The sequence below is a fragment of the Pseudomonas sp. PSE14 genome (genome assembly GCF_029203285.1).
GTDB lineage: Bacteria > Pseudomonadota > Gammaproteobacteria > Pseudomonadales > Pseudomonadaceae > Pseudomonas.
The window spans coordinates 1,015,813-1,073,123 of record NZ_CP115669.1 but is presented as its reverse complement, the minus strand read 5'-3'; the positions used below and the strand labels follow the sequence as shown (position 1 = coordinate 1,073,123).

Genomic DNA, 57,311 nt, shown 5'->3' with positions numbered 1-57,311 from the left:
ATCGGCAGCGTGCCCTCGGCACGCTTTTCCACGGTGAGGCTGGCAGGGTTCACGGCGCGCAGGATTTCATCCTGGAACGACAGCATCGCCCCGGTCAGGCCCATCAGCGCCAAGACTAAACCTGCGCTGATACCGAACAGCCAATGCAACTGGAACCAGACTTTCTTCAACACCGTGGCCTCACGTCGTGCCGCACTTTTACATGGAGCGGGATTTTATTGAGAACGGCTCGCAAATACAGCCGTCTTTTTCAACCTTTACCCAGGGCTTACTCACACAAAAACCCCGGCCAAGGAGCGTCGGCCGGGGTGGCTCGCCAGCAGGCGAACCTTAGAAGTGGAAGTTGGTGGACAACAGCACGGTGCGGCCGGCCGCCTGGGTCGCGTAGTGCGAGGCATAGGCCTTGTCGAAGTACTTCTTGTCGAAGACGTTCTGCACATTGAGTTGGAAGTCGACGTTCTTGCTCAGCTTGTAGGCGGCCATCGCGTCGTAGCGCCAGTAGTCCGGGACGTACATGGTGTTGGCCACGTCGCCATACACCTTGTCGACGTAGAAGGTGCCGCCGCCAATGGTGGCGTTGGGCAGGACGTCGTAGGTGGTCCACAGGCTGAAACTGTTCTTCGGCGTGTTGGGCATTTCGTTGCCATCGTTGGACGGCACGTTGGCGGTGATGTTGCCGTTACGGCCGGTCTTGCCGGCTTTCACCAGTTCGCTGTCGAGGTAGCTGTAGCCGGCGAAGACCTTCCACTTGTCGGTCAGCTTGCCGCTGGCGGTCAGCTCCAGGCCATCGACGCGGGACTGGCCGGCATTGTCGTAGGTCTGCGACGCCACCAGGATGCGCGCATTGTCCTTGTCGGTGCGGAAGATCGCGCCGGTCAACTCCAGGCGCTCATCCAGGAAGCTCCACTTGGTACCGATCTCGTAGTTGGTGGTTTCTTCCGGTTCCAGGTTGTTCTTCACCGAGAAGGCGTCCACCGCGTTGGAAGTGTTGCCGTTGTCCAGCATGGCGCCCGGCGGCGTCGCCGAGGTGGCGTAGGACGCGTAGATGCTGCCGTTGGGCGCCGGCTTGTAGACCACGCCGGCCTGCCAGTTCCAGAAGTTGGAGCTGTCTTCGAACTTGGTGGCGGGCGATGCGCCGTGGTTCTTCGCGGTGGTTTCGAAGCTGTCGAAGCGCACGCCGGCGTTGATCTGCCACTGCTCGTTCAGGTCGATGGTGTCGAAGCCGTAGATCGCCTTGGTGGTGCCGACTGTGTTCAGCGGCTTGTAGTTGCGGGTGATGCTGCCGTTCCACGGATCGTGCGGGTTGGGGTTTTCCAGGCTGGTGCAGTTGTAGCCGCTGGGCGCGCCGACGATCGACGGACGGCACTTGTTGGTGTTCAGGCCGGTGTTGGTGTCGACCGTGTAGCCATCGCGCTTGCTGTCTTCGCGGCTGAACTCAAGACCGGTGGTGAAGCTGTTCTTGAACCCGGCCAGGTAGAACTCGCCGAACAGGTCGGTCTGGTTGGTCGCCGTGGTGGTGGTGCTGATGCGGTTGTTGTTGCGCCGCCACACGGTGCCATTGTTGACGTTGCCCTGGCTGTCGTCGGGCTGCGTCATGATGTAGTCCTGGTGGCTGGTGCCGTACCGGGTGGTGTTGCGCAGGCTCAGGTTGTCGTTGAAGTCGTGCTCGAAGGTGATGGTGCTGGTGTCCACGCGGCTCTTGGAGAAGTCGCGGTCCTCCAGGCCATAGAAGTTGTCACGGTCGACGTTCACCGGCTTGTCGGGGTTGTGCTTGCTGCGGTCGGCGCTCTTGGCGTACGGGATGCCCGAGTCAGGCGTGTCGTCGCTCTCCAGGTGGTAGTGGCTGACGGTGACGCGGGTCGGTCCGTTGAGACCGAAGGTCAGCGAAGGCGCAATACCCCAGCGGCTGGCGTCCACCGCCTGGCGGCCGGCGACGTTCTGGTCGTGGGTCATCAGGTTCAGGCGGAAGGCGGCGTTGCCGTCGAGGAACTCCTGGTTGGTGTCCAGGGTGTAGCGGCGGGTCTGGTCGGAGCCGTAAGTGAAGCTGCCGTCGGTGAAGTTGCCGGCCTTGGCCTGCTTGCTGATCAGGTTCAGGCTGCCACCGGCCGCGCCACGGCCGCCGAAGGCCGAGTTCGGGCCCTTGCTGACTTCGATCTGTTCCAGGTTGAACACTTCACGGGATTGCGCGCCGGTGTCGCGTACGCCGTCGACATAGGTGTCGCTCTGCGCGTCGAAGCCACGGATGAACGGTCGGTCGCCGGTGGGGTTGCCGCCCTCGCCGGCGCCGAAGGTGATGCCCGGCACGGTACGCAGGGCGTCCTGCAGGGTCAGCGCGCCGGTGTCCTTGATCACCTGCTGCGGCACCACGGTCACCGAGCGCGGTGTATCCAGCAGCGGGGCGGTGTATTTCTTCGACGCGGACTTCTCGACGTTGTAGGTGGTCGGGTCCTGCTGGGTGCCGACGACAGTATCGGCGTCCAGGGACAATACGTCCTGGCTCGGCTTCTTCTCCGAGGATTCGGCGGCATGGGCCAGGTGGCTGCCGGACATGGCGGTGATGGCGACACCGACGGCGGATGCCAAGAGGCGCGGCGTGTTGCCGACGAGATCGGACGATTGGCGCGACATTGCAAATCCCTCCCCAGGGGCTCATGAAGGCCGCGCAATCTAGTGCAATTAAGAATTCATATCAATTACTACTTATTCTCATACGCGTATGATTTACAAGATTTACATTTCATGACTGACCAATGACAGGGCATGGCGGTTGTAGTCGTCTATTGCAAATCATTATCATTGCCAACTTCTCAGGCACCGACGGAACCGCCCCATGCTGTTGCACATTCCCGGCATCTTCACCCGCGAGGAAGTGGTGCGTATTCGCGCCGCCCTGGAACAGGCCGAATGGGGCGACGGCAAGGCTACCGCCGGCTACCAGTCGGCCCGTGCCAAGCACAACCTGCAGTTGCCGCAGGACCACCCGCTGGCCCGCGAGATCGGCGAGGCCATGCTGCAGCGCCTGTGGAGCAACCCACTGTTCCAGTCCGCCGCGTTGCCGCACAAGGTCTTTCCTCCACTGTTCAACTGCTATACCGGCGGCGGCTCCTTCGACTTCCACATCGACAACGCCGTGCGCGACGTCCAGGGCGGCCGCGAGCGCGTACGCACCGACGTCTCCTCGACCCTGTTCTTCAGCGACCCCGAGGATTACGACGGCGGCGAACTGGTGATCCAGGACACCTACGGCACCCAGCAGGTCAAGCTGCCGGCCGGCGACCTGGTGCTCTACCCCGCCACCAGCCTGCACAAGGTCAACCCGGTGACCCGTGGCGCGCGAATCGCCTCCTTCTTCTGGACCCAGAGCCTGGTGCGCGAGGACAGCCAGCGCGCCCTGCTGTTCCAGATGGACCAGTCGATCCAGGCGCTGACCCGCGACGTGCCCGAGCATCCGGCGCTGGTCGAACTGACCGGCACCTACCACAACCTGCTGCGCCGCTGGGTGGATGTCTGACCGCCCATGAGCTTCGTCCTGCGCCGCACCGAAGAAGTCGCCGTTGAAGACCTCAATGGCCAGCTCGCCGACAACCCACGCCAGGCTGCCCGGCTGATCCTCGCCGCCGCTCGCGACGGCGAGCTGGAAGCCCAGGCGCTGCTCGGCCAGATCCTCCTCGACGGCCGCGGCATCGAGCGCGCCCCATCGCTGGCCATGACCTGGTTCGGCATCGCCGCCGAACGCGGCCACAGCATGGCGCGCAACATGCTCGGCCGCTGCCTGGAACACGGCTGGGGTTGCGCCGCCGACCCCACCTCAGCCGCCGGCCACTACGCGCTCGCCGCCGAAGCCGGCCTGGACTGGGCGATGTACAACCTGGCCAACCTGCTGGCCACCGGACGCGGCGTGGCACGCGACGAGGCGCACGCCCTGGCGCTATACCGCCGGGCGGCGGAACTGGGGCACGCCAAGTCGATGAATCTGGTCGGCCGCTTCTACGAGGAAGGCTTGGTGGTCCCCCGCGATGCCGAGGCCGCCCATCGCTGGTACCGGCACTCCGCCGAGGCCGGTGACTTCCGTGGGCAGTTCAGCCACGCCACGGTGCTGGCCGAGGCCGGCGACCTGGAAGGCGCCTTGCCCTGGCTGCAGCGCGCGCTGCAGGGTGGCAACCTGAACTTCCTGCGGGTCGCCCGCGATCAACTGGCCCGGTCCCCACAGGAAGCCTTGCGTCAGCTGGCTCACGCCTATGGCCAGCGTGCCGCCGAACTGGGCGATGAATCCGACGGAATACGTCTGGATTCGCTACGTCCAGCCTAGGATCGCCGCAACTTGACGCATTTTTCACCTCACTCCTGTTAACCTCTCCGGCTTTTTCGGCTGCGGGATTGCAGCCTTCTGTCCCGAATCGACGAGGCGTGTGTGTCTACCACTAATTCCCCTTCTGCCCGTAAAGGCGTCGACTGGGCCGGCCTGGGCTGGCTACTCCTGTTCTTCTGGTACTTCTCCGGCGTTACCCAACTGCTGATCCTGGCGACCGGCACCACCGGCTTTGCCGGCTTCCGTGACGCCTTCTTCCTCAGCAGCCTGTGGCTCGCTCCGGTGCTGCTGCTACCGCGCTTCACCCGCGGAATTTCGGCGGTCATCGGCCTGGTGCTGTGGGGCGCCTCGCTGGTGGGCCTGAGCTACTTCGGCATCTACCGCCAGGAGTTCTCGCAGAGCGTCATCTTCGTCATGTTCGAATCGAACACCGCCGAAGCCGGCGAGTATTTCAGCCAGTACTTCAGCCTCTGGCTGTGCCTGGCGCTGCTGGTCTACAGCGTGGTCGCGGTACTGCTGTGGCGGCGCATCCGCCCGGTCACCCTGCCGCTCTACACCCGCGTGCCGGTGGCCGTGCTGCTGGTGGTGATGAACCTGGTCTACCCCTTCTACAAGCAGATGGTCACCCAGGAGCGTAGCTTCGCCGAGGCGCTGGAGAAGGTGCAGCAGCGCATGGAGCCGGCCGTGCCCTGGCAACTGGTCGTGGGCTACGCCCAGTACCGCCAGCAGCTGGACAACATGCAGAAGCTGCTGGAGCAGAACGCCTCCCTGCCGCCGCTGCAGAACCTCAAGGACAGCAGCGGCGAAGCGCCGCGCACTCTGGTACTGGTGCTGGGTGAATCCACCACCCGCGAGCACATGCACCTGTACAGCTACCCGCGCGAAACCACCCCGAACCTCGACGCCCTGGCGGCGGCCGAGGGCCACAACCTGACGGTGTTCCAGAACGTGGTCTCGCCGCGTCCCTACACCATCGAGGTGATGCAGCAGATCCTCACCTTCGGTGACGAGCAGAACCCCGACAAGTTCCTCACCGATCCGTCGCTGATCAACCTGATGAAACAGGCAGGCTACAAGACCTTCTGGATCACCAACCAGCAGACGATGACCAAGCGCAACACCATGCTCACCACCTTCTCGCAGCAGACGGATGCGCAGTTCTACCTGAACAACCAGCGCAACCAGAACGCCAGCCAGTACGACGGCGTGGTGCTCGAACCCTTCGAGAAGGCCCTGCAGGACCCGGCGCAGAAGAAGTTCATCGTCATCCACCTGCTCGGCACGCACATGGACTACCGCTACCGCTATCCGGAGCAGTACGCCCAGTTCAAGGACCGCCAGGGCGTGCCCTCGGCGCTATCGGACGACCAGGTGGAAACCTACAACTTCTATGACAACGCCGTGCTGTACAACGACTTCGTGGTCTCCAGCCTGATCAAGCGTTACGCCGCGACCGACCCGAACGGTTTCCTGCTGTACCTCTCCGACCACGGCGAGGATGTCTACAGCTCGGGCAACCACGACCGCCTGGGCCGCAACGAAGGCGCCCCGACCCGGCCGATGTACACCATTCCGTTCATGGTCTGGACCTCGCCCAGCTGGCAGGCAGCGCACCCGCGCGACCTGCAGGCGGCCGCCAACCGTCCGTACAGCAGCTCGCACCTGATCCACACCCTGTCGGATCTGGCGGGCCTGAGCTACGACCGCTTCGAGCCGGTCAAGAGCCTGGTCAGCGACCAGTTCGCCGTGGCCCCGCGCTGGATCGGCGACCCGTACAAGAAGGATGGCCTGCGCGAGTTCGATAAGCTGCCGCCGACCCAGGCCGCGCCGCAGCAGGAGATCGTCAAGGAATCCAAGTCGCCGGATACCGCCCAGGCTCCGGAAGCGCAACCCAACAAGGGTTGAGTCGATCCAGATCGTGAAAACGCCCCGCAATGCGGGGCGTTTTCATTTCCCGATGCGACGGTTTTTCGCAGGAGCAACTGTCTTGTCCCGGCTGAATCTGTGCCAGGGCTTTCCCCCTCACCCCAGCCCTCTCCCTCAGGGAGAGGGAGCCAGATCGTGCCGGCTGACAGAGTAGTTTCATCCTGCACCGGACGGTCCCCTCTCCCCCTGGGAGAGGGTTAGGGTGAGGGCCAACCCGAGCGCAGATGCATCTCGTAGGAGCGGACTCCTTCCGCGATCCGCCCTCGCGCCGTGTTCCATCACGGACGAAGTCCGCTGGTCACCGTAGGGTGTATAACGTTCGACGTTATACGCCGTTTGACCGCGATATCAGGGCACTCCGAATCCAGCTCCGGCACCGGCGGCAAGGCACGGTGCATCGGCGTACAACCGCGAACGGTTGTACGCCCTACGCGTCATTCCAGAAACGAAAAAGCCCCGCATCGCGGGGCCTTTTCATTCGAGCCTGAAGCTTACAGGTAGAACGCCTTCAGCGGCGGGAAGCCGTTGAATTCCACCGCGCTGTAGCTGGTGGTGTAGGCGCCGGTGGACAGCCAGTACAGGCGGTCGCCGGCAGCCAGGTTCAGCGGCAGGCCGTACTTGTAGTGCTCGTACATGATATCGGCGCTGTCGCAGGTCGGGCCGGCGATCACCACTTCTTCCAGCTCGCCCTGCTTCTCCACGTGGATCGGGAACTTGATGGACTCGTCCATGGTTTCGATCAGGCCGGAGAACTTGCCCACGTCGGTGAACACCCAGCGCTCCACGGCGGTACGCGACTTGCGCGCCACCAGCACCACTTCGCTGACCAGGATGCCGGCATTGGCGATCAGCGAACGGCCCGGCTCCAGGATGATTTCCGGCAGCTCGTCGCCGAAGTCTTCCTTGAGGAAGCGGATGATCTCTTCGGCGTAGGTTTCCAGGCTGTTGGTCTTGGCGATGTAGTTGGCCGGGAAGCCGCCGCCCATATTGATCATCTTCAGTTCGATGCCGTCTTCTTCCTTCAGGCGCTCGAAGATGACCTTCACCTTGGCGATGGCCGCGTCCCATACGCCGATGTCGCGCTGCTGCGAGCCAACGTGGAAGGACACGCCGTAGGGCACCAGGCCCAGGTCGCGAGCCAGCACCAGCAGGTCCATGGCCATGTCGGTCTGGCAGCCGAACTTGCGCGACAGCGGCCAGTCGGCGGAGGTGGAACCCTCGGTGAGGATGCGCACGTAGACCTTGGAGCCCGGCGCGGCCTTGGCGATGTTGCGCAGGTCGGCCTCGGAGTCGGTGGCGAACAGGCGCACGCCCTTCTCGTAGAAGTAGCGGATGTCGCGGGCTTTCTTGATGGTGTTGCCGTAGCTGATGCGCTCCGGGCCCACGCCGGTCTTCATCACCTTGTCCAGCTCGTAGATCGAGGCGATGTCGAAGTTAGAACCCTTGTCGCGCAGCAGCTCGGTGATCTCAGTGGCCGGGTTGGCCTTCACCGCGTAGTAGATCTTGGCGAAGGGGAAGCAGTCGGTCAGCTGATCGTACGCGTTGGCGATGGTCTGCTTGTCGATGACGACGAAGGGGGTTTCCTGCTTGTCGGCAAACGCCTTCATGCGCTGGAAGGTTTCCGGGGCGAAGTAATCCTCGACCTTGATGGACATGGTTGGGACTCCAAATGGCAAAACACGCAATTGAAAAGAGGGACGGCTCTTTTACTTTCGAGCCACGAACGCCTGATCAGTTTCCCCACTTTGGTTCGCCTACTTCCCAAGGCATGTCGCCGAGCATTACCGGTTCCGACTTCTCCTGGGCTCCCTGCCCCTCTCGGGGCGCGGAGTCGCCGGGTCGGCAACCTCTCGTCGTCAGTACTTGAGCCGGATGGATCGTTTCCAGCATGAGCGTTCGGGCGCGAACTTTAGGACCACAGGCACCACAGATCAATCAAAAATTGCCGCTTTTTCATAACCCTTTGTCGCGATCCGGCGTTTCGTTTCAAATCCTTAACAAAACGTCATGAAATGCTGCACAGACGCGGGTTTCAAGAGAGTGACAGGGGCTGTCCGACCGACCTATTCCCGCCCGGATGAAGAGGTCATGACCGGTGAGTCGATGGCCTCGGATTCGATTGCCGATTCCCCCTCCGGAGGGACCGCCGGGAACGCGCGTCGGCCACCGGGTGCCCGGTGGCGCTGATCGACCGGTCATTTCCCGTTATAATCCCGCGCTTTTGGGCCGATCCGGGCCCATCATCGATTCCAGCCAGGCACGCATCCATGACCATCCAGGCCGCCGAAGTCGCCAAACGCCGCACGTTCGCGATCATTTCCCACCCCGACGCCGGTAAGACCACCATTACCGAAAAGCTCCTGCTGATGGGCAAGGCGATCGCCGTCGCCGGTACCGTGAAGTCGCGTAAATCCGACCGCCACGCCACCTCCGACTGGATGGAGATGGAAAAGCAGCGCGGCATCTCCATCACCACCTCGGTGATGCAGTTCCCCTACCGCGAGCACATGATCAACCTGCTCGACACCCCCGGCCACGAAGACTTCTCCGAAGACACCTACCGCACCCTGACCGCGGTGGACTCGGCGCTGATGGTCCTCGACGGCGGTAAGGGTGTAGAGCCGCGCACCATCGCCCTGATGGAAGTCTGCCGCCTGCGCGACACTCCCATCGTCAGCTTCATCAACAAGCTCGACCGCGACATCCGTGACCCCATCGAACTGCTCGACGAGATCGAAGCCGTCCTGAAGATCAAGGCCGCGCCCATCACCTGGCCGATCGGTTGCTACAAGGACTTCAAGGGCGTGTACCACCTCGCCCAGGACAAGATCATCGTCTACGTGCCCGGCCACGGCCACGAGCGCATCGAGACGAAGATCATCGACAAGCTCGACTCCGACGAAGCCCGCGCGCACCTGGGCGACCTTTACGAGAACTTCCTCGAAGAGCTGGAACTGGTGCAGGGCGCCTGCCACGAGTTCGACAAGCAGGCCTTCCTCAACGGCGAGATGACCCCGGTGTTCTTCGGTACCGCACTGGGCAACTTCGGTGTCGACCAGGTGCTCGACTGCATCGTCGACTGGGCCCCGCAACCGCTGGAGCGCGGCACCCACGAGCGCACCGTGGCGCCGACCGAGGAGAAGTTCTCCGGCTTCGTGTTCAAGATCCAGGCGAACATGGACCCCAAGCACCGCGACCGCATCGCCTTCATGCGCATCTGCTCGGGCAAGTACGAGAAGGGCATGAAGATGCGCCACGTGCGCCTGGGCAAGGACGTGAAGATCGCCGACGCGCTGACCTTCTTCTCCAGCGAGCGTGAGCAGCTGGAAGAGGCCTACGCCGGCGACATCATCGGCCTGCACAACCACGGCACCATCCAGATCGGCGACACCTTCACCGAAGGGGAGGCGCTGGGCTTCACCGGCATCCCGCACTTCGCCCCGGAACTGTTCCGCCGCGTGCGCCTGAAGGACCCGCTGAAGTCCAAGCAGCTGCGCCAGGGCCTGCAGGAACTGGCCGAGGAAGGCGCGACGCAAGTCTTCTTCCCCGAGCGCAACAACGACATCATCCTCGGCGCCGTCGGTGTGCTGCAGTTCGACGTCGTCGCCAGCCGCCTGAAGGAGGAATACAAGGTCGAGTGCGCCTACGAGGCGATCAACGTCTGGTCGGCGCGCTGGATCGAGTGCAAGGACGAGAAGAAGCTCAAGGAGTTCAAGGACAAGGCCATGGAGAACCTCTCCGTGGACGGCGGCGGCCACCTCACCTACCTGGCCCCGACCCGCGTCAACCTGAGCCTGATGGAAGAGCGCTGGCCGGACATCACCTTCCGCGCCACCCGCGAACACCACTGAGTTCGCCGCCCTTTGAAACGCCCGCCTTGCGCGGGCGTTTTTGCTGGCGCTGATCGGCTACTTTGCAATTTCGTTTCCGTCTGGCTCGATGCACCACCTCGCTCCGTACGGTCCCCTCGCCCTTCAGGGGGAGGGTTAGGGAGGGGGAACAGAGCCAAGCTCGGCTTCGACGTCAGCCTGTATACCCTCTCCCCAGCCCTCTCCCTGAAGGGAGAGGGAGCTATCCGTACCGGCTGAGGCTAGGGTTTCATCCCGCATCGAACGGTCCTCTCACCCTCCATGAGAGAGTCAGGGTGAGGGCAGGCTGATGCACGGAATTGAGCGTAGGAGCCCCCATCAAGGATCGAGTGCCCCGGCAATCCAAGTGCTCGAAGGCCCTGTGCCGGTAAACTTGCCCGCGATAGCACCCTGGGGAATCAGCCGGTCACGGTAACGAGTGGCGAACAATCCACTCTGCGGTGCCCGCAGGATGTGCTCACTACTTGAGTCGCCAGGGTGCGAAACGATGCGCGCAAAGCGCTCGCCCGCCTCGATGTACTCGCCCAACTCACGCTCGAACACCAGCACTCCAGCAGCCGGTGCAAACACGGTTTCCATGAAGCCGATGGGCGTGGCGACGCCTTTCCATTCAGGCAATGGCCCGGCATCGGTTACCACACCACGGGCGCCGAGGAAGCGGTACAGGCCATCGGCATCCTGCTGTGCCAGCGCGTCGCTGACATCGCCCTGCCCACGCAGCTCGACCGTGGCCACCAGACGTCCGGCGAAACGCTGCTCGGCCAGCCAGGGTGCGATCACCACCTCCTCGAACGCCCCGTCGCTGTCGCCCTCCCAGATGATCGCCAGTTCCGCACGCAGCGCTGCGGCGAGGTCCTGGCCGGCCGGCCAGAAGCACTCGTGCAGATAGACGTACGGCAGCGCCTCGTCGTCGGTGTGCAGGTCGAGCACGATGTCTGCCGGAGCGGCCAGTTCGGCCAGGCGTTTCTGCCACAGCGAGAGGTTGTCCAAGGTGCCGCGAGCCGACGCCGACGCGGGGAAGCCACGGTTGAAATTGCGCGCGCTCGCATCATGATGACGGCCGAGTATGCGCCCCTGGCGGAACTGCCCGATGCCGATCGGATTGGCCTGCGGCACCACCGTCACGCTGCCGTTCAACGCGCCATTTTGCGCTGCCTCGCGCAGGCGCGGCAGCAATTCGTGAAGCACCAGCATCCCGGCGATTTCATCGGCATGCACCCCTGCCTGCAGGTGCACCTTCGGCCCTGGTCTGCCGCCATCGACACGCCAGGCGCGTACGCACAACTCGGCCCCGGAATCCCCGGGTACGCTGAAGGAAACGTCCTCGATCATATGCACTCTCCTTTTGTCGGGCCTCTGTCCGAATCGCCCATGGAAATCTTCTTCGGCGCCTCCTAGTATCGGAGCCAGTCATTACCAGCCCGCAAGGACACCCCTTGGACATGCCTCGCCAGAAAGCCCAGCGCGCCACCTCCGAGGAACGTCGCGACCACCTGGTGCGCGCCTGCCTCAAGTGCCTGGTCGCCGATGGCCACGCGGGCATCTCGGTGCGCCGCATCGCCAAGGAAGCCGGCGTCGCCGTCGGCCTGGTGAACCACCACTTCGGTAGCATCGACGCGCTGGTCGCCCAGGCCTACGAGACCCTCGCCAGCGAAGTCACCCAGGCGCTCTACGAACAGGTCGACGCCGCCGGCAACGACCCCGCGGCGCGCATGGAAGCCTTCCTCACCGGCTCCTTCTCGCCCCAGGTCCTGGACCCCGACCTGCTCAGCCCCTGGGTGGTGTTCTGGAGCCTGATCCGTCACTCGCCGCCGGTGAACGACGCTCACGAACGCGGCTATCAGAGCTACCTCGCCATCCTGGAAACACTCATCAGCGACCTCGCTGCGGCCGAAGGCTTCACCGTGGCACGACCGCGCCTGGCCGCCATCGGCCTCTCCGCCATGCTCGACGGGCTGTGGCTGGAGTGGTGCCTGAACCCCGCCACCTTCAGCGCCGCGGACGGCCTGGAACTCAGCCGTTGCTGGGTTGAAGGGCTACGTCGCGGCGCCTATGCCTGACGATCTGCTGCGCGTCGGCTGGATGTCCTTGGGCGGCGCTCTCAGATGCTCATTTACTGGCGTAAACTCCGCTCCTCGAGCCCCCCCCGCCTAACCCAGCTCCAGCTCCAGCTCCAGCTCCAGCTCCAGCTCCAGCTCCAGCTCCAGCTCCAGCTCCAGCTCCAGCTCCAGCTCCAGCTCGCGAGATCGTGATGCGAGCATGAATCCACTATCAAACAGCCGTACGCGGCCGCCGCTTGCCCAGCCAGGAACGCGACGTCGTGCTCTGCGCCTCGCGGCGAATCGGCGTGGTGCGCTCCAGCACGGAGAAGCCGGCTTCGATGATGAAGGTCAGGCAGATGTAGATCGCCGCCACCAGCAGCAACGGTTCGTAGACATGGAAGGTCTGCGCGCGCACCACGTTGGCCGCGCCGAGCAGGTCGACCACGGCGATGGTGGACGCCAGCGCGGTGGACTTGAGCAGCATCACGCTCTCCCCCGCCAGGGTCGGCAGCAGCAGGCGGATCGCCCGGGGCAGCCAGACGCGGTAGAGCACCAGCGTGCGATTCATGCCGAACGCCGAGGCGGCCTCCAGCTCACCGCGCGGCACTGCCCGCAGCCCGCCACGCACCACCTCGCCGACATAGGCGCCGACCGAGAGGATCAGCGCGATGACGATGTACCAGAAGCCATCGCGCAGGTAGGGCCAGAGAAAGCTGCCGCGGATCAGCGGGAACTGCGCGAACAGACTGCCCAGGCCGTAGTAGAAGATGTAGATCTGCACCAGCAGCGGCGTGCCGCGGATCACACTGGTGTAAGCCAGCGCCAGGCGCGAGACCAGGAAGTTGCGCGACATCCGCGCCAGCGCCACGCCCAGTGCCAGCGCGAAGCCCAGGATGGCGGAGATCAGCAGGATCACCAGGGTGGTGCCCAGCCCCTTGAGCAGCAGGGTGCCGTAGACGAATAGCCAGTGTTCGTTCATTGCCGCGCCTCGTTCAAACCGCCGGAATCCAGCGGCGGAAGCGCCGCTCCAGGTAGCCTGCGAACAGGTTGGAAAGCACGGTGAGCACGTAGTACAGCGCCGCCGCGGTGAGGTAGAAGGTCAGGTAGTGCCGGGTGGAGCCGGCGGCCTGCTTGGCGGTGTAGAGCAACTCGTTGGTGCCCACCACGCTGATCAGCGCGCTGTCCTTGATCAGGTTGACCCAGAGGTTGGCCATGCCGGCCAGCGCGTTGGGCGCCATGATCGGCAGGGTCACGCGGCGGAACAGGCCGAAGCCGTGCATGCCATAGGCGCGTGCGGCCTCGATCTGTCCGTAGGGGATCGCCTGGATCGCGCCACGGAAGATTTCCGAGGCATAGGCGCCCTGCACCAGGCCGAGCACGACGATGGCCACCATCATGCCGTTGAGCTTCACCTCGCCGAAGCCGAGCCAGGCGAAGAGCTCGTTCAGGCCCATGGAGCCGACATAGAACAGCAGCAGGATCAGCAGCAGTTCCGGCACCGCCCGGCACAGCGTGGTGTAACCGCGCGCGAGCATCGCCAACGGCCGGGGTCCGCCGATCTTGGCGCTGGCCGCGCCGAGGCCGATCAACAGGCCGACCAGGAAGGCGCCGACGGAAATCTGCAGGGTAACCAGCAGCCCCTTGAGCAGCGCCGGGCCCCAGCCCGTGGCGCCGAAGCCGATCAGGTCGAAGATGCTTTGCATGGCATTCACCGTAATTGGAGGCTCAGTGCCGTACCCGCGCCCGGAGCGGACGCGGGTCCATCAGCTCACGTCCGGGGGTTATTGCTTGGGCGCGACGCTCATGCCGAAGTACTTGTCCGACAGCGCCTTGTAGTCATCGCTGGCCAGCAGCTTGCCGATGGCTTCGTCGACCCGGGCCTTGAGCGCGGTATCCTCCTTGCGCAGGCCGGCGCCGACGCCACGGCCGAAGAGCGGGTCGTGCTTCACCTCGCCCTTGCTGACGATCCCGGCCGCCTGGGCGTCCGGCGACTTGAGGAAGGTCGCCACGGCGATGGCGTCGGCCATCATCAGGTCGATGCGTCCGGCCACCAGGTCGGCGTTCACCGAGTCCTGGGTGTCGTAGTAGCGCACGTCGGCGATCTTCTCGTAGTACTTCTTCAGGTAGTTGGAACTGACGGTGGAAATCTGCACGCCGATGGTCTTGCCCTTCAGGCCCTCGGGGCTGATCTGCAGGTCCATGGCCTGAGGCGCGGCTACACCCACCGGGGTGTCGTAGTAGGGGCGGCTGAAGGCGATCTGCTTCTCGCGCTCCTCGGTGATGGACAGGGAGTTGAAGATCACGTCGATCTTCTTCGCCAGCAGGGCTGGGATGATGCCGTCCCAGGCCACTTCGTCGATCTCACAGGTCGCCTTCATCTCGGTGCAGACCTTGCGGATCAGGTCCGGCTCGAAGCCGGCCCAGCTGCCGTCGGGCTGCTTCTGCGAGAAGGGCGGATAGGGTTCGGCGGCCAGGGCGAAACGGATCGTCTCGGCCTGCGCGCTTACCGCGCCGGCCATGAGCATCGTTGCACCCACCACCCAGTTGCACAGACCTTTCTTGTTCATCGTGATCCCCTGCCTTGTTTTCGATTGTTATGGGTCACGCTCATCGATGCGCCGACTGCGCGGCATCGGTCAGCGATTCTGGTGCGCGTTGACGAACTGCCGGCAGCGCTCGCTGCGCGGCCGCGAAAAGACTTCCTCGGGCGTGCCTTCCTCTTCGATCAGGCCCTTGTGGAGGAACGCCACGTGGCTGGACACATCGCGAGCGAAGGCCATCTCGTGGGTGACCAGGATCATGGTCCGCCCCTCCTCGGCCAGCGAACGGATCACCCGCAGCACTTCGCCTACCAGTTCCGGGTCCAGCGCCGAGGTCGGTTCGTCGAACAGCATGACCTTCGGCCGTACCGCCAGCGCACGGGCGATGGCCACGCGCTGCTGCTGGCCGCCGGAGAGGAAGGCCGGGTAGACGTGGCGCTTCTCCGCCAGGCCGACACGCTCCAGCAGCGCCTCGGCGCGCTCGCGGGCCTCCGCCTTGCTTTCGTGGAGGACGAAGGTCGGCGCCTCGATCAGGTTCTCCAGCACCGTGCGGTGCGGCCACAGGTTGAAGTTCTGGAACACCATGCCCAGCTGCGAGCGGATGCGCGTCAGTTGCTTCTGGTCGGCCACCATCGGCTCGCCGTGACGGTTCTGGGTCAGGCCGATGGTCTCGCCGTTGACGGTGACCGTGCCCTGGTTGGGAATCTCCAGCATGTTGATGCAACGCAGCAGGGTGCTCTTGCCCGAGCCACTGGCGCCGATCAGCGAGATCACCCCGCCCTCGCGGGCCGACAGCGACACGCCCTTGAGCACCTCGAAGTCGCCGAAGCGCTTGTGCAGATCGCGGACCTCGATCACCGGCTTCGTCGCGGGCTGCTGCGGCTCTTGTAGGAGCGAGCTTGCTCGCGAACCTGCCTCTGCACCGGAAACATCAAGAGCGTTCGCGAGCAAGCTCGCTCCTACAGGTCGGGCACTTGCGGGAAGCGATTCGACGAAGCGAATGATCCGCGCACAAGCCTCGGCCATGCTCTCGTCGCTCAAGCCGAACGACAGCCGCACGAAACCTTCCGCCTGCGGGCCGAAGGCCGCCGCATCCAGCACCGAAACGCCGGTGGCATGGAACAGCTGCCAGGAGAAGTCCAGCGAACTCAGCCCCGTGTCGCGCACGTCCACCATGACGAACATGCCGGCTTCGGGCCGGAGCACTTTCACCCGCGGGCAATCGCTCAACGCGGCAACCACCAGGTCACGGCGACGGCGATAGATCTCGCGCATCGACGACACCACCTCGTCGTGCCGCTCGACGGCCACCCGCGCGGCCTCCTGAACGAACCCCGGCAGGCCGTAGAACATGTTCAGCGCAAGGTTTTCCAGGTGAGCGACCAGCGTCGGGTTGGCGACCACCCAGCCGGTGCGCCAACCAGTCATCGCATGGGATTTCGACAGGCTGCCGATGCTCAGGGTGCGCTCGGCCATGCCCGGCAGGGCAGCGAAACTCTGGTGCTCGCGCTCGAAGGTCAGGCCTTCGTAAACCTCGTCGACCACCACCCAGAGATCGTGGGCGCGGGCCAGCTCGGCGATGGCCAGCAGCTCCTCGCGGTTGAGCACGACGCCAGTGGGGTTGTTCGGGTTGGCGAAGAAGATCGCCTTGGTGCGCGGGGTAATGGCAGCGGCCAGGTCGGCGGCCTCGGGGCGGAAACCGTTGCCGGCGCGGGTCGGCACTGGCACCAGCACGGCGCCGGTGGACTTCAGGGTGGCTTCGTAGGTGACGTAGACCGGGTCGAAGACGATGACCTCATCCCCCGGTTCCAGCAGGCACATGGCGGCGGCAAACAGGCCGTTCTGCGCGCCGGCAACGACGATGACGTTCTCGGCCGCCGTCGCCTGTCCGCAGCGTCGTTCATGCAACGCGGCGATGGCCTGGCGCAGCTCCGGACGCCCGGCCACGTCGCTGTAGTGGGTATCGCCGGCACGCAGCGAGGTGACGGCGGCCTCGGTGATGAAGTCCGGTGTGGCGAAATCCGGATCACCGACGCTCAGGACGATCACATCCCGGCCTTCACGCTGGGCGGCGATGGCCGCGTAGTGAATGTCCCAGGCGGCGACGCCGGGTCCGACCATCCTGTCCACAAGCGACGAATAACGCATGCGAGAACCTCATCCGAATGACGGAATGTCCGACGGGTATTGGTGTTGTTGTCCGTCAGAGCGTGGGGCCAACATACGCAGGAATGAACGAGTGTTCAACAGCGATTACCGACACTCCAATGTCGTTTTCAGGATGCCCCGGAATTCCCCCATCCCGGCTCGGATTGCCGATGAAGCCCCTTCGGCGAGCAGGATTACAGTTTCACCACAAGCACTTAACGGGTTCTTAACGTATGCCTCGATAACTTTCCTACACTCAAATAGCGCGGCTCCGGCCCAGCAGGCCCCATAACATGGACATGAACTTCCTCCCCTTCTCCCGCCCCAGCATCAGTGACGAGGAGATTCGGGCGGTCAATCAGGTACTGCGCTCCGGCTGGATCACCACCGGCCCGCAGAACCAGGAGCTGGAACAGCGCTTCGCCCAATCCATCGGCTGCAAGCACGCCGTGGCCATCGCCTCGGCCACCGGCGGCATGCACCTGGCCCTGCTGGCGCTGGGCATCGGCCCGGGCGACGAGGTGATCACCCCGTCGCAGACCTGGGTCTCCACCGCCAACATGATCTGCCTGCTGGGCGCGACCCCGGTGTTCGTCGACGTCGACCGCGACACCCTGATGACCGACGCTGCCTGCATCGAAGCGGCGATCACCCCGCGCACCCGCGCCATCATCCCGGTGCACTACGCCGGCGCACCCGCCGACATGGACCCGATCAACGCGCTGGCGCAGCGCCACGGCATCGCCGTGATCGAAGACGCCGCCCACGCCGCCGGCACCCGCTACCGCGGCCGCCCCGTTGGCCAGACCGGCACCGCGATCTTCTCCTTCCATGCGATCAAGAACATGACCTGCGCCGAGGGCGGCATGTTCGTAACCGACGACGACGCCCTCGCCAATCGCGTGCGCATGCTCAAGTTCCATGGCCTGGGCGTGGACGCCTACGACCGCCTGACCCACGGCCGCAAGCCGCAGGCCCAGGTGATCGAGCCCGGCTTCAAGTACAACCTCACCGACATCAACGCGGCCATCGCCCTGGTCCAGCTCGACCGCCTGGAGGCGATCAACGCACGCCGCGCCGAACTGGCAGCGGCCTACCAGGAGCGCCTGGCCGGCCTGCCGGTCGAGCCGCTGAGCGTGCCCGACTACCCGCACCAGCACGCCTGGCACCTGTACATCCTGCGCATCGATGCCGAGCGCTGCGGCATCGACCGCGACGGCTTCATGCAGGCCTTGCAGCAACGCGGCATCGGCAGCGGCATCCACTTCATCGGCAGCCACCTGCACAGCTACTACCGCCAGCGCTTCCCCGGGGTCAGCCTGCCCAACACCGAATGGAACTCGGCGCGCCTTTGCTCCATTCCGCTGTTCCCCGACATGACCACCGGCGACCTCGACCGCGTGGTGGAAGCTATCGAAACCATCACCCGGTAACGCCATCGTGAAAGCCTATCCGATCAACCTCGTGTCCATCGTCATCCCGGTGTACAACGAGGAAGCCAGCCTGCCCGAGCTGCTGCGTCGCACCAGCGCCGCCTGCGAGAAGCTGGGCCGCGACTACGAGATCATCCTGATCGACGACGGTAGCCGCGACGGCTCCGCCGACATGCTCCTTGAGGCCGCCGAGGCCCCCGGCAGCCACGTCGTCGCGGTGATCCTCAACCGCAACTACGGCCAGCACGCGGCGATCATGGCCGGCTTCGAAGAGTGCCGGGGCGACGTGATCATCACCCTCGACGCCGATCTGCAGAACCCGCCGGAAGAAATTCCGCGCCTGGTGGAGGAAGCCGCCAAGGGCTACGACGTGGTCGGCAGCGTGCGCCAGAAGCGCCAGGACTCGGCCCTGCGCCGCTGGCCGTCGAAGCTGATCAACCTCGCCGTGCAACGCTCCACGGGCGTGGCCATGAGCGACTACGGCTGCATGCTGCGCGCCTACCGCGCGAGCATCGTCAAGGCGATGCTGGCCTGCCGCGAGCGCAGCACCTTCATCCCGATCCTGGCCAACAGCTTCGCCCGTCACACCACCGAGATCATGGTCGCCCATGCCGAGCGTGAACACGGCGAGTCGAAGTACGACTTCATGCGCCTGATCAACCTGATGTTCGACCTGGTCACCTGCATGACCACCACCCCGCTGCGCCTGCTGTCGCTGGTGGGGGGCGCCATGGCGGCGGCCGGCTTCGGCTTCGCCCTGCTGCTGGTCATCCTGCGCGTGATCTTCGGCGCCGCCTGGGCCGGCCACGGTGTCTTCGTCCTGTTCGCCGTGCTGTTCACCTTCACTGGCGTGCAACTGGTGGGCATGGGCCTGCTCGGCGAATACCTGGGCCGCATGTACAACGACGTGCGCGCTCGCCCGCGCTTCTTCATCGAGCGCATCGTCCGCCAGCGGACCACGCTCGAAACCCGCACAAGCACCCCTTCTTCCTCTTCTCTCGAGTCTCTCCAGCCATGACCCAGCAGACCATCGTCTTCGCCTACCACGACATCGGCTGCACCGGCATCGAAGCGCTGCTCGCCGCCGGCTACCAGATCGACGCTGTCTTCACCCATGCCGACGACCCGCAGGAAAACCGTTTCTACGGCTCCGTCGCGCAGCTCTGCGCGCGCCATGGCATCCCCGTGCACGCTCCGGAAGACGTCAATCACCCGCTGTGGATCTCGCGCATCCGCGAACTGCAGCCGCGCTATATCTTCTCCTTCTATTACCGCAACCTGCTCGGTGAGGAGCTGCTGGCCTGCGCCTCCGAAGGCGCCTTCAACCTGCATGGCTCGCTGCTGCCGCGCTACCGTGGCCGCGCGCCGGCCAACTGGGTGCTGGTCAACGGCGAGACCGAGACCGGTGTCACCCTGCACCGTATGGTCAAGCGCGCCGACGCCGGCGCCATCCTCGCCCAGCAGCGCGTGGCGATCGGCGCGGACGACACCGCACTGATCCTCCACGGCAAGCTGCGCCAGGCTTCCCGCGAACTGCTGGACGAAGCGCTGCCCAAGCTGGCCAAAGGCGAGCTCGCCGAAGTCGCGCAGGACGAGTCCCGCGCCAGCTACTTCGGCCGCCGTACCCCGGCTGACGGCGCCATCGACTGGCAACGTCCGGCCCGCGAGCTGCACAACCTGGTCCGCGCGGTCACCCAGCCCTACCCCGGCGCCTTCGCGCCCGTGGGCGATCGCAAGCTGATCGTCTGGAGCTCCCGCGTCTCCAGCGGCAATGGCGGCCAGGCGCCCGGCTCGGTGCTCAGCGTAGATCCGCTGCGCATCGCCTGCGGCGAAGACTCGCTGGAAATCCTCTCCGGCCAGCAGGGCGACGCCGGCCTGTTCCTCGCCGGCCCGCAACTGGCCCGCGAAATGGGCCTGGTGGAGGGCTCGCGCCTGTACGGCGCGGCGCGCAAGGCCAAGCGCAAGACCCGCGTACTGATCCTCGGGGTCAACGGTTTCATCGGCAACCACCTGTCCGAGCGCCTGCTGCGCGACGGCAACTACGAAGTCTACGGCCTGGACATCGGCTCCGACGCCATCGAGCGCCTGCGCAGCAACCCGGACTTCCACTTCGTCGAAGGCGACATCAGCATCCACACCGAGTGGATCGAGTACCACATCAAGAAGTGCGACGTGGTCCTGCCGCTGGTGGCCATCGCCACCCCCATCGAGTACACCCGCAACCCGCTGCGCGTGTTCGAGCTGGACTTCGAGGAAAACCTCAAGCTGGTCCGCTACTGCGTGAAATACAACAAGCGCGTGATCTTCCCCTCCACCTCCGAGGTGTACGGCATGTGCACCGACACCAACTTCGACGAGGACAAATCGAACCTGGTGGTCGGGCCGATCAACAAGCAGCGCTGGATCTACTCGGTCTCCAAGCAGCTCCTCGACCGCGTCATCTGGGCCTACGGCCAGAAGGGCCTGAAGTTCACCCTGTTCCGTCCGTTCAACTGGATGGGCCCGCGCCTGGATCGCCTGGACTCGGCGCGCATCGGCAGCTCCCGCGCCATCACCCAGTTGATCCTGCACCTCGTTGAAGGCACCCCGATCCGCCTGGTGGATGGCGGCGCGCAGAAGCGCTGCTTCACCGACGTCAACGACGGCATCGAAGCCCTGGCCCGCATCATCGACAACGAAGGCGGCCGCTGCGACGGGCAGATCGTCAACATCGGCAACCCGGACAACGAAGCCAGCATCCGCCAGCTGGGCGAGGAGCTGCTGCGTCAGTTCGAAGCCCACCCGCTGCGCGACCAGTTCCCGCCGTTTGCCGGCTTCCGCGAAGTGGAAAGCCGCAGCTTCTATGGCGACGGCTACCAGGACGTGTCGCACCGCAAGCCGAGCATCAAGAACGCCCGCCGCCTGCTGGACTGGGAGCCCACCGTCGAGCTGACCGAAACCATCGGCAAGACGCTGGACTTCTTCCTGCGCGAAGCCCTCGCCGAGCGCGAAGGCGGCGCAGCGCACGCCGTGCCGCTGAAAAGCAAAAGCATCGCGTAATGCAGGCAGGACTGCGTATCGACGTGGATACCTACCGGGGCACCCGTGAAGGAGTGCCCCGGCTTCTGGATATCCTCGACGAAGCCGGCATCAAGGCGACCTTCTTCTTCAGCGTCGGCCCGGACAACATGGGCCGCCACCTGTGGCGCCTGATCCGGCCGCAGTTCCTGTGGAAAATGCTGCGCTCCAACGCCGCCGGGCTGTACGGCTGGGACATCCTCCTGGCTGGCACCGCCTGGCCGGGCAAACCCATCGGCCGCGACCTCGGCCACCTGATGCGACGCGCCAGTGAAGCCGGCCATGAAATCGGCCTGCATGCCTGGGACCATCACGGCTGGCAGGCCAACGCCGGGCGCTGGAGCCCCGAGCAACTGGTGGAGCAGATTCGCCAGGGCGTCGACACCCTCGCCGACATCATCGGCAAACCGATCGACTGTTCCGCCGCCGCCGGCTGGCGCGCCGACGAGCGCGTAGTGGAGGCCAAGGAGCGTTTCGGCTTCCGTTACAACAGCGATTGCCGCGGCACCGCGCTGTTCCGCCCCCGGCTCGACGACGGCCGCATCGGTGCGCCGCAAATCCCGGTGGACCTGCCGACCTTTGATGAAGTGGTGGGGCCACAGGTGTCCGCCGCCGACTTCAACGACTTCATCCTCCAGCGCTTCCGCAAGAACGCGCTCAACGTCTACACCATCCATGCCGAGGTAGAAGGGATTCTCATGGCAGACATGTTCCGTCAGTTGCTCAGGCGCGCCCGGCAGGACGACATCCAGTTCCACCCCCTGGGCCGGCTGCTGCCGGACAACCCCGCCAGCCTGCCCGTCGCCCGCCTGGTGCGTGGCGAACTGGCCGGCCGCGAAGGCTGGCTGGGGGTACAACAGGCATGAAGCGCCTCGCCTACCCGACGCTGCTGGCGGCTTTCCTGCTCTGTATCCTGCTGCCGCTGGGCTTCCACGGCCTGTGGATTCCCGACGAGACCCGCAACGCGCAGATCGCCCAGGCCATGTGGGAAAGCGGTGACTGGGTGTCGCCGCACCTGCTCGGCCTGCGCTATTTCGAGAAGCCCACCGGCGGCTACTGGTTGATCGCCGCGAGCCAGGCGGTGTTCGGCGAGAACCTGTTCGGCGTGCGCTTCGCCTCGGCCCTGGTCAGCGCCCTCAGCACCCTGCTGGTGCTGCTGGTGGCCCGGCGCCTGTGGAACGATCCGCGCCGCACCTGGGCCGCGGGGCTGCTTTACGCCAGCTTCGGACTGATCGCCGGGCAGGCCGGCTACGCCAACCTCGACCCGCAGTTCACCCTCTGGGTGAACCTCAGCCTCGCCGCCCTCTGGTTCGCCTTTGACGCCACCGCGACACGCGCGCGCATCGCCGCCTGGAGCCTGCTCGGCGCGGCGTGCGCCATGGGCCTCATGACCAAGGGGTTCCTCGCTTTCTTGCTGCCGGTAATCGTCGGCGTGCCCTATGCGCTGCTCAATGGGCGCTTCATGGACCTGCTGCGCTACGGTCCGCTGGCCGTGCTGGTGGCCGTCCTGGTGAGCCTGCCCTGGGCGCTGCTGATCTACGCCCGTGAGCCGGACTTCTGGAATTTCTTCTTCTGGCACGAACACATCCGCCGCTTCGCCGGCGAGGACGCACAACATGGCCGTCCCATCTGGTTCTTCGTGCCGCTACTGTTCGCCAGCGCCCTGCCCTGGGCAGTGCTGATCGTTCCCGCGCTGTGCAAGGGCGCCACCCGCCTGCGCGATCCCCGGCTGGGCTTCCTGCTGCTGTGGTTCGCCATGCCGTTCCTGTTCTTCAGCCTGGCCAAGGGCAAGCTGCCGACCTACATCATGCCGTGTTTCGCCCCGCTGGCCCTGTTGATGGCCGACAGCCTCGCGGATGCACTGCAACAGGGTCGCCAGCGGATGCTGCGCCTGAACGGCGCGCTCAATCTGCTGATCGGCCTGGCCGCGCTGATTGCGCTGGTAGTCCTGCAACTGCGCCATCCACTGTACAAGGACGAAACGCCCAGCGTGGTGATGGTCGGCATCGTCTGCGTCGCCTGGCTGGTCTGCGGCGCGCTGCAACTGCTGCGCCCAACCCGGCTGTGGGCCGCCTCGGCGTTCGGCCTGTGGATTCTGGTGGCGCTGCTGCCGGCGGCCATGCCCAATACCATGGTCAACAGCAAGATGCCCGACCAGTTCGTCCGCGAACACCTGGATGAGCTGCGCGGTGCCGACAGCCTGCTGAGCAACGACCTTGGCGCCGCCACCGCCCTGGCCTGGCGCACCGGGCGCAGCGACGTGAACCTGCTCAATACCGTGGGCGAGCTGAAGTACGGCCTCGGCTATCCCGAGGGCGCCGGCCGCAGCATCACCCTGGACGATGCCCAGGCCTGGATCGCCCAGGCCCGCGCCAAGGGCTCCGTCGGCGTGCTGCTGCGGGTCAACGGCGCGAGCGACGAGGAAGACCTGAAGCAGATGCCGAAGGACGCCATCAGCTTCCGGCAGAACCATCTCGTCGTCCTGCTGATCCCGAAGGCGGCGCCATGATCGCCTTGCTGCTCGCCAGTGTGTGCCTGCTGACCTGCCTGGGGCAGATCGCACAGAAGCTCGCGGTGGAAAGCTGGCGAGGCCGTGACCTGGACTGGCTGACGCAGTTGCTCAGTCCCTGGCTGCTGCTGGCCGTCAGCTGCCTGGGCGGCGGCCTGCTGCTCTGGCTGCTGCTGCTGCAACGCCTGGACGTGGGGCTGGCCTACCCGATGCTGAGCCTGAATTTCGTACTGGTGACCTTTGCCGCGCGGGCGCTGTTCCGCGAGCACATCGATGCCCGCCACTGGTGCGGCGTCGCACTGATCGTCGCCGGCGTGGCCCTGCTGGGGTTGCAGTCATGAGCGTCTGGCGCGGCATCGGTCTCGCCCTGGGCAGCGTAGTGCTGGTCAGCGGTGCGCAGCTGGGCATGCGCTGGGGCATGACCCGCCTGCCTGCGCCCTCGCAGTGGCTCGATGCGCTCGGCAGCCTCGATCTGGCCGCCCTGCTGGTGCTGGCCGGCGCGGTGCTGGCCTATGCGCTGTCGATGCTCTGCTGGCTGATCGCCCTGAACCATTTGCCGCTGAGCCGCGCCTATTCGCTGCTGAGCCTCAGTTATGCCCTCGTCTACCTCGGCGCCTCGTGGCTGCCGGGCCTGGGCGAGCCCTTGAGCCTGGCGCGCACCCTGGGTGTCGGCCTGGTCATCGCCGGTGTGATCACCATCAACGCACCGCGTCGCGGCAATGGAACAAACGTCATCAAATCCGGCGACGCTCGCCAAAAAATCACACAGTACGAATGACCCCTGAACCGGTCATGAGCCCTCAGCGGGAGAGCACAGCATGAAAATCAGCGTATTCGGTATCGGCTATGTGGGGCTCGTCCAGGCCGCCGTCATGGCGGAAGTCGGCCACGATGTCCTGTGCATGGACATCGACGAAGAAAAGATCGCCAAGCTCAAGCGCGGGCACATCAGCATCTTCGAGCCCGGCCTTGCCGAACTGGTGAAGGACAACCTGGAGGCCGGCCGCCTGCACTTCACCAGCGACGTCGCCGAAGCCACCGCCCATGGCCGGGTGCAGTTCATCGCCGTGGGCACGCCGCCGCTGCCCGATGGCTCGGCGGACCTGCGCGCCGTGCTGGCCGTCGCTGAAGGCATCGCCCGCAACCGTACCCAGCCAGTGGTCATCGTGGAGAAGTCCACCGTTCCCGTGGGGACCGGCGACCGCGTCAAGGCCCACGTGCAGCAGGTGCTCGCGGAGACCGGCCGGACGCTGGAGTTCGAGATCGTCTCCAACCCGGAATTCCTCAAGGAAGGCTCTGCCCTGGCCGACTGCCGCAAACCCGACCGCATCGTCATCGGTTGCGAGAGCCCGGAAGTGATGGACGTGATGCGCGAGATCTACGAGCCGTTCAACCGCAACCACGACCGCATCATCAGCATGAACCTGCGCAGCGCCGAGCTGACCAAGTACGCGGCCAACTGCATGCTGGCAACCAAGATCAGCTTCATCAACCAGATCGCCGAGCTGGCCGAGCACATGGGTGCCGACATCGAGGCCGTGCGCCAGGGCATGGGCGCCGACCCGCGCATCGGCTACCACTTCATCTACCCCGGCTGCGGCTACGGCGGCTCCTGCTTCCCCAAGGACGTCCAGGCCCTGATCCAGAGCGCCGAGGAAGCGCACTGCTCCAGCGATCTGCTGCGGGCGGTGGAATCGGTGAACCAGCGGCAGAAGAGCAAGCTGTTCGAACGCATCAGCAGCTACTACGGCGGCAATCTCAAGGGCCGCACCTTCGCCCTCTGGGGCCTGTCGTTCAAGCCCAACACCGACGACATGCGCGATGCGCCGAGCCGCACGCTGATGGAAGCGCTCTGGGCCGCCGGCGCCAAGGTCCGCGCCTTCGACCCCGAGGCCATGCCCGAAGCCCAGCGCCTGTACGGTCACGATGAGCGCCTGACCCTGATGGGCACGCCCGAAGCGACCCTCGGCGGCGCCGACGGCCTGGTGATCTGCACCGAATGGCGGCAGTTCAAGGCGCCGGACTTCGAGCTGATCGCCAGCCGCCTGAAGGCGCCGGTGATCTTCGACGGCCGCAACCTGTTCGACCCGGAGCGCATGGCGCGCCATGGCTTCGAATACTTCGCCATGGGCCGCGGTGACTCGCACCGCCTGCCGGTGCCGGCTCCGCTGCAGAACCACGTGCAGAAGCGCCACGCCTGAAGCGCCACTGTCCGCCTCTACGGGTTTGGCGCCACGCGATGCCTCACCCCGTAGGGCGTATAACGTTCGACGTTATACGCCGTTTGACCTTGATCCCAGGGCACTCCGGGCCTGGCCTTGAAACCGGTTCGACCCTGGGCCCCAGGGTACTCCGGGCTCGATCCTGGAGCGGGCGGCAAAGCCAGGCGCATCGGCGTATAACCGCGAACGGTTATACGCCCTACCGAGCGGGCTCCCCCATCACCATCATCGGCGCCGCTTCCGAGCGCTTGAGCACGGCATAGAGCACACCGGTCACCACGCTGCCCACGGCGATCGCCAGCAGGTACAGCAGCGCATGATTCATCGCGTTGGGAATCAGCAGCACGAACAGCCCACCGTGGGGCGCCAGCAGTTTGCAGCCGAACAGCATCGACAGCGCACCAGTCAGCGCGCCACCGACGATGCTCGCCGGGATCACCCGCAGCGGGTCCTTGGCGGCGAAGGGAATCGCGCCCTCGGAGATGAAGCACAGCCCCAGCACCAGCGCCGCCTTGCCGGCCTCGCGCTCGCTCTGGGCGAACTTGCGCCGCGCCAGCAGGGTGGCGATGCCCATGCCGATCGGCGGGACCATGCCGCCCGCCATCACCGCCGCCATCGGCGCATAGCTCTGCGAGGCCAACAGGCCGACTGAGAACGCATAGGCCGCCTTGTTGATCGGCCCGCCGAGGTCGACGCACATCATCCCGCCCAGCAGCAGCCCCAGCAGGACCGCATTGGTGGTGCCCATGCCGGCGAGGAAGTCGGTCAGCGAACGCATCATCGCGGCCACCGGCGAACCCACCACGTAGATCATCACCAGCCCGGTGAACAGGCTGGCCAGCAGCGGAATGATCAGGATCGGCTTGAGCGCCGCGACACTGGCCGGCAACGGAATCCACTGCGCAATGGCCCGCGCGGAATACCCGGCCAGCAGGCCCGCGACGATGCCGCCGAGGAAGCCCGCGCCCAGGGTGCTCGCCAGCAGGCCGCCGATCATCCCCGGCGCCAGGCCCGGCCGGTCGGCGATGGACCAGGCGATGTAGCCGGCGAGCATCGGCACCATCAGCTTGAACGCCGCCTCGCCGCCGATCTGCATCAGCGCGGCGGCCAGCGTGCCCTGCTGCTTGAACGCCTCGATACCGAAGACGAAGGACAGCGCGATCAGCAGGCCGCCCGCTACCACCATCGGCAGCATGAAGGACACGCCGGTGAGCAGGTGCTTGTACACCCCGCGCGCCTCCTTTTTCCCCGGCGTCGCGCCGCTGCCGGCCGTCGCGGCGGACTCCGCCGCCGCCCCCTTCAACGCGCGATCGAGGATCGCCTGCGGCTGCTTCAGCGCGACACCCGTGCCGCAACGGAAGATACGCTTGCCGGCGAAACGCTCGGTGTTCACTTCGATATCCGCCGCCAGCAGCACCACATCGGCGCCGGCGATATCCTCGGCGCTCAGCGGATTGCGGGCACCCACCGAACCCTGGGTCTCCACCTTCAGCTCGTAGCCCATCTGCTGCGCTGCCTGCTGCAACGCCTCGGCGGCCATGAAGGTGTGCGCCACACCGGTCGGACAGGCGGTGACCGCCACCAACTTCGCGGCACGCGCCACCTCAGTGGAAACGCTCGGTCGCTCCTCGCCCTGCCACACGACGGCGTCCTGCGCAGCGCGCTGGAGGAAGGCGGCGGGATCGGCCAGCGCCTCGGCCGGACGCGCCTGCAGCAGGCGCTTGCCAATGCAGCGCGAAAGGTCCAGCGGCTGCGCGCTGACCACCAGCACCCAGTCGGCCGCCGCGATCTGCGCCGCGGAGAGCTGGCGTTCGGGATGCTGCGGGTCGTGCTGCTCGACGCACACCGCCCAGCCCAGGCGCTCGGCCGCCGCGCGCAACAGGCGTGCGCTGAGCACACTGGTGATCTGGCCGTTCGGGCAGGCCGTGATAAGGGCAAGGTTCATCGTCATAACCTCTTGTTGTTCTGGATGCGGCGCGACTCAGGCCTGGGCCTGAACCTGCACGCCGTCTTCGATCTGGTTCAGGCGCGGCGCATCGCCGATGCCGAACTCGAACTGGGTGACCGCCAGCGCCGCTACCGCCGTGGCGTGGCGCAGCACGCGCTCGGCCGGCCAGCCAACCAGCAGGCCGTGCAACATACCGGCGAGCAGCGAGTCACCCGCGCCCACCGTGCTCGCCACCTCGACCCTGGGCGGAATCGCCCGCCAGTTGCCTTGCGGGCCGAACCAGCGCACACCATCAGCGCCCTGGGACAGCACCACCTGCTCGATGCCACGCGCCCGCAGCGCCTCGGCCTGCTCGGCCAGCGCCGCCGGCGTGTCGAGGAGTTGTCCACAGGCTTCGGCCAGCTCGGCATCGTTGGGCTTGATCAGCCAGGGCGCCGCGTCGAGCCCGGCGCGCAGGGCCGCGCCACTGCTGTCGAATGCCACCTTCAGACCGCGCCGCCCGAGCCGTAGCAACAGCTCACGCAACCAGTCGGGATCGACCCCGCGCGGCAGGCTGCCGGCGACCACCACCAGCTCATGCTCGCTGGCGATCCGGCCGAGGCAATCGAGCAAGGCGTCCTGCTCGCGGGCGCTCACCTCCGGGCCGGGGCCGTTGATATCGGTGATGCGCCCGTCGCCTTCGGCCAGCTTGATATTGCTGCGGGTTTCCCCCGGCACGCGGACGAAGGCGTCGACGAAACCACGGCGCTGGAACAGCGCCTCGAAAGGCGCCGCATTGTCCGCACCGAGGAAGCCGGTCACGCTCAGCGAATGACCGAGATCGGCCAGCACCTGCGCAACGTTCAGACCCTTGCCAGCCGCCTGGCTGAGCACCGACTCGCTGCGATTGACCTCGCCGACCTCGAGCCGGGGCAGGCGCACCGTCAGGTCCAGCGCGGGATTCAGGGTGATGGTGAGGATGCGCGCCATCAGTTCACCTCCGGCAGGGCCTGGGCGACGCATTCGCGCACCTCGGCGGCGGAGCCCAATGCCAGCGCGGTTTGCGCCAGCTCGCGGGCCATCGGCAGATCGAGCTCGCGCACCCGTGCCTTGACCAGCGGGATACTGCGCGCCGACACGCTCAACTCGTCCACCCCCAGCCCCACCAGCAGCGGCACCGCCTGCGCATCCGCCGCCAGCTCGCCGCATACGCCTACCCACTTGCCGTGGGCATGGGCGGCGCGCACGGTCATGTCGATCAATTGCAGCACCGCCGGGTGCAGGCCGTCGGCCTGCGCCGACAGGGTCGGATGGCCACGGTCGATGGCCAGGGTGTACTGGGTCAGGTCGTTGGTGCCGACGCTGAAGAAGTCCACTTCGCGGGCCAGCACCGGCGCGAGCAGCGCCGCCGAAGGCACTTCGACCATGATGCCCAGTTGCAGGTCATGCTCGCCGCCCAGCTCCGCGCAGAGCTGCCGGGTGAGATCGCGGGCCTGCCGCCATTCCTCCACCTGCCCGACCATCGGGAACATGATGCGCAACGGACGCCCGGCGGCGGCCCGCAGCAAGGCGCGCAACTGGGTCTGGAAAATCTGCGGGCGCTGCAGGGTCAGACGCACGCCGCGCACACCGAGGTAAGGGTTCTCCTCCCGCGGGATCGGCCAGTACGGCAGCGGTTTGTCGCCACCCACGTCGAGGGTACGCGCCACCAGGGGGCGCCCGCCGAGGGCATCGAGCACGCGGCGGTACTCGGCCTCCTGGGTCGCCTCATCGGGCGCCTGGGGGTTGTCCATGAACACGAATTCGGTGCGCAGCAGGCCGACGCCTTCCGCGCCCTGCTCGACCGCCGTCACGGCGCCGGAGGTGTCGCCCAGGTTGGCGCAGATTTCCACGGCATGGCCGTCTCGGGTGATCGCCGGCTCATGACGGCGCGCCTCGGCGCGCTCGGCACGGCGCCGGCGCTGGTCGCGCAGGCGTTCGGCCTCCGCCAGGCACTCCGCACTCGGCGACACCCGCAGCTCCCCCTGGTCGCCATCGAGCAACAGGAGGGTCTCGGGTTCCAGCGCCAGCACCGCCGCACCGGCGCCGACCAGGGCGGGAATGCCCAGCGCGCGGGCGATGATCGCGCTGTGCGAGGTGGCCCCGCCGCGCGCGGTGAGAATGCCGGCCACCCGCTCGCGGTCCAGCCGCGCCACGTCGGAAGGGCCGACCTCGTCCATCACCAGGATGTAGGGACGCTCCGGCGCGGCGGCACTCTGTGCGCCGCACAGGCGCGCCAACACCCGCCGGCCAACGTCCCGCAGGTCGGCCGCGCGCTCGGCCAGCAAGGCATCGCGCAGCGCTTCCTGCTCGCTGGCGACGCGCTCGATCACCCGGCTCCAGGCCGCCTCGGCGCTCGCCCCCTCGGCCAGCCGAGCCTGCACCTCGTCGGCCAGCTCCGGGTCCTCCAGCAGCGCCTGGTGGGTGACGAAGATGTCGCGGATGGCCTTGACCTGGGTGCGCTTCACCAGGGCCTCGATCTCGGCGGAAATCGCCTCGCGCGCCTCATCCAGACGCTGGCGCTCCACCTCGATCGACTCGCCACGCTCGGCGAACTTGAAAGGCCGCTCGACCTGCACATAGGCAGGACCGCTGGCGATACCGGGAGATGCGGCGATGGCCTGCAAACGGCTGCCCGCCTCCGGCGCCATGACGGTTTCCGCTTCGGTAACCTCGACCATGACGGCAGCCGGCTCCGGCGTTTCGGGCAGCGCTTCGATCTCCTCGCCCAGCCCCTGCTCCACCGCCAGGCGCACCGCCTCCAGGGCGCGCTCGGCGATCTCGGGTTCAGCGAAGAACTCCAGCACCTGCCCCCGCCGTGCGCCCAGGCTGAGCAGCTTGCTCAGGCTACGGATCGACACCGGCGCGCTGTCGGCCTCGGCGATGCGCACGCGAATCTCACCCTCGAAGTCCCGCGCCAGCAGCATCAGCACCTGCGCCGGGCGAGCATGCAGGCCATGCGGGTTGGCCAGTGGCACCCGCACGCTCGGCCAGTCCACCGGTAGTTCACCACCCAGGGCCTCCAGTACATGACGACTGGTCGTGGCCCGCGCCAGCTCGGTGGCTCGACCGTCCACCAGCAGGTCGCACAGACGTTCGAACATCGCCCGGTGCGAGTCGCCCTGGCTGGCCAGACAGAACAACCCGCGCACCGGCAGGCCGGCATGGTTCAGCTCGCGCTGCGGGGTGACGAAGGCCAGGCCCGGCCGCGAGACGCGCTCGGCGCTATGCAGCCACCAGAGCCCGTCGCCCAGCGGCAGCGCTTCGCTGCCATGCAGTTCGGCGGCGAAACCGGGCTCGACGCAGCCGGCCTTCTTCAGCCGGCGCGCGCCCAGCACGGTGAGCTCGTCGAAGTCCTCGGCGGCGACGCCCAACCCGACCAGCTGGCTGTCCAACAACAAGGCCTGTGGCGCACCGCACAGCAGATGCAGTAGCGCCTCGGGGCTCTCGGCCAGACGCAGTGCCTCGCCCATTTCGCCATCGCCCAGCGCACGGGTAAGCAGTTGCAGCAGGTGCAGGTGTTCATCGGACTTGGCGGCGATGGCGATGGCCAGGTGCACCGTCTGGCCGTCCCCCCAGGCGACGCCCTCGGGGAAGTGCATCAGACGCACGCCGGTGCGCTGCACCAGGTGGCGGGTATCCGGTGTGCCGTGGGGAATCGCGATGCCCTGCCCCAGGTAGGTGGAGCCCTGCGCCTCGCGGGCCTGCAAGCCGGCGAGATAGCCGGCGGCGACCAGTCCGTCATCTTCCAGGGCCGCGCCGAGCAGCGCCAGGGCGGCCTGCTTGTCGGCGGCGCGCTGGTCCATGCGAACCTGCTGCGCGTTCAGTTCGAGCATCGCGTTCTCCTCGCCGGCGTTCTGGCGCGTCGGCGCTTGGGGCGGTCATCCGCTTGTATGGTGAACAGCTTAGAACCTGTGGCTTTCTCGACCGCCGGAGCGGTCTTCAGGCAATGGCCACGGGCAATGCTGAATCGTTTCACCTATTGAGACTGGAACGTTACTCGATAATGCGTGATCCTTGAAGCCCCCAATTGTCGGCAACCCATCGTGCTGAAACTCAGTGATATCGCCCGCCTGGCCGGTGTTTCGGTCACCACCGCCAGCTATGTGATCAACGGCAAGGCCGTGCAGCGCCGCATCAGCGCCGCCACGGTGGAGCGCGTGCGCGCGGTGATCGAAGAGCACGGCTACCACCCGGACCAGCAGGCCGCCAGCCTGCGCCGCGGCCAGACACGCACCCTCGGCTTCGTCCTGCCGGACCTGGAAAACCCCAGCTACGCCAAGCTGGCCAAGCTGCTCGAACAGGGCGCCCGGGCCCGTGGCTACCAGCTGCTGATCGCCAGCTCCGACGACGAGCCGGACACCGAGCGCCAGGTACTCAATCTGTTCCGCGCACGGCGTTGCGATGCGCTGATCGTCGCCAGCTGCCTGCCCGGCAACGACGACAGCCTGGCCCGCCTGCAGGGCATCGGCGTGCCGGTGATCGCAGTGGACCGCCAGCTCGATCCGCAGCGTTTCTGCTCGGTGGTCAGCGACGACCGCGAGGCCAGCCAGCGCCTTACGGCCAGCCTGCTCGAACCCGTGCCGCAGAGCATCGCCCTGCTCGGCGCGCGTTCGGAGCTGATCATCAGCCAGGAGCGCGCGGCGGGCTTCCGCAGCGCGTTGCGCGAGTTCAAGGGGCAGGTCCTCGTCGAGCACGGCGAAACCTTCAGCCGAGCCTGTGGCCGCCAACTGATGGAAGAATTGCTGGCACGCCAGGGCCACTTGCCCGACGCGCTGATCACCACTTCCTACGTGCTGCTCGAAGGCGTGTTCGACGTACTCCAGGCGCTGCCCGACGGCTGGCCGGCGGGGCTGCGCATCGCCACCTTCGGCGATACGCAACTGCTGGACTTCGTCCCGCTGAAGGTCAACGCGATCTCCCAGCAGCACGCCCTGATCGCCGAGCGCGCCCTGGACCTGGCACTGGGCGCCATCGAGCAGAACAGCTACACCCCCGGCGTCCATCCGGTGGCGCGCACTCTGAAGCTACGCACGGAGTGAGGCCATGCAGCTGATCGACACCCACAACCATCTCGACTGCCCGGACTTCGCCGACGACCGTCAGGCGGTGCTTCAGCGCAGCCGGGAGCGCGGGGTGATCCGTCAGGTACTGCTGGGGGTATTCCGCGAGAACTGGGAAGACGTCTGGACGCTGGTCGAGCAGGAGCCCGACCTGTATGCCGCCCTCGGCCTGCATCCGATCTATCTGGCGCGCCACCGCCCCGAGCACCTGACGGCGCTGCGGGACTGGCTGGAGCGCCTGGCGGGCCACCCGAAGCTCTGCGCCGTGGGTGAAATCGGCCTGGACTACTACCTGGAAGACCTCGACCGCGACGGTCAGCAGGCAATCTTCGAGGAGCAACTGCGCACGGCCATCGATTTCGAACTGCCAGTACTGCTGCACGTACGCCGCTCCCACGCGGCGGTGATCGCCACCCTCAAGCGCTTCAAGCCCCGGCGCCAGGGCATCATCCATGCCTTCGCCGGCAGCCGCGAGGAGGCCCGCGAATACCTCAAACTGGGCTTTCGCCTGGGGCTGGGCGGCGCACCGACATGGCCGCAGGCCAACCGCCTGCGCAAGGTGGTGCCGGAGATTCCACTGGAATCCATCGTGCTGGAAACCGACTCTCCAGACATGGCGCCGGCCATGTACCCCGGCCAGCGCAACAGCCCCGAACATCTGCCGGAAATCTGCGCGGCGTTGGCCGAGCTCAAGGGCATCAGCCCGGAAGAACTGGCGAGCGCCAGCACGCGCAATGCGATGGAGTTGTTCGGCTGGAAGTGAGCCGACGGCTCTTTTGTAGGAGCGAGCTTGCTCGCGAACGGATTTACCGGATGAATTGGAGGCTGGGCGGTTCGCGAGCAAGCTCGCTCCTACAGTCGTTGCCCACCGTCAGACCTTCAGATCGGCCCCGTAGGATGAGTGGAGTGCGATACCCATCGATCCCGCGCGACCACTGGAAACCGTGGGGCGCCCGGCCAAGGCCAATCGGCGTATAACGCGGAGCGTTACACGCCCCACGCACGGCCCAGCATGGAGTGAATTCACCGACAACCCGGCATCCGCGAGATGGGGAAGCGTCCTTGCGCTCGCGCGGATACCGGGCTGCTGATGAAAACCCTTTCTCAGACCCGGAACGCGCCGATCAGGCGCTTGAGCTCGACCACCTGCCCGGTCAGCTCGCGGCTGGCGCGCTCGGTCTCGCTGGCGCCTTCGGCGGTACGCTCGCCGGCCTGGTTGATCTGCACGATGTTCTGGTCGATGTCATGGGCGACCGCCGTCTGCTGCTCGGCGGCGGCGGCGATCTGCTGGTTCTGGTCGACGATGGCGCCCACCGCCTGGAGGATGTTCTCCAGCGCCAGCTGCACCTGCTCCGACTGGCTCACGGTACCGTCGGCGGTGTGGTGGCTGCTGCCCATCGCCTTCACCGCCGCGCCGACGCCATTCTGCAGGCGAGCGATCATCTGCTCGATTTCCTCGGTGGACTGCTGGGTGCGCTTGGCCAGCGTCCGCACCTCGTCGGCCACCACCGCGAAGCCGCGGCCCTGCTCGCCGGCTCGCGCGGCTTCGATGGCGGCGTTGAGCGCCAGCAGGTTGGTCTGCTCGGCGATGCCCTTGATCACATCCAACACGCGGCTGATGGAGGCGCTGTCGGCCGCCAGCTGGTTGATCACCGCCACCGACTCGTCGATCTCGCCGGCCAAGCGCTGGATGCTGCCGACCTGCGACGCCACCAGGGCGCGCCCGCTGGCGGTCTCCTGATTGACGTTGTGCGCGCTGCCCACTGCCACGGCGGCGCTGCGTGCGACCTCCTGCGCAGTGGCTGCCATCTGGTTCATCGCCGTGGCAACCTGCTCGATCTGGTTACGCTGGCCGGTCACCGCCTGGTTGCTCTCGGCGGACACCGACTCGACCCGTACGGTCTGCCGCTCGACCTCGGCGACGGTGCGCCCGACCTGCTCGATGAGGTCATGAATCCTCGCCACCGTCTGGTTGAACGCCTGCCCCAGCTCGCCGAGTTCGTCGCGGCTCTGAGCATGGAAGGTGACCGTCATGTCGCCGGAGGCAACGCGCTCCATCATCTGCCCCAGGCTCTTGAGGGTGGTGCGGGTGGACACGTAGAAGCCGCTGTACAGGTAGCCGATGGCGAGGAACACCACCAGCAGCGCCACCACCAGCAACAGCATCTGCCGCTGCTTGCTGGCCAGGCGCTCCTGCAGCGCGTGATCGACGAACGCCAGGACCTGGTCGTCGAGGCGGTAGGTCTTGTCCATCGCGCGGCTGACCTGGTCGTAGAAATCGGCCCAGGGGGTGTCGAGGGTGTCGGCCATCACCACCTTGTCCTCGAAGAGCTTGCCCTGGCTCTTCAGGGTCTCGCGGCTGGCCTCGGCATCGGCGGACAGCGCGGCCTGGGCGGCAGCGCTGCCACCCAGGGCGTCCTGCAGCTTCAGACCGTATTCGACGTGGAGTTTTTCCAGGTCCTGCAGCAGGTCATTGAAGCGCTCGCTGGAAGCCGAATTGAGGAAGCCCTGGCCCAATGCGCTGGAGCCGATGGTGCGGCCCACACTGAGGGTCTGGGTGATGTGCGGCGTGACGACGGTGATCAGTTCGGCGAGCTGGCGCACGTCGCGGGCGTCGTCCTGGCTCAGCCCGCCATGGGACAGCAGCAGCTTGTTGAAGACCTGTGCCTGGTTGACCATGCGTGCCGCCGTGGCTGCCTTGCTCTGCAGCGAGCCTTCGCTCTCCACGCTCTTGAGGGAGCTGAGCAGTTCATCGCGCCGGGTGTTGAACTCGGCGACCTGCTCGGCATCCTGGGTGACCGGCTGCAGCGCGGCGATCTGCGCCAGCAATTCCTTGTGCACCTTGCTGACGCGCCCATCGATGCCGCTGCCCTTGCTGGACTGGCCGAGCACGCTGTTGATCTGCAGGAGGTCGTTATAGGCTTCGACGTTGCGGCGGATCTGCTGGCCATCGCCGATCAGCTGCAGGCTTTGAAGTTCGGCGCGGGTGCTGACGAACTGGCGATAGGAATCGCGCACCAGGTAGAAGTTGGTGATCAGCATCGGCAGGAAAAACAGCACGCTGATCAGGCTGAACTTCATGCCGAAGCTCAGGCGGTTCATCAGCGCGATGGCCGGATAGAGCACAGTCCTCACAAAGACGTCTCCTGTTCCCGTTATTGTTATGTCGCTTGTCGGGGATGGCAGGCGCGCCCTGGGCTGGTGCACGCCGCACGCGCGCTCGCCGGAACGGCTCGTGATGAACATCACAGACCGGATCGGCGCGCACAGGCTTCTGTGTACCTGATATCGGCAGGGAGTTCTGTAACTTAAGGTTAAAATGCCATCACCGGACCAACGGCAGCGCGGCCGGCATCAGGCACTTACAGCAGCTCTGCTTATCCGCCGAAGCTGAGCCAAACCTGTAGGAACGAAGGGGACGCCCAGTCCTTGCTCGCGAATGGAATTGCCGGGCAGCTACGAGGCTGTGCGGTTCGCGAGCAAGCTCGCTCCTACAGTCGTGCCGACGCGCGGCAGATCGGAAACAGGCTTACAGCAGCAGGGTCCAGATGGCGAACACGGCGTACCAGAGCACCGCCGAACGCACCAGCAGTTGCCAGAGCGCATCCAGGCTGGCGACGCCCTTGGCACCCAACCCGCCTTCATTGAAATCCTCAGCCACGTAGCCGGCACGCGCCAGCAGCCGGGCAGCGGGCACGTCCCAGGCCAGCAGGTCATGCAGCAGGCTGCCGCTGACGGCGACGAAGTTGCCCACTAGGGCGAAACTCAGCACCAGCGCCCGCGCCGGCAGCCAGTCGAACGCATGGCGCAGCTGGACGGCGCGCTCGCGCAGTTCCGCGTGCCGCCCCTGCTCCGCCGCGATGGCCAGCAGGCGGTAGGTCAGCGCCGCCACCGGGCCCAGCAAGGCGTACCAGAAGATCACCGCGAAGAATGCCTGATAAGCCTGCCACACCAGCGTGCCCTGCACCTGCGCCAGCAGCTCGTCGTCGTTGTCGGCCTGCACGCCGAGGTCGCGCTCGGCGACGTGGTAGGCCCCCTGGGCGTCCTCGCGGCGCCAGGCATCGCGGAAGGGGCCGATGGCCCGCAGGATGTCGCCGCGCCCCAGGCTCCAGACCACCACCAGCAGGTGCACCGGCAAAGCCAGCAGCCCATAGGCGACGGGCTCCAGCAGGGTCAGCAGCAGGGCGAGCAGCAGCAAGGGCGGCAACACGGCGACCAGCAGTCCGAGCCAAGGCTTCGCCAGCAGCGACGGAACACTGCCCACTGTCTCCAGCCAGCCAAGCCACAAGCTGTCGCGCTGCAACCGCGCGCGCCAGGCGGAAAGCTTCTCGACCGCCAGCACCAGCAACAACACCAGGAAACTCATATCGACTCCTTTGCACCGATGGCGGCGAAATAGCGGGCCCAGTCAAACGCCTCGCCCGGGTCGGTCTTGCGCTCGGGGGCGATGTCGCAATGCCCCTGGATGCGCGCCGGGGTGATGGCCGGATAGCCGGCCATCAGTTGCCGGGTCAGTTCCGCCAGGACCTCGTACTGGCGATCGCTATACGGATCGCAGTCGGTCCCTTCCAGTTCGATGCCGATGGAAAAATCATTGCAGTTCTCGCGCCCGTCGAAGCGCGACACGCCGGCATGCCAGGCCCGCTCGTTGCACGACACGAACTGGAACAGCGAACCGTCGCGCTCGATGAGGAAGTGCGCCGAAACGGTCATGACAGCGATGCTGGCAAAATAGGGATGCTCGTCGGCGTCGAGACGGTTCTGGAAGAACTCCTGAACCTTGCAGGTGCCGAACTGGCCCGGCGGCAGGCTGATGTTATGGATCACCAGCAACGACACCACCTCGCCGTCGGGGCGGGCGTTGAAGTTCGGCGAGGGGCAATGCTGGGCGCCTTGGCACCAGCCGGTAAGGGGATCGAGCTGCATGGGGGCTCCTTGGCAGAACCCCACTCTAAAGCAGCGGCACGGGGAAATGAACTCGCCGATCAGCGCACCGCAGGGCGCGGTGCGCTCAGGCGTTCTTCAGGCGGCGCAGATTGCCGATCACCGACTCCAAGGCACGGTCGAACAACAGCGCGTCGTCCAGCAGGCGCACGGCATTGCGATGGAACTCCAGGGCCAGGCCCATGCGGGTCTTCTCCAGCACCTTCATGCCGGTGCGGTTGACGAAGATGTAGCGGCAGCTCGGACGAATCACCGCCGCCAGCTTGCAGCGCAGCTTGTGCTCTTCGTCTTCCTGGATCTCTACCCAACTGCCGACCCGCAGATCGTCGACCCGGCGCAGCGACTCGTCGTCATCGGCGAGCACTTGTTCGGACTCCTCCGCCCGGACTTCGTCAGGCGTAGCGAGGACGATTTCCGCGACCACCGCCACCATCGCCGGCTGCAGCGCGGCCGAGGTGACCTCCGCCGTGGCTTCCAGCGGCTCGTCGAGCAGCGGCAGATCGTCGTCCAGAGCGGCCGCCCTGCGCTCTTCAGCCTGCTTGTAGCGTTGGAAGGCCTGTACGTGCAGCCCTTCCAGGCGGCTGAAGAATTCCCCGGTGGAGAACGGATCGAAGGCGGCGGAAGCCAGCCCTTCGCGCAGCGACTTGAGCAGTTGCGGGACCATCTCCAGCAGGCGCAGGCGCGAATCCGGATCTTCGTGGGGTTCCACACTCCAGATCAGATCGTCCATGGTGGCCAGCGCGGACTCCCACTCGGTGGAAGCCGTGCCGTGCTTGAGGCAGGTCAGCAGCAGCACCTTGCTCCAGGCTTCCTGCAGCAGACGTACCACCACTTCCGGCAGGGTGCGGCCCAGCAGACGCTCATTGAGCACCTGCTCCACGTCCTGGCGCGCCAGCTCGGCGCGGGCGCGGCCTTCCTCGGCGTCGCGGGTGCGCTGTTCGAGCAGGTCGCTGCGACGGCGCTCGTCGCCCGTGAAGGCGATGAACTCGTCGAGCAGTTCGGAGAAGATCGCCGGGTCGTCGACGAAGTCGTTCAGCAGGCGCATCACCACCTGCTCGATCTTCTGGTACAGGTAGTCACGCTGGCCGTCGGTCTGCTCGGCCCAGCCCAGGGCCGCCGAAGCGATCTCGTTGAGCAGGCGGCGCGCCGGGTGGCTGCCACGGCTGAAGAAGGTCTTGTCGAGCACCGCGACCTTGAGCATCGGAATCTGCATGCGGCCGATCAGGGCCTTCAGCGAGTCCGGCAGGGTGCGGTCATCGAGAATGAATTCGAAGAGCATGGAGACGAGGTTGATGACGTCCTCGTCGACCTGGCCAACCACGCGGGAGCGGCCGCTCTTGGAGCTGACGCGGGTCAGCAGGTGATCCAGGTGCTGGCGGACATCAATCTCATCGATGGTCTGCGCCGGCAAGTGCGATTGCAGGTGGGAAAGCAGGCGCATCAGGTCGTTGCTGGTGATCGGCACCGCGTCGGCGGGCACTGCGCGGCTCGGCGCGACGGTGCTGCCGCGCACCTGCGAGAGCAGGTCCTGCAAGGCCGCGAAAGCCGCCTGGGACTCGCTGTCCAGGTACTGCGTGCCGGTCTGCTCCACCGCGCCAGCCACCGGCGCCGCGCTAGCAGCCTGGCTGGGGGCGCTCCGCTGCGGCGGACGGCGCAGCGGCACGTTCTTGAGTTCCGGCAGTACGCCGAGGGCGATCAGCGTCTGGTTGGCCTCGGCATACAGCTGCTCGGCCTCGGCCAGCACATACTTGTCGAACAGCTTGAGGATGATCAGCTTGACCTTGATCTCGACGCCCAGCCCCTGACATGCCTCGAGGAACGCCTCGCTCAGCAGGCGCGGGCCCAGCGGGTTGGTCTTGTCCTCGACCTTCTTGCTGACCAGCTTGTTGAGGCGGGTCGTGAGGTGCCCCAGCGCCACACCATCGCGGCTCATGACCTTGCCGACCATGGCATCCAGCGCCACAGCCTCCTCCAGCTCATCGTTCTGGACCAGGCTGAGATTGTCGTAGGAGACGGACTCCAACGGCGACGACCTGCCGATCTCGTATTGACCGAGACTGGCGAATTGCTCGAAGACTTTCTGCAGGAAGCCGCGTTCGATGCTCTTGCGCTTGAGGCGCAGGTCGCGCATGGCTTCGAAATAGGCGCTCTGCTCGGTGTTGTTGGAGGCGCGATCCGCCATCTCGAACAGGGTATCGTCGGCGTTGTCGAACAGCGCCTGCATGGCCTGACGCAGCTGGATGGCGACTTTGTCGCGCACACTGACCAGCGCCGCCGGCAAACGCCCGGCGAACGAATTCGGCGACTGTTCGGAAGCTGCCGGCTTGTTCAGCGGCACTACGTTCGCGTTCGCATCCTTCTGCATCACACGTCTCCTGCCGTCAGCCCTGGCGGGGCTGGCTGGCGGTACCAACAGTCATCGAAGCGTTGTCCTTAACGTCAAATTCGTGGCGTCAAAAAGTAGGGCTGTTCGAGTCCATTATAGGGAAGCTTCTTGAACAACCAAGAGTCATTTCTCGCAAACTTGAAGAAATTCACGCCGATTCCGCTGCCGTTTGTCTGACAGATGATCGGCCAGAGCCAAACGCCAATCGATACCCGCAAGAGCCCGCCGCCCGTATAATCCCGCCACTGCGAACAGGAGCCCTCCATGCCGAACCTCACCCTCGCCGAGCTTTCCGGGGAAATACAGGCCAACGTGCGCGCCGCCCTGGCCGAAGACGTGGGCAGCGGCGACATCACCGCCCAGCTGATCCCCGCCGAGCGCAACGCCGCCGCACGCATCATCACCCGCGAGAACGCCACCGTGGCCGGCAGCGCCTGGGTCGACGAGGTCTTCCGCCAGGTTGACCCGCGCGTCCAGGTGAAGTGGCAGGTCAAGGACGGCGAGCGAGTCAGCGCCGACCAGACCCTGTTCACCCTCGAAGGCCCGGCCCGCGCCCTGCTCACCGGCGAGCGCAGCGCCCTGAACTTCCTCCAGCTGCTTTCCGGCACCGCCACCCGCGCGCGCCACTACGCCGACCTGGTCGACGGCACCGGCGTGAAGCTGCTCGACACCCGCAAGACCCTGCCCGGCCTGCGCCTGGCGCAGAAGTACGCGATCACCTGCGGCGGCTGCCACAACCACCGCATCGGCCTGTACGACGCCTTCCTGATCAAGGAAAACCACATCGCCGCCTGCGGCGGCATCGCCCAGGCCATCACCGAGGCCCACCGCATCGCCCCGGGCAAGCCGGTGGAGATCGAAGTGGAAGACCTCGCCGAGCTGCGCCAGGCCCTGGACGCCGGCGCCGACATCATCATGCTCGACGAGCTGAGCCTGGATGACATGCGCACCGCCGTCGCTCTCACGGCCGGTCGCGCCAAGCTGGAAGCCTCCGGCGGCATCACCGAGGCGACCCTGCGCACCGTCGCCGAGACCGGTGTGGACTACATCTCCATCGGCACCCTGACCAAGGACGTGAAGGCGCTGGATCTGTCGATGCGCTTGAGCCTGTAAGAACCTGCTCACGCCCTGCTGCGCGTCGGTACGACTGCGCTGGAAAGGCCTTTGCGCTTTTCTGTAGGAGCGAGCTTGCTCGCGAACGCTTTCCAGGTGACCTCGGCGCTTGGGCGGTCCGCGAGCAAGGACTAGGCGTCCCCCTCGCTCCTACACAGAGAAAGAGCCGTCACCTTCGGCGATCCCCGCCCAATCGCCAAGTTGCCAAATCGATCACGCCGCCCTGCATAGGGTCGGTTCGACCGCCTCTGAGAGAATTCGAGGACGGCCGAATCGGCACAGGGAAGCATTGGCGAGATCATGACGAGAAAGGTTCTGTTGACCGGGGGCTGTGGCTACATCGGCTCCCACATCTGCATGGAGCTGATCAAGCAGGGCTTCACCCCTGTGATCCTGGACAACCTCTGCAACAGCTCCACCATCCCTCTACGGCGGATCGAGCAGCTCACCGGGCAGCCCATTCCCTTCATCGAAGGCGACATCCGCAACGAAGCCACGCTCGAACGGCTCTTCAGCGAACATGCGATCGAGGCGACCATCCACCTCGCCGGCCTGAAGTCCGTTGCCGAATCGGTCGCCAAACCGATCAGCTACTACCAGAACAACTTCGCCGGCACCCTGCCGCTGTGCGAGGTCATGCAGCGCCACGGTGTAAAGCGCTTCATCTATAGCTCCTCCGCCACGGTCTACGGGCTCACCGCGCAAAGCCCTATCCGCGAGGACGCCCCCACGGCACCGGCCAGCCCCTATGGCCAGTCGAAACTGATGGCGGAGATCGCGCTACGCGACATCGCCCACGCCGACCCGCAATGGAAAATCGCCATCCTGCGCTACTTCAATCCGGTCGGCGCCCACGCCAGCGGACAGATCGGCGAACACCCCAATGGCGTCCCCAACAACCTGATGCCCTACGTCTCCCAAGTGGCGACCGGCAGACGGCCCTTCATCCAGGTATTCGGCAGCGACTACCCGACACCCGACGGCACCGGCGTGCGCGACTACCTGCACGTCTGCGACCTCGCCGACGCCCACCTCTGCGCCCTGCGCTGGCTGGACGGCGCCCAAGGCATCCGCACCTTCAACCTCGGTACCGGACGCGGCTATAGCGTGCTGGAAATCATCGACGCCTATGAAAAGGCCTGCGGCCATCCGCTACCCCGGCAATTCCTCGATCGCCGTCCGGGCGACGTGGCGAGCTACCACGCCGACCCCGGCCTGGCCGTCGACGAACTGCGCTGGCGCGCCACCCGCGATATCGAAGACATGTGCCGCGACGCCTGGAACTGGCAGAGCCACAACCCCAACGGCTATGTCGAAAGCTGAATCGCAGACAAACAAAAGCCCCGCTCGAAAGCGGGGCTTTTGTTGAAGCTGGTGCCGGTAAGAGGAATCGAACCCCCGACCTTCTCATTACGAATGAGCTGCTCTACCGACTGAGCTACACCGGCGGCGGCGGTAAACTAGCACCCATCGCATGCATTATCAATTAAGACTTAATCATGTGATGCCACAGCCTACCTGCCTACCTAAAACCAACTTAGTTCTTGACGTAGCCAGCAGTTAAGCAAGCGCCGCTGTAGTTCCATACCAAACGCTCACCATCAGCGGTCGGAGTCAGAACACAGGTTTCAGTAGCCAGAATACCCTTGTAGGCGTTCGGAGTGGCAGTGATCACACCATCGACAACATCCAGGGAGTTGAATGCTTTGGTGGTACTAGTCGCCGGAGCAGCCGGTACGCCACCGGCGCCAGCATCACAAGTACCCAGCTTTGCAGCAGCGTTAGCGCCGGTAGCGGCCGCATAGCACTCATCGACAGCCAGTTTGAACGGAGCCATTGCAGCGGTTACTTCGGTATAAGCAGCCTTCTTCATATAGTTCTGATAGGCCGGCAGGGCGATAGCCGCCAGGATACCAACGATCGCCACCACGATCATCAGTTCAATCAGGGTAAAGCCTTTTTGAGCTTTCATAGTTCTCTCCAGGTTTTTAGGTACGGTCCTAGGACCTATTCTTGAGAAAGCAGCTTCCATGCCAAAAAGTCATACACCCAAAACCTGAGCCTACATAGGGAGTTTCAGATAGCAAGAAACGAAATTACGCAGGAAGTGACAAATTTCGGCAGCAGGATTCGACCAATTTGGCACCTCCCACCAACTGCGTTATAAGGCTTAATACCCTCTATCCGGCTATTTCCCCATGAACGATCAAGTCGTCCTGTCCGGCCTTGCCCGGCAACTGGTGTTGTCTCAACTGCTCGACGAGAATACCGCGCGAGAGGCCCAATCGCAGGCACAGCGCAACAAGCTGTCGCTGGTGACCTACCTGGTGCAGAACAAGCTGGTGAAAAGCCGCCCGATGATGGAGTTGGCCGCCGACCAGTTCGGCGTCGCCTTTTGTGATCTGAGCAGTCTGGATAGAGATAGCTTTCCCAAAGAATTGGTCAGCGAGAAGCTCGTTCGCCAACACCGCGTCCTCCCTCTGTGGCGCAGAGGAAACAAGCTCTTCGTCGGCCTGTCGGACCCGACCAACCACCAAGCGATCACCGACATCCAGTTCAGCACAGGCCTAACCACCGAAGCCATCCTGGTGGAGGATGATCGGCTCGGCGACGCCATCGAGAAACTCTTCGAGAGCGTTACCGGTGGGCTGGACGACCTAGGCGATGTCGACCTGGAAGGCCTGGATATCGAAAGCGGTAATGCCGAGCGCAAGGAAGAAAACATCGGCGGCGATGCCGACGACGCGCCCGTGGTGCGCTTCGTCAACAAGATGCTGCTCGACGCCATCAAGGGCGGCTCTTCCGACTTGCACTTCGAGCCCTATGAGAAGGTCTACCGGGTGCGTTTCCGTACCGATGGCATGCTCCAGGAAGTCGCCAAACCGCCGGTGCAACTGGTCAGCCGCATCTCCGCCCGACTCAAAGTGATGGCCGGTCTGGATATCTCCGAGCGCCGCAAGCCGCAGGACGGCCGCATCAAGATGCGCGTATCCAAGACCAAGTCCATCGACTTCCGCGTCAACACGCTGCCCACCCTTTGGGGCGAAAAGATCGTGATGCGTATTCTCGACTCGGCCAGCGCGCAGATGGGTATCGATGCCCTGGGCTACGAGGAGGGACAGAAACAGCTGTATCTCGATGCGCTGAAAAAGCCGCAGGGCATGATCCTGGTGACCGGCCCCACCGGGTCGGGCAAGACGGTATCCCTCTATACCGGCCTGAACATCCTCAATACGCCAGATATCAATATCTCGACTGCGGAAGATCCAGTGGAGATCAACCTGGAAGGCATCAACCAGGTCAACGTCAACCCGAAACAGGGCCTGGACTTCGCCCAAGCCCTGCGCGCCTTCCTGCGTCAGGACCCCGACGTGATCATGGTAGGTGAGATCCGCGACCTGGAAACGGCGGAAATCGCCATCAAGGCCGCGCAAACCGGGCACATGGTGATGTCCACCCTGCACACCAACAGCGCCGCGGAAACCCTGACGCGCCTACTGAACATGGGGGTTGCCTCCTTCAACCTCGCCACATCGACTAACCTGATCATTGCCCAGCGTCTGGCACGCAAGCTCTGCCCAACTTGCAAGCAGGAACACGACGTACCGCGCGAAACCCTGCTTCACGAAGGCTTTCCGGAAAACCGCGTAGGTTCGTTCAAGCTCTATTCCCCAGTCGGCTGCGAAAACTGCAAGAACGGCTACAAGGGGCGTGTGGGTATTTATGAAGTGGTTAAAATCACGCCGGCACTACAGCGGATTATCATGGAAGAAGGCAATTCCATTCAGATCGCCGAACAAGCCCGCAAAGAAGGCTTCAACGATCTGCGCACCTCGGGCCTGCTGAAAGCCATGCAGGGCATTACCAGCCTCGAGGAAATCAACCGCGTGACCAAGGATTAATCCATGGCGGAAAAAGCATTGAAGACCAGTGTCTTTACCTGGGAAGGCACTGATCGCAAGGGCGGGAAGATCAAAGGGGAACTCTCGGGGACCAGCCCAGCACTGATCAAGGCTCAGTTGCGCAAGCAAGGTATCAACCCGATCAAGGTGCGCAAAAAGGGCGTCTCACTACTGGGCAAGGGTAAGAAGATCAAGCCGCTGGACATCGCCCTGTTCACCCGGCAGATGGCAACCATGATGAGTTCGGGTGTTCCGCTGCTGCAATCCTTCGACATCATTGGCGAAGGATTCGAGAACCCGAACATGCGGAAGCTGGTAGATGAAATCAAACAGGAGGTCGCCGCCGGTAACAGTCTGGCCAACTCCCTGCGCAAGAAGCCACAATACTTCGACGACCTATACTGCAACCTGGTGGACGCGGGCGAACAGTCCGGCGCCTTGGAAACCCTGCTCGACCGTGTGGCAACCTATAAGGAAAAGACCGAGTCGCTCAAGGCCAAGATCAAGAAGGCCATGACCTATCCCATTGCGGTCATCGTCGTCGCCATCATCGTGTCGGCCATTCTGCTGATCAAGGTAGTACCGCAATTCCAATCGGTATTCGCCGGTTTCGGAGCAGAGCTTCCTGCGTTCACCCGAATGGTCATCTACATTTCCGAAGTACTGCAGGACTGGTGGTTTATCGTATTGATTGCAATAGCCGCCATCACCTTCGCATTTAAAGAAGCCCATCGGCGCTCGGAGAAATTCAGAGACAGCGTGGATCGCTCGATACTGAAGCTCCCCATCGTCGGAGACATTCTCTACAAGTCCTCCGTCGCCCGTTATGCGCGTACGCTCTCCACCACCTTCGCAGCAGGCGTTCCCCTGGTGGAGGCACTGGACTCGGTATCCGGTGCCACCGGCAACGTGGTATTCCGTAATGCGGTGAATAGGATCAAACAGGACGTTTCCTCCGGTACCCAACTGAACTTCTCCATGCGCACCACTGGCGTCTTCCCGAGCATGGCTATCCAGATGGCCGCCATCGGCGAGGAGTCCGGCTCGCTGGACTCCATGCTGGACAAGGTCGCCAGCTACTACGAGGAGGAAGTCGATAACGCCGTCGACAACCTCACCACGCTGATGGAGCCAATGATCATGGCCGTACTCGGCGTGCTGGTCGGCGGCCTGATCATCGCCATGTACCTGCCGATCTTCCAACTGGGCAACGTCGTATAAGCCACATGTCAGTCCTCAACTTCCTGGCCAGCACCCCGCTGGCCTTTGTTTTATGCGCGCTCGTACTCGGGCTTTTGGTCGGTAGTTTCCTCAACGTAGTCATCCATCGCCTGCCGCGGATGATGGAGCGTGACTGGCAGCGCGAAGCACGTCTGGCTCTCGATCTGCCGGAAGGCGAGCCGCAGCCCACCTACAACCTGATTCTCCCGAACTCCCAGTGCCCGCACTGCGGCCACGAGATCAAGGCCTGGGAAAACATTCCCGTGGTGAGCTACCTGGCGCTGGGTGGTAAGTGCTCGTCCTGCAAGGCTCCGATCAGCAAGCGCTACCCGCTGATCGAGTTGGCCTGTGGCGCGCTCTCGGCCTTCATCGCCTGGCACTATGGCTTCGGCTGGCAGGCCGGCGCCATGCTGCTGCTCGGCTGGGGGCTGCTGGCGATGAGCATGATCGACGTCGATCACCAGTTGCTGCCAGATGCGCTGGTACTGCCATTGCTGTGGTTGGGCCTGATCGTCAATTACTTCGGACTGTTCACCAGTCTGGGCGATGCGCTCTGGGGCGCGGTGTTCGGCTACCTGAGCCTGTGGTCGGTGTACTGGCTGTTCAAGTTGCTCACCGGCAAGGAGGGCATGGGTTACGGCGACTTCAAACTGCTGGCCATGCTCGGCGCCTGGGGTGGTTGGCAGGTGCTGCCGCTGACCATCCTGCTGTCGTCCCTGGTGGGAGCGGTGCTGGGCATCATCACCCTGCGCCTGCGCAAGGCCGAAACCAGTACGCCGATCCCCTTCGGCCCTTATCTGGCCATTGCCGGCTGGATTGCGCTGCTCTGGGGTGATCAAATAACCGCGACCTATCTGCAGTTCGCCGGTTTCCACTAGCCTTCCCTCGCGCCGAGTCCGTTCGGCGCGTTCTGACGGTCGCTGGGCCGGCAAGAAGGAGAGCCATGAAACCCTGGATTCTGGGCCTGACCGGCGGTATCGGCAGCGGCAAGAGTGCCGCCGCCGAGCACTTTGCCACGCTGGGCGTACACATGGTGGACGCCGATCATGCCGCGCGCTGGGTGGTCGAACCCGGCCGTCCTGCCCTGGGCAAGATCGTCGACCGCTTCGGTGATGCGGTGCTGCTGCCGGACGGCCAGCTCAATCGCGCGGCCCTGCGCGAGCGCATTTTCACGTCGGAGGAAGAGCGGCGCTGGCTGGAGCAGTTGCTGCACCCGCTGATCGGCCAGGAAATCGCCGCGAACCTGGCGCGCGCCGAATCACCCTATGCCATCCTGGTCTCGCCGCTCTTGGTGGAGTCCGGGCAGCACCGCATGACCCAGCGCGTGCTGGTGGTGGATACCCCGGAACACCTGCAACTGGAACGCACCATGCGTCGGGACAAGGTGTCCGAAGAACAGGTCCGCGCGATCCTCAAGGCTCAGGCCGTGCGCGAAGACCGACTCAAGCACGCGGACGACGTGCTGCTCAACGACGGCGATCTCGCGCACCTGCACCAGCAGGTCGAGCGCCTGCATCAGTTCTATCTCGGCCTGCGTGGAGGACAACCATGAGCCAACCTATGACCGTGGAATGCCCCACCTGCGGCGCCCCCGTGGAGTGGAGCGCGAAGAGCGAATTCCGCCCCTTCTGCTCGCACCGCTGCAAGCTGATCGACCTCGGCGCCTGGGCCGCCGAAGAACACGCCATCCCCGGCGACAACCTGGAAGACGAGCTGTTCTCCGGCGACCTGGAAAAGCCGCGCGGACATTGAGCCCCCATGAAAAAGGCCCGCATCTGCGGGCCTTTTTCGTTCAGGGACGCATGAAGGCGTAGTCCCTTTCCTCGTCCAGATTGTCAGCGAGGAAGTGCAGCTCGTGCCCCAGGTCCTCCTCGGTACGCACCTGTGCGTTGGCACGCACCGCCGCACTGAGCAGCGCACGCACCACCAACTGCGGGTCCTGCCCCGCCGCCTCCGCCTCGATCAGCAACTCCTGAAGACGCTGCTCTGCCCAGCTATGAATGCTCATCGGCAATCTCCTCGCGAATGGGGCGCCAAGCTTCCCCGATCGTAGGACGTTTCCGAACTGACCTGGATCAAACGACAGGGGCGATGCGCCTGGCCGATGGCCGAACATCAGCGCGACCCATCGTCATCCTTCCAGGGGGCCTGCAGGTAGCGCGTGCGATTGAAGGTTTCCAGCCAGTCCGGATAGAAGACCACCAGCCCGGTCACGATGGTGCCGTTGATGAAGGCTTCCGGGAACATGATCAGCCACAGGTAGCCGATGAAGTCCTCGATCCACGGCGGCATGGGGAACAGGCCATCCATCCACAGCAGCCCCAGGCCGAGCATCAGGCTGCACAGGGCCGCCAGCGCAGCGGGGAAGAACCCCGAGCAGAAGATGTAGACGAACAGGTTCCGCGGCTGCCGGCGCTCGACGAAAATGGCGGCCAGCTCGGTGATCAGCACCGGGATCAGCACCAGCAGGATGCCGTTGATACCAATGGCGGCCCAGTCCTGTCGATCGATCACGCACAGGCCGATCTGCGCCACCAGCCCGACGACGATCGCCAGCGGCCAATCCAGCAGCAGGGTCACGGCAGTCATGCCGATGAAGTGGAAGGACACCCCCGAGGCGAAATCCCGGCGCACCAGCCACAGCAGGAACAGCCCGAGCATGGTGCCGAACACCAGGTGCTGGCGGCGGAAGTCGCTGATCAGCTCCAGCCAGGGCGCGCGCCAGGCGGCCCAGGCCAGAACGGGCAGATAGATGGCCCAGCCCAGTTCCAGGGTTTCTTCGGACAGCAGCTGAGCAGCAATCACGGCGTGCCGCGCTCCAAGGCCTGGCGCAGCGCCTCGGCATTATCGAAGCGGCGAGTGCCGACCACCCTGCCCTGCTCCAGCTGCAGCCAGGTCACTCCCTCCGGCTGCGCGCTGAAGCGGTTGGCGATACGCGCGTCGCGATCAAGCAGCACACGGTAGCTGTAATCGCGCATGGCGGGTACGGCGAACATCGACGAGATTGGCCCGGGCATACGGCTGATGTCGGCGACGAACACCGCATGCCGGGCTTCGAGATAGTCGGCGGGGCGGCCTTCGAGAGCGGACTTGACCAGCTTGCTGCCGGTCATGTCACGGGCGATCAGTACCACCCGCAGTTCGGGGCTGGCCGTGTAGGGCTTGTCGAACTGGTCCAGCAAGGTCCAGCCGCTCGCCGTAATCGTCTCCTGCGCCAGCACGGTGCCCGACAGCAGCAGGAACAGCAGTCCACTCAACAATCGTTTCACGCTCAACCTCCCACGGAGAAAACCTGTAGATCCTCGCGCCGCCCCCACCCCGCCTGGGCCTCCCAGAAGGCAAGGGCCTCGGGCGCATCCCTGAGCACGAAGACGTGCGACTTGCCGATCCCTTCGCGGGCCAGACGGGCCAGCGCCTCGTCGAGCAGCGCCCGCGCCAGCCCGCGTCCACGAAAAGCCTCGTCGACCACCAGATGCTGCAGATAGCCCCGGCGCCCATCATGGCCAGCCAATAGGCTGCCGATCACCTGGTCACCCTCCTCCAGCACCAGGCTCAGCCCGGGGTTCCGTCGCAGGTAGAGGACAAAGGGCTCGTAGTCGTCGTCACGGCGCAACTGGATGCCCGGCGTGCGCTCCCACAGGGCGCGCAGGGCAGCGTGATCGTCGGGAACGGCGGAGCGAAGCAGCATCGCGACCTCGGTGTCATGGCTCGCGACAGTCTACACCGGGCGTCCATCCCGCCGCCCCATCGATTCAGCAACGCCTCTGCGATGCACAGCAACTATGCTGAAGGCATGAATGAGTCCGACTACCTGCGCCTGCTGACCCGCCAGGCGGAACAAGCCAACGACTTCCTCTCCAACGGCCGCAAGTGGGAGCGGGAGTGCTGGGCCTGCCAGCGCCTGCTGCAGGCACTGAAGGTCCCCTATCGCCAGGAAGACTTCATCGCGCCGGCGCAGCAGCCGCCGGACGTGCTGTTTCGCGACGCCAGCTTCGAGGTGTTCTTCGTGCTCGACCAGGGCCGGCGGCTCAACGAGGAATGGCGCGAGGAACTGCTGCGCCGGCGCATGGCGCAGAGCATCAACCAGTTGATCCGCCGCGAGCAGCGCCCACGGCGGATTCCCTGCGCGGACCTGCAGGCCCGCCTGGCGCCGACGCTGCGCAAGAAAGCGCACAACTACAGCGAGCGCGGCATCGATCTGCGCGACCTGGACCTGCTCGCCTTCGTCAGCCTCAAGCGTGAGACGGCGGACTTCAACACCCCTTTTCCGCCGCCCACGGAATACCTGCGCCAGGGCTGGCGTTCGCTGTCGATCGTCGGCCCCACCTTCGCCCGCGTGCTGTTCGCCCATACCGACGCACCGGACTTTCTGCGCGGCAGCCTCGGCCGCACCGTGCTGTTCGACATGGGTGTCGGCCTTTGAGGCACGCCCGCTCGCCCCTTTGTGCATTGAGGGGCCGCCCGAGCCCTACTAGAATGCTCGGCATTACAAACGGAGGCCGCCCATGCCCAGTCGCTTGAGCCCCGAAGACCAGCAGAAGGTCGATCAGTACCTCAGCTCCCCCGTCCACCAGGTCCAGCGCGCCCCCTTCAAGCCCTGGCTGATGATGGGGGCCTTGCTTGCAGTGGTCATCGCCCTGGGTTTGCTGAGCCGCCTCCTGGCCTACCTTGCGTGAGCGCCGTGCCGCCACGGGCCGATACAGGATTCCCTAAGCTATGAGAATGCAACATGTCCCATCGTATCGTGATCGTCGGCGGCGGCGCCGGCGGGCTGGAGCTCGCGACCCGTCTCGGCCGCACCCTGGGTAAAAAGGGCAAGGCGCGCATTACGCTCGTCGACGCCAACCTCACCCATATCTGGAAACCCCTGCTGCACGAAGTCGCCGCCGGCTCGCTCAACTCCTCGGAGGATGAGCTGAACTACGTCGCCCAGGCGAAATGGAACCACTTCGAATTCCAGCTCGGCCGCCTCACCGGCCTGGACCGCGTCGGCAAGCGCATCCAGCTCGCCGCCACGCTCGACGAGCAAGGCGTGGAGCTGGTGCCGGCGCGCAGCCTGGAGTACGACAGCCTGGTCCTCGCCATCGGCAGTACCACCAATGACTTCGGCACCGCGGGCGCCGCGGATCACTGCATTTTCCTGGATACCCGCGAGCAGGCCGAGCGCTTCCACAAGCTGCTGCTGACCCACTACCTGCGCGCCCACGCCGGGCAGGACAAGGACGACCAGATCAGCGTCGCCATCGTTGGCGCCGGTGCTACCGGGGTCGAGCTCTCCGCCGAGCTGCACCACGCCGCGCAGGAACTGGCGGCCTATGGCCTGACCGGCATCCAGCCGCAGAACATGCGCATCACCCTGATCGAGGCCGGTCCGCGCGTGCTGCCGGCGCTGCCCGAGCGCATCAGCCGACCGGTGCACCAGACGCTGGAGAAGCTCGGCGTGCGCGTGCTCACCGGTTCGGCGGTGCAGGAAGTGACGGCCGACGGCCTGCGCACGGCGGTGGGCGAGTTCATCCCGGCGAGCCTGAAGGTCTGGGCGGCGGGCATCCGCGCGCCGAGCCTGCTCAAGGAGATCGACGGCCTGGAGACCAACCGCATCAACCAGCTGGTGGTTCGCCCTACCCTGCAGACGACCCGCGATGACAACATCTTCGCCTTCGGCGATTGCGCCGCCTGCCCGATGGGCGATGGCAGCGAACGCACCGTGCCGCCACGCGCCCAGGCGGCGCACCAGCAGGCTTCGCTGCTGGCCAAGGGGCTGCTCGCGAAGCTGGAAGGCAAGCCATTGCCGGAGTACCGCTACACCGACTATGGCTCGCTGATCTCGCTGTCGCGCTTCAGCGCGGTGGGCAACCTGATGGGTAACCTGATGGGCAGCGTGAAGCTGGAAGGCTGGCTGGCGCGGATGTTCTACGTGTCGCTCTACCGCATGCACCAGATGGCGCTGTACGGGCCGTTCCGCACGGCGCTGCTGATGATTGCGGACCGTATCGGGCGCAGTACCGAGCCACGCTTGAAGCTGCATTGATCGAACAGTGAGCGCGGACGGAGCCCGCACAAGGAAATCCCGCGCAAGGCTCAACCCTCTCCCCCGCCCTCTCCCTGAAGGGAGAGGGAGCTAACCATGCCGGCTGATACAATGGTTTCATCCTGCACCTAACAGTCCCCTCTCCCTTCAGGGAGAGGGTTAGGGAGAGGGAAAACCGCGGGCACGCACTGACCGTCGCTCCTAGCGCGCCCGCCTGCGAACGCTCTCTCCGACAGCTCCAGGCACCGGGCGGTTCGCGAGCAAGCTCGCTCCTACACAAAGCTGTATCGCCGATAAATACCAGGCACAAAAAAGCCGCCCCGAGGGGCGGCTTTTTCGTTGCAGCCGAGCAGCCTTACAGCGCCGCCAGCATCGACTGGGCCGGGATGGCCTGGAAGTCGATGGACATCATCAGGCTCAGCACGCTGATCGCGATGATGGAGAAGGCGAACAACTGACGTGCCCAGCGGCGGTCATCTTCGGCACTGAAGCCTTTCACCGCGATGAACAGCCACCAGGCGCTGACCGCCAGCGCCACCGCCAGGTAACCGTAGCCGGCGAAGCCGGTCACGGTCAGCAGCAAGGTCGCCAGGCCGAAGGCCAGTACGTAGTAGAGGATCTGCTTCTTGGTCGCTTCGATGCCCCGCTCCACCGGCAGCACGGGAATCCCGGCGGCGCGGTAGTCGTTGAGGCGGAAGATCGCGATGGCGTAGCTGTGGGGCATCTGCCAGAGGCAGAAGATCAACAGCAGCACCGCCGCGCCCATGTCGAAGTGACCACTGGCGGCACAGTAACCCACCACCGGCGGCATGGCCCCGGAGAGACTGCCGACCAGCGTGCCGTAGACCGAGCTGCGCTTGAGCCAGAGGCTGTAGAGCACGACGTAGACGAAGAAGCCGAACGCGGCCAGCAAGGTCGCCTGCACGTTGGTCTTCCACGCCAGCAGGCCGAAGCCCGCCACACCGAGCACCACGCCATGGGCCAGGGCGGCCGTGAGCGAGATCTGCCCGGTCACGGTGACACGGCTGCGGGTACGCTCCATGAAGCGATCGATGTCGCGGTCGATGCAGTTGTTGAACACACAACCACTGGCAACGACCAGGGACAGGCCGATCACTGTGGCCAGCAGCAGCATCGGGTCAACGCTGCCGCGGGCGGCGAGGAAGTATCCCCCCGCCACTGCGATCAGGTTGCCGAAGATGATGCCCGGCTTCGCGACCAGGAGATAACGCTTGAGTTTCACAGCATCGGCCCTCAGGGCATCGGCATCATCAGGGTGTCTGCGGTGTAGATGATCCACAGCGACAGACCGACCACCAGCAGGATGATGATGGCGGTGAAGATGAATGCCATGACGTTCCAGCGGCCTTCGGAGCTGAAGTTCATGTGCAGGAAGCAGATCAGGTGCACGACGACCTGGACCAGGCCGAGGATCACCATGGTCAGCAGGGTGGCGTGACGCGAGAAGCCACCGTCGATGACCATCCAGAACGGGATCGCGGTCAGGATCACCGAGAGCACGAAGCCGATGGCGTACGAACCCAGGCTGCCGTGACCGGCGCCATGGCTGTCGTGGCCGGCGCCGTGGGAGTCGTGGTGATGTGCAGCAGCGGTCATTACAGAGCCCCCATCAGGTAGACGACGGTGAATACGCAGATCCAGACGATGTCCAGGAAGTGCCAGAACAGGCTCAGGCACATCATGCGGGTGTTGTTCTGCGCGGTCAGGCCACGGGTGCCGATCTGCGCCATCAGCACCAGCATCCACAGCAGGCCTGCCGATACGTGCAGGCCGTGCATGCCGACCAGGGTGAAGAAGGACGACAGGAAGGCGCTGCGGCTCGGGCCGAAGCCTTCGACGATCAGGTGATGGAACTCGTTGAGTTCCATGCCGATGAACGCGGCACCGCAGAGGAAAGTCACGCCCAGCCAGGCGATGGCCTTGCCCTTGGCACCCTTGTGCGCGGCCAGCATGGCCAGGCCGTAGGTGCAGGAGGAGATCAGCAGGATCGCGGTTTCGACGGCCACGTAGGGCAGTTCGAAGATGTCCTTGCCGCTCGGGCCGCCGGCCGTGTGGTTGACCAGCACGGCGTAGGTAGCGAAGACGCTCGCGAACAGGATGCAGTCGGTCATCAGGTACAGCCAGAAGCCGAATACCGTCATGCCGCCGCTGTCGTGGGCGTGGTCATGGTCGTGCGCCGCTTCGTGCGTATCGACCAGGTGTTTGTTCAGTACTGCCGTCGACATGGCTTATACCTGCGCAGTAGCGAGTTTCTGGAAATGAGCGTTTTCGATGCGCTCGATCTCATCCGGCTGGACGTAGTAGTCCAGGTCGGTGACGTAGCTGCGGACGATGACCGAAGCGATCATGCCGACGAAGCCGACACCCACCAGCCACCAGATGTGCCAGATGGCAGCGAAGCCGAAGATGAAGGCGAACAGCGCGATGGAGAAACCAGCGGCGGTGTTCTTCGGCATGTGGATCGGGGCATAGGCCGGCAGCTTGCGGTACGCGGTACCGGTCTGCTTCATGTCGTGGAACGCGTCCACGTCGTTGACGTGCGGCAGCTCGGCGAAGTTGTAGTACGGCGGCGGCGAGGAAGTGGACCACTCCAGGGTACGGCCGCCCCACGGGTCGCCGGTCACGTCGGCCAGTGCTTTGCGGTTCTTGATCGATACCAGCAGCTGGATCAGTTGGCAGGCGATACCGAAGAAGATCAGCACGGCGCCGAAGAAGGCCACCACCAGGTACGGCTTCCACATCGGGTTGTCGTAGTGGTTCAGGCGACGGGTCATGCCCATGAAGCCGAGGATGTACAGCGGCATGAAGGCCATGTAGAAGCCGACCAGCCAGCACCAGAAGGAACGCTTGCCCCACTTCTCGTCCAGGGTGAAGCCGAAGGCTTTCGGGAACCAGAAGACGAAGCCGGCCAGGTAGCCGAACACCGCGCCACCGATGATGGTGTTGTGGAAGTGAGCGATCAGGAACAGGCTGTTGTGCAGCAGGTAGTCAGCGCCCGGAATGGCCAGCAGTACGCCGGTCATGCCACCGATGGTGAAGGTGACGATGAAGCCCAGGGTCCACAGGATCGGGGTATTGAAGCGCAGGCGGCCACGGTAGATGGTGAACAGCCAGTTGAACAGTTTCACCCCGGTCGGGATGGAGATCAGCATGGTCGCAACGCCGAAGAAGCCGTTGACGTCGCCGCCCGAACCCATGGTGAAGAAGTGGTGCAGCCACACGGTGAAGCCGAGGAAGGTGATCGCGGCGCTCGCCCACACCATCGAGGTGTAGCCGAACATGCGCTTGCCGGCGAAGGTCGCGGTGACCTCGGAGAAGATACCGAACGCCGGCAGGATCAGGATGTACACCTCAGGATGGCCCCAGGCCCAGAAGAGGTTGATGTACATCATGGCGTTGCCGCCCAGCTCGTTGGTGAAGAAGTGCATGTCGAAGTAGCGGTCCAGCGACAGCAGGCCCAGGGCCGCGGTCAGGATCGGGAACGACGCAACGATCAGGATGTTGGCGAAGGTGCAGGTCCAGGTGAAGATCGGCATCTGCATCAGCTTCATGCCGGGCGTACGCATCTTGAACACGGTCACCAGGAAGTTGATACCCGTGAGCAAGGTACCCATGCCCGATATCTGTAGCGCCCAGATGTAGTAATCCACACCCACGCCCGGGCTGTAGGCCAGCTCGGACAGCGGCGGGTAGGCGACCCAGCCGGTACGGGCGAATTCGCCCAGGCCCAGGGAGACGTTCACCAGCATGGCGCTGACGACCAGCAGCCAGAAGCTCAGCGAGTTCAGGAAGGGGAACGCCACGTCGCGCGCGCCGATCTGCAGCGGCACGGCCAGGTTCATCAGGCCGGTCATGAAGGGCATGGCCATGAAGATGATCATGATCACGCCGTGAGCGGTGAAGATCTGGTCGTAGTGTTCCGGCGGCAGGTAACCGTGGTTGGCGCCTTCAGCCAGCGCAAGCTGGCCGCGCATCATGATGGCGTCGGCGAAGCCGCGCAGCAGCATGATCAGGGCGACGATGATGTACATCACGCCGATCTTCTTGTGGTCGATGGACGTCAGCCACTCGGTCCACAGGTAGGTCCACTTGCGGTAGTAGGTGATCGCGCCGAACACGCCCAGGCCCAGCAGGGCGACGACGGCCAGCGTGATGACGATGATCGGCTCGTGATACGGCACGGCCGACAGTGTCAGTTTCCCGAACATCTGTGCTTACTCCTGGCTCGGATTCATTTGCATGCCCGGCATGTTGCTCATGTCGTGGCCCGCCATGGCGGTCTCGTCATGGGCAGCGTCGCCGTGCTCGCCGTTGGCCTGCTCTTCTTTGAGCTTGTGGGCCTTGGCCATCTCGTGGCCGGCGTGTTCCCACTTGTTCAGCACGCTGGAGAACAGCTCGGGGCTGACGGTGGAGAAGTAGGTCGCGGGGACGTTCTCGGTCGGCTTCACCAGTTCCGGGTACTGATCCAGGTTCAGGGTCTGCTGCGAGGACTTGACCTTTGCGACCCATTCCTGGAAGCCCTGCTCGGAGGTGGAGATGGCCTTGAACTTCATACCCGAGAAGCCGCCGCCGCTGTAGTTCGCGGAGATGCCGTCGAACACGCCTTCTTCGT

50 protein-coding genes and 1 tRNA gene (2 of these 51 only partly in view) are annotated in these 57,311 nt (G+C 65.1%); 25 read left to right on the top strand and 26 right to left on the bottom strand.

Translation table 11 applies throughout. From position 1 onward, the window contains the following. Together O6P39_RS05000 and O6P39_RS04995 are read right to left on the bottom strand one after the other, a co-directional pair. Positions 1–170, bottom strand: the beginning of a protein-coding gene (locus O6P39_RS05000; protein ID WP_275611890.1) for a sulfite reductase flavoprotein subunit alpha. 2,374 nt of this gene lie to the left of the window's left edge; the window shows 170 of its 2,544 coding nt (coding positions 1–170); its start codon is at positions 168–170; its stop codon lies off the left edge, out of view. Positions 171–330: 160 nt separating this feature from the next. Then, complete coding sequence (locus O6P39_RS04995) at positions 331–2,628, bottom strand: TonB-dependent siderophore receptor (RefSeq protein WP_275610308.1); 2,298 nt, start codon at positions 2,626–2,628, stop codon at positions 331–333. A gap of 202 nt (positions 2,629–2,830) precedes the next feature. On the opposite strand from O6P39_RS04995, the gene O6P39_RS04990 reads away from it, so the two are divergent. From O6P39_RS04990 to O6P39_RS04980, 3 genes are all read left to right on the top strand, one after another. Continuing rightward, the gene (locus tag O6P39_RS04990) at positions 2,831–3,511 is read left to right on the top strand and encodes a Fe2+-dependent dioxygenase (RefSeq protein ID WP_275610307.1); all 681 of its coding nucleotides are present in this window, start codon (positions 2,831–2,833) and stop codon (positions 3,509–3,511) included. A 6-nt stretch (positions 3,512–3,517) separates the two neighbouring features. After that, positions 3,518–4,309 (top strand): tetratricopeptide repeat protein, encoded by a 792-nt coding sequence (locus O6P39_RS04985; protein ID WP_275610306.1) that lies wholly within the window; start codon positions 3,518–3,520, stop codon positions 4,307–4,309. Positions 4,310–4,411: 102 nt separating this feature from the next. Continuing rightward, positions 4,412–6,214, top strand: a complete 1,803-nt coding sequence (locus O6P39_RS04980) for a phosphoethanolamine transferase CptA (protein ID WP_275610305.1) — start codon at positions 4,412–4,414, stop codon at positions 6,212–6,214. Positions 6,215–6,726: 512 nt separating this feature from the next. On the opposite strand, the gene O6P39_RS04975 is transcribed toward O6P39_RS04980, so the two are convergent. Continuing rightward, positions 6,727–7,890, bottom strand: a complete 1,164-nt coding sequence (locus tag O6P39_RS04975; RefSeq protein WP_275610304.1) for a type III PLP-dependent enzyme — start codon at positions 7,888–7,890, stop codon at positions 6,727–6,729. Positions 7,891–8,502: 612 nt separating this feature from the next. On the opposite strand from O6P39_RS04975, the gene O6P39_RS04970 reads away from it, so the two are divergent. Then, positions 8,503–10,086, top strand: a complete 1,584-nt coding sequence (locus O6P39_RS04970; RefSeq protein WP_275610303.1) for a peptide chain release factor 3 — start codon at positions 8,503–8,505, stop codon at positions 10,084–10,086. Positions 10,087–10,422: 336 nt separating this feature from the next. Here the strand turns inward: O6P39_RS04970 and O6P39_RS04965 are convergent, their stop codons facing one another. Beyond that, positions 10,423–11,436 (bottom strand): succinylglutamate desuccinylase/aspartoacylase family protein, encoded by a 1,014-nt coding sequence (locus O6P39_RS04965; protein WP_275610302.1) that lies wholly within the window; start codon positions 11,434–11,436, stop codon positions 10,423–10,425. A 110-nt stretch (positions 11,437–11,546) separates the two neighbouring features. Between O6P39_RS04965 and O6P39_RS04960 the strand changes: the two genes are divergently transcribed. Next, the gene (locus O6P39_RS04960; protein WP_275610301.1) at positions 11,547–12,164 is read left to right on the top strand and encodes a TetR family transcriptional regulator C-terminal domain-containing protein; all 618 of its coding nucleotides are present in this window, start codon (positions 11,547–11,549) and stop codon (positions 12,162–12,164) included. A gap of 211 nt (positions 12,165–12,375) precedes the next feature. On the opposite strand, the gene O6P39_RS04955 is transcribed toward O6P39_RS04960, so the two are convergent. The 4 genes from O6P39_RS04955 to O6P39_RS04940 all read right to left on the bottom strand — a co-directional run bounded on the left by O6P39_RS04955 (position 12,376) and on the right by O6P39_RS04940 (position 16,834). Then, positions 12,376–13,125, bottom strand: coding sequence for an ABC transporter permease subunit (locus O6P39_RS04955; RefSeq protein ID WP_275610300.1), 750 nt, complete (start codon positions 13,123–13,125; stop codon positions 12,376–12,378). A gap of 13 nt (positions 13,126–13,138) precedes the next feature. Next, positions 13,139–13,849, bottom strand: a complete 711-nt coding sequence (locus tag O6P39_RS04950) for an ABC transporter permease subunit (RefSeq protein ID WP_275610299.1) — start codon at positions 13,847–13,849, stop codon at positions 13,139–13,141. A 78-nt stretch (positions 13,850–13,927) separates the two neighbouring features. Then, on the bottom strand, positions 13,928–14,713 hold the full coding sequence (locus tag O6P39_RS04945) for a transporter substrate-binding domain-containing protein (protein WP_275610298.1): 786 nt from the start codon (positions 14,711–14,713) through the stop codon (positions 13,928–13,930). 69 nt (positions 14,714–14,782) lie between these two features. Next, positions 14,783–16,834, bottom strand: a complete 2,052-nt coding sequence (locus tag O6P39_RS04940) for an aminotransferase class I/II-fold pyridoxal phosphate-dependent enzyme (protein ID WP_275610297.1) — start codon at positions 16,832–16,834, stop codon at positions 14,783–14,785. A gap of 293 nt (positions 16,835–17,127) precedes the next feature. On the opposite strand from O6P39_RS04940, the gene arnB reads away from it, so the two are divergent. From arnB to O6P39_RS04900, 8 genes are read left to right on the top strand one after another with little or no spacing between them, the layout of a single operon-like run. Then, positions 17,128–18,267, top strand: a complete 1,140-nt coding sequence (arnB, locus tag O6P39_RS04935; RefSeq protein ID WP_275610296.1) for a UDP-4-amino-4-deoxy-L-arabinose aminotransferase — start codon at positions 17,128–17,130, stop codon at positions 18,265–18,267. Positions 18,268–18,274: 7 nt separating this feature from the next. Beyond that, positions 18,275–19,285 carry an undecaprenyl-phosphate 4-deoxy-4-formamido-L-arabinose transferase gene (gene arnC / locus O6P39_RS04930; RefSeq protein ID WP_275610295.1) on the top strand — a complete coding sequence of 337 codons (1,011 nt, stop codon included), beginning with the start codon at positions 18,275–18,277 and terminating at the stop codon, positions 19,283–19,285. Beyond that, positions 19,282–21,306 (top strand): bifunctional UDP-4-amino-4-deoxy-L-arabinose formyltransferase/UDP-glucuronic acid oxidase ArnA, encoded by a 2,025-nt coding sequence (arnA, locus tag O6P39_RS04925; RefSeq protein WP_275610294.1) that lies wholly within the window; start codon positions 19,282–19,284, stop codon positions 21,304–21,306. Before arnC ends, arnA begins: the two co-directional genes overlap by 4 nt. Further along, positions 21,306–22,190: a 4-deoxy-4-formamido-L-arabinose-phosphoundecaprenol deformylase gene (gene arnD / locus O6P39_RS04920; RefSeq protein ID WP_275610293.1), complete on the top strand. Its 885-nt coding sequence runs from the start codon at positions 21,306–21,308 to the stop codon at positions 22,188–22,190. The genes arnA and arnD overlap by 1 nt, the downstream gene beginning before the upstream one ends. After that, positions 22,187–23,833, top strand: a complete 1,647-nt coding sequence (arnT, locus tag O6P39_RS04915; protein ID WP_275610292.1) for a lipid IV(A) 4-amino-4-deoxy-L-arabinosyltransferase — start codon at positions 22,187–22,189, stop codon at positions 23,831–23,833. The genes arnD and arnT overlap by 4 nt, the downstream gene beginning before the upstream one ends. Beyond that, on the top strand, positions 23,830–24,174 hold the full coding sequence (gene arnE, locus O6P39_RS04910; RefSeq protein ID WP_275610291.1) for a 4-amino-4-deoxy-L-arabinose-phosphoundecaprenol flippase subunit ArnE: 345 nt from the start codon (positions 23,830–23,832) through the stop codon (positions 24,172–24,174). The genes arnT and arnE overlap by 4 nt, the downstream gene beginning before the upstream one ends. Continuing rightward, positions 24,171–24,611, top strand: coding sequence for a 4-amino-4-deoxy-L-arabinose-phosphoundecaprenol flippase subunit ArnF (gene arnF, locus O6P39_RS04905; RefSeq protein ID WP_275610290.1), 441 nt, complete (start codon positions 24,171–24,173; stop codon positions 24,609–24,611). The genes arnE and arnF overlap by 4 nt, the downstream gene beginning before the upstream one ends. Before the next feature lie 40 nt (positions 24,612–24,651). Beyond that, a complete protein-coding gene (locus O6P39_RS04900; protein ID WP_275610289.1) occupies positions 24,652–26,034 on the top strand; it encodes a UDP-glucose/GDP-mannose dehydrogenase family protein in 1,383 nt (460 codons plus the stop codon). A gap of 220 nt (positions 26,035–26,254) precedes the next feature. Here the strand turns inward: O6P39_RS04900 and O6P39_RS04895 are convergent, their stop codons facing one another. From O6P39_RS04895 to ptsP, 3 genes are read right to left on the bottom strand one after another with little or no spacing between them, the layout of a single operon-like run. After that, positions 26,255–28,000 (bottom strand): PTS fructose-like transporter subunit IIB, encoded by a 1,746-nt coding sequence (locus O6P39_RS04895; protein ID WP_275610288.1) that lies wholly within the window; start codon positions 27,998–28,000, stop codon positions 26,255–26,257. Positions 28,001–28,036: 36 nt separating this feature from the next. Beyond that, entirely contained in the window at positions 28,037–28,972 is a 936-nt protein-coding gene (gene pfkB, locus O6P39_RS04890) for a 1-phosphofructokinase (RefSeq protein WP_275610287.1), read from the bottom strand. Further along, on the bottom strand, positions 28,972–31,857 hold the full coding sequence (gene ptsP / locus O6P39_RS04885) for a phosphoenolpyruvate--protein phosphotransferase (RefSeq protein ID WP_275610286.1): 2,886 nt from the start codon (positions 31,855–31,857) through the stop codon (positions 28,972–28,974). Before ptsP ends, pfkB begins: the two co-directional genes overlap by 1 nt. Positions 31,858–32,070: 213 nt before the next feature. Here ptsP and cra point away from each other — a divergent pair, with 213 nt between their 5' ends. Further along, positions 32,071–33,063, top strand: a complete 993-nt coding sequence (cra, locus tag O6P39_RS04880) for a catabolite repressor/activator (protein ID WP_275611889.1) — start codon at positions 32,071–32,073, stop codon at positions 33,061–33,063. 4 nt (positions 33,064–33,067) lie between these two features. Next, positions 33,068–33,847 (top strand): TatD family hydrolase, encoded by a 780-nt coding sequence (locus O6P39_RS04875; protein WP_275610285.1) that lies wholly within the window; start codon positions 33,068–33,070, stop codon positions 33,845–33,847. 341 nt (positions 33,848–34,188) lie between these two features. Here the strand turns inward: O6P39_RS04875 and O6P39_RS04870 are convergent, their stop codons facing one another. The 4 genes from O6P39_RS04870 to O6P39_RS04855 form a co-directional block, all read right to left on the bottom strand. After that, a complete protein-coding gene (locus tag O6P39_RS04870; RefSeq protein WP_275610284.1) occupies positions 34,189–36,219 on the bottom strand; it encodes a methyl-accepting chemotaxis protein in 2,031 nt (676 codons plus the stop codon). Between the two features lie 394 nt (positions 36,220–36,613). After that, complete coding sequence (ampE, locus tag O6P39_RS04865) at positions 36,614–37,450, bottom strand: regulatory signaling modulator protein AmpE (protein WP_275610283.1); 837 nt, start codon at positions 37,448–37,450, stop codon at positions 36,614–36,616. Continuing rightward, a complete protein-coding gene (ampD, locus tag O6P39_RS04860; protein WP_275610282.1) occupies positions 37,447–38,010 on the bottom strand; it encodes a 1,6-anhydro-N-acetylmuramyl-L-alanine amidase AmpD in 564 nt (187 codons plus the stop codon). Before ampD ends, ampE begins: the two co-directional genes overlap by 4 nt. 85 nt (positions 38,011–38,095) lie before the next feature. After that, complete coding sequence (locus tag O6P39_RS04855) at positions 38,096–40,393, bottom strand: DUF1631 domain-containing protein (RefSeq protein WP_275610281.1); 2,298 nt, start codon at positions 40,391–40,393, stop codon at positions 38,096–38,098. 285 nt (positions 40,394–40,678) lie between these two features. On the opposite strand from O6P39_RS04855, the gene nadC reads away from it, so the two are divergent. Together nadC and galE are read left to right on the top strand one after the other, a co-directional pair. After that, entirely contained in the window at positions 40,679–41,527 is an 849-nt protein-coding gene (gene nadC / locus O6P39_RS04850; RefSeq protein ID WP_275610280.1) for a carboxylating nicotinate-nucleotide diphosphorylase, read from the top strand. Between the two features lie 300 nt (positions 41,528–41,827). Continuing rightward, positions 41,828–42,850, top strand: a complete 1,023-nt coding sequence (gene galE, locus O6P39_RS04845; RefSeq protein WP_275610279.1) for a UDP-glucose 4-epimerase GalE — start codon at positions 41,828–41,830, stop codon at positions 42,848–42,850. A 49-nt stretch (positions 42,851–42,899) separates the two neighbouring features. Here galE and O6P39_RS04840 read toward each other — a convergent pair. Both O6P39_RS04840 and O6P39_RS04835 read right to left on the bottom strand, forming a co-directional pair. Continuing rightward, positions 42,900–42,975 (bottom strand) — tRNA-Thr (locus tag O6P39_RS04840). A gap of 89 nt (positions 42,976–43,064) precedes the next feature. Further along, a complete protein-coding gene (locus O6P39_RS04835; protein WP_275610278.1) occupies positions 43,065–43,499 on the bottom strand; it encodes a prepilin-type N-terminal cleavage/methylation domain-containing protein in 435 nt (144 codons plus the stop codon). Between the two features lie 226 nt (positions 43,500–43,725). Between O6P39_RS04835 and pilB the strand changes: the two genes are divergently transcribed. The 5 genes from pilB (at position 43,726) to yacG (ending at position 48,402) form a co-directional block, all read left to right on the top strand. Further along, positions 43,726–45,429, top strand: a complete 1,704-nt coding sequence (gene pilB / locus O6P39_RS04830) for a type IV-A pilus assembly ATPase PilB (RefSeq protein WP_275610277.1) — start codon at positions 43,726–43,728, stop codon at positions 45,427–45,429. A gap of 3 nt (positions 45,430–45,432) precedes the next feature. Then, entirely contained in the window at positions 45,433–46,650 is a 1,218-nt protein-coding gene (locus O6P39_RS04825; RefSeq protein WP_275610276.1) for a type II secretion system F family protein, read from the top strand. Positions 46,651–46,655: 5 nt separating this feature from the next. Then, the gene (locus O6P39_RS04820) at positions 46,656–47,528 is read left to right on the top strand and encodes an A24 family peptidase (protein ID WP_275610275.1); all 873 of its coding nucleotides are present in this window, start codon (positions 46,656–46,658) and stop codon (positions 47,526–47,528) included. Positions 47,529–47,593: 65 nt separating this feature from the next. After that, a complete protein-coding gene (gene coaE / locus O6P39_RS04815) occupies positions 47,594–48,202 on the top strand; it encodes a dephospho-CoA kinase (RefSeq protein ID WP_275610274.1) in 609 nt (202 codons plus the stop codon). After that, entirely contained in the window at positions 48,199–48,402 is a 204-nt protein-coding gene (yacG, locus tag O6P39_RS04810) for a DNA gyrase inhibitor YacG (RefSeq protein ID WP_015475735.1), read from the top strand. The genes coaE and yacG overlap by 4 nt, the downstream gene beginning before the upstream one ends. A 40-nt stretch (positions 48,403–48,442) precedes the next feature. Here yacG and O6P39_RS04805 read toward each other — a convergent pair whose 3' ends face one another. The 4 genes from O6P39_RS04805 to O6P39_RS04790 all read right to left on the bottom strand — a co-directional run bounded on the left by O6P39_RS04805 (position 48,443) and on the right by O6P39_RS04790 (position 50,338). After that, complete coding sequence (locus O6P39_RS04805; RefSeq protein ID WP_275610273.1) at positions 48,443–48,658, bottom strand: hypothetical protein; 216 nt, start codon at positions 48,656–48,658, stop codon at positions 48,443–48,445. A gap of 107 nt (positions 48,659–48,765) precedes the next feature. Then, entirely contained in the window at positions 48,766–49,455 is a 690-nt protein-coding gene (locus O6P39_RS04800; RefSeq protein WP_275610272.1) for an energy-coupling factor ABC transporter permease, read from the bottom strand. After that, positions 49,452–49,919: an FAD/FMN-containing dehydrogenase gene (locus O6P39_RS04795; protein WP_275610271.1), complete on the bottom strand. Its 468-nt coding sequence runs from the start codon at positions 49,917–49,919 to the stop codon at positions 49,452–49,454. Before O6P39_RS04795 ends, O6P39_RS04800 begins: the two co-directional genes overlap by 4 nt. A gap of 2 nt (positions 49,920–49,921) precedes the next feature. After that, positions 49,922–50,338 carry a GNAT family N-acetyltransferase gene (locus O6P39_RS04790; RefSeq protein ID WP_275610270.1) on the bottom strand — a complete coding sequence of 139 codons (417 nt, stop codon included), beginning with the start codon at positions 50,336–50,338 and terminating at the stop codon, positions 49,922–49,924. A 105-nt stretch (positions 50,339–50,443) separates the two neighbouring features. Between O6P39_RS04790 and O6P39_RS04785 the strand changes: the two genes are divergently transcribed. The 3 genes from O6P39_RS04785 (at position 50,444) to O6P39_RS04775 (ending at position 52,678) form a co-directional block, all read left to right on the top strand. Continuing rightward, on the top strand, positions 50,444–51,073 hold the full coding sequence (locus tag O6P39_RS04785; RefSeq protein WP_275611888.1) for a DUF1780 domain-containing protein: 630 nt from the start codon (positions 50,444–50,446) through the stop codon (positions 51,071–51,073). Positions 51,074–51,155: 82 nt separating this feature from the next. Continuing rightward, positions 51,156–51,326, top strand: a complete 171-nt coding sequence (locus O6P39_RS04780) for a DUF3094 domain-containing protein (RefSeq protein ID WP_017516731.1) — start codon at positions 51,156–51,158, stop codon at positions 51,324–51,326. Positions 51,327–51,379: 53 nt separating this feature from the next. Continuing rightward, positions 51,380–52,678: an NAD(P)/FAD-dependent oxidoreductase gene (locus O6P39_RS04775; RefSeq protein ID WP_275610269.1), complete on the top strand. Its 1,299-nt coding sequence runs from the start codon at positions 51,380–51,382 to the stop codon at positions 52,676–52,678. Between the two features lie 355 nt (positions 52,679–53,033). Here O6P39_RS04775 and cyoE read toward each other — a convergent pair whose 3' ends face one another. The 5 genes in view from cyoE to cyoA are tightly spaced (at most 11 nt apart) and all read right to left on the bottom strand, a layout consistent with a single transcriptional unit that may run on beyond the window. Then, entirely contained in the window at positions 53,034–53,921 is an 888-nt protein-coding gene (cyoE, locus tag O6P39_RS04770) for a heme o synthase (protein WP_275610268.1), read from the bottom strand. 11 nt (positions 53,922–53,932) lie between these two features. After that, positions 53,933–54,295, bottom strand: coding sequence for a cytochrome o ubiquinol oxidase subunit IV (gene cyoD, locus O6P39_RS04765; RefSeq protein ID WP_275610267.1), 363 nt, complete (start codon positions 54,293–54,295; stop codon positions 53,933–53,935). Further along, positions 54,295–54,924 (bottom strand): cytochrome o ubiquinol oxidase subunit III, encoded by a 630-nt coding sequence (gene cyoC, locus O6P39_RS04760; RefSeq protein WP_275610266.1) that lies wholly within the window; start codon positions 54,922–54,924, stop codon positions 54,295–54,297. The genes cyoD and cyoC overlap by 1 nt, the downstream gene beginning before the upstream one ends. 3 nt (positions 54,925–54,927) lie before the next feature. Continuing rightward, entirely contained in the window at positions 54,928–56,907 is a 1,980-nt protein-coding gene (gene cyoB, locus O6P39_RS04755) for a cytochrome o ubiquinol oxidase subunit I (protein ID WP_275610265.1), read from the bottom strand. 6 nt (positions 56,908–56,913) lie between these two features. Then, positions 56,914–57,311 carry the final stretch of a ubiquinol oxidase subunit II gene (gene cyoA, locus O6P39_RS04750; RefSeq protein WP_275610264.1) on the bottom strand. The gene runs 589 nt beyond the window's last position, so 398 of the gene's 987 nt are visible here — the last part of the coding sequence; its start codon lies beyond the right edge, outside the window — the gene reads right to left on this strand; the stop codon is at positions 56,914–56,916.

Coding starts and splice junctions, on each gene's coding strand:
- arnA (WP_275610294.1), top strand. CDS start 19,282: ATGACCCAGCAGACCATCGTCTTCGCCTACCACGACATCGGCTGCACC.
- ampD (WP_275610282.1), bottom strand. CDS start 38,010: ATGCAGCTCGATCCCCTTACCGGCTGGTGCCAAGGCGCCCAGCATTGC.
- cyoD (WP_275610267.1), bottom strand. CDS start 54,295: ATGACCGCTGCTGCACATCACCACGACTCCCACGGCGCCGGCCACGAC.
- arnF (WP_275610290.1), top strand. CDS start 24,171: ATGAGCGTCTGGCGCGGCATCGGTCTCGCCCTGGGCAGCGTAGTGCTG.
- O6P39_RS04895 (WP_275610288.1), bottom strand. CDS start 28,000: ATGAACCTTGCCCTTATCACGGCCTGCCCGAACGGCCAGATCACCAGT.
- O6P39_RS04790 (WP_275610270.1), bottom strand. CDS start 50,338: ATGCTGCTTCGCTCCGCCGTTCCCGACGATCACGCTGCCCTGCGCGCC.
- O6P39_RS04965 (WP_275610302.1), bottom strand. CDS start 11,436: ATGATCGAGGACGTTTCCTTCAGCGTACCCGGGGATTCCGGGGCCGAG.
- O6P39_RS04955 (WP_275610300.1), bottom strand. CDS start 13,125: ATGAACGAACACTGGCTATTCGTCTACGGCACCCTGCTGCTCAAGGGG.
- O6P39_RS04985 (WP_275610306.1), top strand. CDS start 3,518: ATGAGCTTCGTCCTGCGCCGCACCGAAGAAGTCGCCGTTGAAGACCTC.
- cyoB (WP_275610265.1), bottom strand. CDS start 56,907: ATGTTCGGGAAACTGACACTGTCGGCCGTGCCGTATCACGAGCCGATC.
- cyoC (WP_275610266.1), bottom strand. CDS start 54,924: ATGTCGACGGCAGTACTGAACAAACACCTGGTCGATACGCACGAAGCG.
- arnT (WP_275610292.1), top strand. CDS start 22,187: ATGAAGCGCCTCGCCTACCCGACGCTGCTGGCGGCTTTCCTGCTCTGT.
- O6P39_RS04785 (WP_275611888.1), top strand. CDS start 50,444: ATGAATGAGTCCGACTACCTGCGCCTGCTGACCCGCCAGGCGGAACAA.
- yacG (WP_015475735.1), top strand. CDS start 48,199: ATGAGCCAACCTATGACCGTGGAATGCCCCACCTGCGGCGCCCCCGTG.
- coaE (WP_275610274.1), top strand. CDS start 47,594: ATGAAACCCTGGATTCTGGGCCTGACCGGCGGTATCGGCAGCGGCAAG.
- pfkB (WP_275610287.1), bottom strand. CDS start 28,972: ATGGCGCGCATCCTCACCATCACCCTGAATCCCGCGCTGGACCTGACG.
- ptsP (WP_275610286.1), bottom strand. CDS start 31,857: ATGCTCGAACTGAACGCGCAGCAGGTTCGCATGGACCAGCGCGCCGCC.
- arnD (WP_275610293.1), top strand. CDS start 21,306: ATGCAGGCAGGACTGCGTATCGACGTGGATACCTACCGGGGCACCCGT.
- O6P39_RS04805 (WP_275610273.1), bottom strand. CDS start 48,658: ATGAGCATTCATAGCTGGGCAGAGCAGCGTCTTCAGGAGTTGCTGATC.
- O6P39_RS04825 (WP_275610276.1), top strand. CDS start 45,433: ATGGCGGAAAAAGCATTGAAGACCAGTGTCTTTACCTGGGAAGGCACT.
- O6P39_RS04855 (WP_275610281.1), bottom strand. CDS start 40,393: ATGCAGAAGGATGCGAACGCGAACGTAGTGCCGCTGAACAAGCCGGCA.
- O6P39_RS04780 (WP_017516731.1), top strand. CDS start 51,156: ATGCCCAGTCGCTTGAGCCCCGAAGACCAGCAGAAGGTCGATCAGTAC.
- O6P39_RS04900 (WP_275610289.1), top strand. CDS start 24,652: ATGAAAATCAGCGTATTCGGTATCGGCTATGTGGGGCTCGTCCAGGCC.
- O6P39_RS04960 (WP_275610301.1), top strand. CDS start 11,547: ATGCCTCGCCAGAAAGCCCAGCGCGCCACCTCCGAGGAACGTCGCGAC.
- O6P39_RS04945 (WP_275610298.1), bottom strand. CDS start 14,713: ATGAACAAGAAAGGTCTGTGCAACTGGGTGGTGGGTGCAACGATGCTC.
- O6P39_RS04970 (WP_275610303.1), top strand. CDS start 8,503: ATGACCATCCAGGCCGCCGAAGTCGCCAAACGCCGCACGTTCGCGATC.
- galE (WP_275610279.1), top strand. CDS start 41,828: ATGACGAGAAAGGTTCTGTTGACCGGGGGCTGTGGCTACATCGGCTCC.
- ampE (WP_275610283.1), bottom strand. CDS start 37,450: ATGAGTTTCCTGGTGTTGTTGCTGGTGCTGGCGGTCGAGAAGCTTTCC.
- O6P39_RS04950 (WP_275610299.1), bottom strand. CDS start 13,849: ATGCAAAGCATCTTCGACCTGATCGGCTTCGGCGCCACGGGCTGGGGC.
- O6P39_RS04990 (WP_275610307.1), top strand. CDS start 2,831: ATGCTGTTGCACATTCCCGGCATCTTCACCCGCGAGGAAGTGGTGCGT.
- arnE (WP_275610291.1), top strand. CDS start 23,830: ATGATCGCCTTGCTGCTCGCCAGTGTGTGCCTGCTGACCTGCCTGGGG.
- nadC (WP_275610280.1), top strand. CDS start 40,679: ATGCCGAACCTCACCCTCGCCGAGCTTTCCGGGGAAATACAGGCCAAC.
- O6P39_RS04835 (WP_275610278.1), bottom strand. CDS start 43,499: ATGAAAGCTCAAAAAGGCTTTACCCTGATTGAACTGATGATCGTGGTG.
- O6P39_RS04975 (WP_275610304.1), bottom strand. CDS start 7,890: ATGTCCATCAAGGTCGAGGATTACTTCGCCCCGGAAACCTTCCAGCGC.
- pilB (WP_275610277.1), top strand. CDS start 43,726: ATGAACGATCAAGTCGTCCTGTCCGGCCTTGCCCGGCAACTGGTGTTG.
- O6P39_RS04995 (WP_275610308.1), bottom strand. CDS start 2,628: ATGTCGCGCCAATCGTCCGATCTCGTCGGCAACACGCCGCGCCTCTTG.
- O6P39_RS04775 (WP_275610269.1), top strand. CDS start 51,380: ATGTCCCATCGTATCGTGATCGTCGGCGGCGGCGCCGGCGGGCTGGAG.
- O6P39_RS04875 (WP_275610285.1), top strand. CDS start 33,068: ATGCAGCTGATCGACACCCACAACCATCTCGACTGCCCGGACTTCGCC.
- arnB (WP_275610296.1), top strand. CDS start 17,128: ATGGACATGAACTTCCTCCCCTTCTCCCGCCCCAGCATCAGTGACGAG.
- O6P39_RS04820 (WP_275610275.1), top strand. CDS start 46,656: ATGTCAGTCCTCAACTTCCTGGCCAGCACCCCGCTGGCCTTTGTTTTA.
- O6P39_RS04940 (WP_275610297.1), bottom strand. CDS start 16,834: ATGCGTTATTCGTCGCTTGTGGACAGGATGGTCGGACCCGGCGTCGCC.